The organism is Isoptericola sp. NPDC056605 (assembly GCF_042792795.1).
In the GTDB taxonomy this organism is placed as follows: Bacteria; Actinomycetota; Actinomycetes; order Actinomycetales; family Cellulomonadaceae; genus Isoptericola.
Genome location: NZ_JBHTVT010000005.1, coordinates 166757 through 222080, shown reverse-complemented (window position 1 = coordinate 222080; position 55324 = coordinate 166757). Strand labels below are relative to the sequence as shown.

At 73.8% G+C, this 55324-nt stretch carries 53 protein-coding genes, 4 tRNA genes, 1 other RNA gene and 2 pseudogenes (2 of these 60 cut by a window edge); 17 read left to right on the top strand and 43 right to left on the bottom strand.

Features of this window, described 5'->3' with window-relative positions; translation table 11 throughout:
• The 3 genes from ACFQ8Y_RS07810 to ACFQ8Y_RS07800 all read left to right on the top strand — a co-directional run.
• Positions 1 to 64: the 3' end of a hypothetical protein gene (locus ACFQ8Y_RS07810; protein ID WP_430549784.1), read on the top strand. It extends 116 nt beyond the left edge of the window; 64 of the gene's 180 nt are visible here — the last part of the coding sequence; its start codon lies off the left edge, out of view; the stop codon is at positions 62 to 64.
• Between the two features lie 154 nt (positions 65 to 218).
• Positions 219 to 857, top strand: coding sequence for an oligoribonuclease (orn, locus tag ACFQ8Y_RS07805; RefSeq protein WP_430549783.1), 639 nt, complete (start codon positions 219 to 221; stop codon positions 855 to 857).
• 71 nt (positions 858 to 928) lie between these two features.
• A tRNA-His gene (locus ACFQ8Y_RS07800) sits at positions 929 to 1001 on the top strand.
• Between the two features lie 96 nt (positions 1002 to 1097).
• On the opposite strand, the gene ACFQ8Y_RS07795 is transcribed toward ACFQ8Y_RS07800, so the two are convergent.
• The 3 genes from ACFQ8Y_RS07795 to ACFQ8Y_RS07785 all read right to left on the bottom strand — a co-directional run bounded on the left by ACFQ8Y_RS07795 (position 1098) and on the right by ACFQ8Y_RS07785 (position 3196).
• Complete coding sequence (locus ACFQ8Y_RS07795) at positions 1098 to 1430, bottom strand: ArsR/SmtB family transcription factor (RefSeq protein ID WP_430549782.1); 333 nt, start codon at positions 1428 to 1430, stop codon at positions 1098 to 1100.
• Positions 1427 to 1900 (bottom strand): SRPBCC domain-containing protein, encoded by a 474-nt coding sequence (locus ACFQ8Y_RS07790; RefSeq protein ID WP_430549781.1) that lies wholly within the window; start codon positions 1898 to 1900, stop codon positions 1427 to 1429. Before ACFQ8Y_RS07790 ends, ACFQ8Y_RS07795 begins: the two co-directional genes overlap by 4 nt.
• A gap of 75 nt (positions 1901 to 1975) precedes the next feature.
• Positions 1976 to 3196 (bottom strand): MFS transporter, encoded by a 1221-nt coding sequence (locus ACFQ8Y_RS07785; protein WP_430585101.1) that lies wholly within the window; start codon positions 3194 to 3196, stop codon positions 1976 to 1978.
• A gap of 175 nt (positions 3197 to 3371) precedes the next feature.
• Between ACFQ8Y_RS07785 and ACFQ8Y_RS07780 the strand changes: the two genes are divergently transcribed.
• The 3 genes from ACFQ8Y_RS07780 (at position 3372) to ACFQ8Y_RS07770 (ending at position 5839) form a co-directional block, all read left to right on the top strand.
• Complete coding sequence (locus ACFQ8Y_RS07780) at positions 3372 to 3758, top strand: DUF1801 domain-containing protein (protein WP_430585100.1); 387 nt, start codon at positions 3372 to 3374, stop codon at positions 3756 to 3758.
• Positions 3759 to 3836: 78 nt separating this feature from the next.
• Positions 3837 to 5117 (top strand): MFS transporter, encoded by a 1281-nt coding sequence (locus tag ACFQ8Y_RS07775; RefSeq protein ID WP_430585099.1) that lies wholly within the window; start codon positions 3837 to 3839, stop codon positions 5115 to 5117.
• A complete protein-coding gene (locus ACFQ8Y_RS07770) occupies positions 5114 to 5839 on the top strand; it encodes an ankyrin repeat domain-containing protein (protein WP_430585098.1) in 726 nt (241 codons plus the stop codon). Before ACFQ8Y_RS07775 ends, ACFQ8Y_RS07770 begins: the two co-directional genes overlap by 4 nt.
• Positions 5840 to 5860: 21 nt before the next feature.
• Here the strand turns inward: ACFQ8Y_RS07770 and ACFQ8Y_RS07765 are convergent, their stop codons facing one another.
• Together ACFQ8Y_RS07765 and ACFQ8Y_RS07760 are read right to left on the bottom strand one after the other, a co-directional pair.
• Complete coding sequence (locus ACFQ8Y_RS07765; protein WP_430562643.1) at positions 5861 to 6766, bottom strand: RimK family alpha-L-glutamate ligase; 906 nt, start codon at positions 6764 to 6766, stop codon at positions 5861 to 5863.
• A 9-nt stretch (positions 6767 to 6775) separates the two neighbouring features.
• The gene (locus ACFQ8Y_RS07760; RefSeq protein ID WP_430549775.1) at positions 6776 to 7816 is read right to left on the bottom strand and encodes an ABC transporter ATP-binding protein; all 1041 of its coding nucleotides are present in this window, start codon (positions 7814 to 7816) and stop codon (positions 6776 to 6778) included.
• Between the two features lie 96 nt (positions 7817 to 7912).
• On the opposite strand from ACFQ8Y_RS07760, the gene ACFQ8Y_RS07755 reads away from it, so the two are divergent.
• From ACFQ8Y_RS07755 to ACFQ8Y_RS07745, 3 genes are all read left to right on the top strand, one after another.
• Positions 7913 to 8593 carry an ABC transporter permease gene (locus tag ACFQ8Y_RS07755; RefSeq protein ID WP_430562644.1) on the top strand — a complete coding sequence of 227 codons (681 nt, stop codon included), beginning with the start codon at positions 7913 to 7915 and terminating at the stop codon, positions 8591 to 8593.
• A complete protein-coding gene (locus ACFQ8Y_RS07750) occupies positions 8590 to 9303 on the top strand; it encodes an ABC transporter permease (RefSeq protein ID WP_430549773.1) in 714 nt (237 codons plus the stop codon). The genes ACFQ8Y_RS07755 and ACFQ8Y_RS07750 overlap by 4 nt, the downstream gene beginning before the upstream one ends.
• Before the next feature lie 119 nt (positions 9304 to 9422).
• The gene (locus tag ACFQ8Y_RS07745) at positions 9423 to 10460 is read left to right on the top strand and encodes a glycine betaine ABC transporter substrate-binding protein (RefSeq protein WP_430585097.1); all 1038 of its coding nucleotides are present in this window, start codon (positions 9423 to 9425) and stop codon (positions 10458 to 10460) included.
• 65 nt (positions 10461 to 10525) lie between these two features.
• Here ACFQ8Y_RS07745 and ACFQ8Y_RS07740 read toward each other — a convergent pair whose 3' ends face one another.
• The 10 genes from ACFQ8Y_RS07740 to ACFQ8Y_RS07695 all read right to left on the bottom strand — a co-directional run bounded on the left by ACFQ8Y_RS07740 (position 10526) and on the right by ACFQ8Y_RS07695 (position 21274).
• Positions 10526 to 12169 carry a cation acetate symporter gene (locus tag ACFQ8Y_RS07740; protein ID WP_430549941.1) on the bottom strand — a complete coding sequence of 548 codons (1644 nt, stop codon included), beginning with the start codon at positions 12167 to 12169 and terminating at the stop codon, positions 10526 to 10528.
• 5 nt (positions 12170 to 12174) lie between these two features.
• Positions 12175 to 12522 carry a DUF485 domain-containing protein gene (locus ACFQ8Y_RS07735; RefSeq protein WP_430549771.1) on the bottom strand — a complete coding sequence of 116 codons (348 nt, stop codon included), beginning with the start codon at positions 12520 to 12522 and terminating at the stop codon, positions 12175 to 12177.
• 151 nt (positions 12523 to 12673) lie between these two features.
• The gene (gene trmB, locus ACFQ8Y_RS07730; RefSeq protein ID WP_430585096.1) at positions 12674 to 13453 is read right to left on the bottom strand and encodes a tRNA (guanosine(46)-N7)-methyltransferase TrmB; all 780 of its coding nucleotides are present in this window, start codon (positions 13451 to 13453) and stop codon (positions 12674 to 12676) included.
• Positions 13454 to 13488: 35 nt separating this feature from the next.
• Positions 13489 to 13905 carry a pilus assembly protein CpaE gene (locus ACFQ8Y_RS07725; RefSeq protein WP_430549769.1) on the bottom strand — a complete coding sequence of 139 codons (417 nt, stop codon included), beginning with the start codon at positions 13903 to 13905 and terminating at the stop codon, positions 13489 to 13491.
• A 17-nt stretch (positions 13906 to 13922) separates the two neighbouring features.
• Positions 13923 to 15203 carry a HupE/UreJ family protein gene (locus tag ACFQ8Y_RS07720; protein WP_430585095.1) on the bottom strand — a complete coding sequence of 427 codons (1281 nt, stop codon included), beginning with the start codon at positions 15201 to 15203 and terminating at the stop codon, positions 13923 to 13925.
• Complete coding sequence (locus tag ACFQ8Y_RS07715; RefSeq protein ID WP_430585094.1) at positions 15200 to 19177, bottom strand: metallophosphoesterase; 3978 nt, start codon at positions 19175 to 19177, stop codon at positions 15200 to 15202. The genes ACFQ8Y_RS07720 and ACFQ8Y_RS07715 overlap by 4 nt, the downstream gene beginning before the upstream one ends.
• Positions 19178 to 19379: 202 nt before the next feature.
• A tRNA-Lys gene (locus ACFQ8Y_RS07710) sits at positions 19380 to 19455 on the bottom strand.
• A gap of 88 nt (positions 19456 to 19543) precedes the next feature.
• Positions 19544 to 19619: transfer RNA gene (locus ACFQ8Y_RS07705), tRNA-Lys, on the bottom strand.
• 113 nt (positions 19620 to 19732) lie between these two features.
• A complete protein-coding gene (locus ACFQ8Y_RS07700; RefSeq protein WP_430549766.1) occupies positions 19733 to 20935 on the bottom strand; it encodes an acyl-CoA dehydrogenase family protein in 1203 nt (400 codons plus the stop codon).
• Positions 20936 to 20977: 42 nt separating this feature from the next.
• Positions 20978 to 21274 (bottom strand): GroES family chaperonin, encoded by a 297-nt coding sequence (locus tag ACFQ8Y_RS07695; protein WP_429762689.1) that lies wholly within the window; start codon positions 21272 to 21274, stop codon positions 20978 to 20980.
• Positions 21275 to 21440: 166 nt separating this feature from the next.
• On the opposite strand from ACFQ8Y_RS07695, the gene ACFQ8Y_RS07690 reads away from it, so the two are divergent.
• Complete coding sequence (locus tag ACFQ8Y_RS07690) at positions 21441 to 21947, top strand: peroxiredoxin (RefSeq protein WP_430549765.1); 507 nt, start codon at positions 21441 to 21443, stop codon at positions 21945 to 21947.
• Between the two features lie 21 nt (positions 21948 to 21968).
• On the opposite strand, the gene ACFQ8Y_RS07685 is transcribed toward ACFQ8Y_RS07690, so the two are convergent.
• Both ACFQ8Y_RS07685 and ACFQ8Y_RS07680 read right to left on the bottom strand, forming a co-directional pair.
• Positions 21969 to 22529: a GNAT family N-acetyltransferase gene (locus tag ACFQ8Y_RS07685; RefSeq protein ID WP_430585093.1), complete on the bottom strand. Its 561-nt coding sequence runs from the start codon at positions 22527 to 22529 to the stop codon at positions 21969 to 21971.
• Positions 22530 to 22659: 130 nt separating this feature from the next.
• Positions 22660 to 23031 (bottom strand): annotated as a pseudogene (locus ACFQ8Y_RS07680) (NADPH-dependent FMN reductase); the annotation flags it as partial.
• A gap of 54 nt (positions 23032 to 23085) precedes the next feature.
• On the opposite strand from ACFQ8Y_RS07680, the gene ACFQ8Y_RS07675 reads away from it, so the two are divergent.
• A complete protein-coding gene (locus ACFQ8Y_RS07675; protein WP_430549763.1) occupies positions 23086 to 23586 on the top strand; it encodes a MarR family winged helix-turn-helix transcriptional regulator in 501 nt (166 codons plus the stop codon).
• A 20-nt stretch (positions 23587 to 23606) separates the two neighbouring features.
• Here the strand turns inward: ACFQ8Y_RS07675 and ACFQ8Y_RS07670 are convergent.
• Both ACFQ8Y_RS07670 and trxA read right to left on the bottom strand, forming a co-directional pair.
• Positions 23607 to 23689: transfer RNA gene (locus tag ACFQ8Y_RS07670), tRNA-Leu, on the bottom strand.
• An 86-nt stretch (positions 23690 to 23775) separates the two neighbouring features.
• On the bottom strand, positions 23776 to 24153 hold the full coding sequence (trxA, locus tag ACFQ8Y_RS07665; RefSeq protein ID WP_430549762.1) for a thioredoxin: 378 nt from the start codon (positions 24151 to 24153) through the stop codon (positions 23776 to 23778).
• Between the two features lie 111 nt (positions 24154 to 24264).
• Here trxA and ACFQ8Y_RS07660 point away from each other — a divergent pair, with 111 nt between their 5' ends.
• Entirely contained in the window at positions 24265 to 24837 is a 573-nt protein-coding gene (locus tag ACFQ8Y_RS07660) for an NUDIX hydrolase family protein (RefSeq protein WP_430549761.1), read from the top strand.
• Positions 24834 to 25475: a Pr6Pr family membrane protein gene (locus ACFQ8Y_RS07655; RefSeq protein WP_430585092.1), complete on the top strand. Its 642-nt coding sequence runs from the start codon at positions 24834 to 24836 to the stop codon at positions 25473 to 25475. The genes ACFQ8Y_RS07660 and ACFQ8Y_RS07655 overlap by 4 nt, the downstream gene beginning before the upstream one ends.
• 37 nt (positions 25476 to 25512) lie before the next feature.
• Here the strand turns inward: ACFQ8Y_RS07655 and ACFQ8Y_RS07650 are convergent, their stop codons facing one another.
• Positions 25513 to 27183 (bottom strand): ATP-binding cassette domain-containing protein, encoded by a 1671-nt coding sequence (locus ACFQ8Y_RS07650; RefSeq protein ID WP_430562655.1) that lies wholly within the window; start codon positions 27181 to 27183, stop codon positions 25513 to 25515.
• A gap of 37 nt (positions 27184 to 27220) precedes the next feature.
• Between ACFQ8Y_RS07650 and rph the strand changes: the two genes are divergently transcribed.
• Both rph and rdgB read left to right on the top strand, forming a co-directional pair.
• Positions 27221 to 27976, top strand: coding sequence for a ribonuclease PH (rph, locus tag ACFQ8Y_RS07645; RefSeq protein ID WP_430549758.1), 756 nt, complete (start codon positions 27221 to 27223; stop codon positions 27974 to 27976).
• Between the two features lie 2 nt (positions 27977 to 27978).
• Complete coding sequence (rdgB, locus tag ACFQ8Y_RS07640; RefSeq protein WP_430549757.1) at positions 27979 to 28668, top strand: RdgB/HAM1 family non-canonical purine NTP pyrophosphatase; 690 nt, start codon at positions 27979 to 27981, stop codon at positions 28666 to 28668.
• A 17-nt stretch (positions 28669 to 28685) separates the two neighbouring features.
• On the opposite strand, the gene ACFQ8Y_RS07635 is transcribed toward rdgB, so the two are convergent.
• The 5 genes from ACFQ8Y_RS07635 to clpS form a co-directional block, all read right to left on the bottom strand.
• Entirely contained in the window at positions 28686 to 29093 is a 408-nt protein-coding gene (locus ACFQ8Y_RS07635) for a DUF3054 domain-containing protein (RefSeq protein WP_430585091.1), read from the bottom strand.
• Positions 29094 to 29110: 17 nt separating this feature from the next.
• Positions 29111 to 29917 (bottom strand): MBL fold metallo-hydrolase, encoded by an 807-nt coding sequence (locus ACFQ8Y_RS07630; RefSeq protein WP_430549755.1) that lies wholly within the window; start codon positions 29915 to 29917, stop codon positions 29111 to 29113.
• Entirely contained in the window at positions 29914 to 30717 is an 804-nt protein-coding gene (gene murI, locus ACFQ8Y_RS07625) for a glutamate racemase (RefSeq protein ID WP_430562659.1), read from the bottom strand. Before murI ends, ACFQ8Y_RS07630 begins: the two co-directional genes overlap by 4 nt.
• Positions 30718 to 30851: 134 nt before the next feature.
• Positions 30852 to 31553 carry a DUF2017 family protein gene (locus ACFQ8Y_RS07620; protein WP_430585090.1) on the bottom strand — a complete coding sequence of 234 codons (702 nt, stop codon included), beginning with the start codon at positions 31551 to 31553 and terminating at the stop codon, positions 30852 to 30854.
• The gene (gene clpS, locus ACFQ8Y_RS07615) at positions 31550 to 31885 is read right to left on the bottom strand and encodes an ATP-dependent Clp protease adapter ClpS (RefSeq protein WP_430585114.1); all 336 of its coding nucleotides are present in this window, start codon (positions 31883 to 31885) and stop codon (positions 31550 to 31552) included. Before clpS ends, ACFQ8Y_RS07620 begins: the two co-directional genes overlap by 4 nt.
• 155 nt (positions 31886 to 32040) lie before the next feature.
• Here clpS and ACFQ8Y_RS07610 point away from each other — a divergent pair, with 155 nt between their 5' ends.
• Positions 32041 to 33489, top strand: coding sequence for a nicotinate phosphoribosyltransferase (locus ACFQ8Y_RS07610; RefSeq protein ID WP_430549752.1), 1449 nt, complete (start codon positions 32041 to 32043; stop codon positions 33487 to 33489).
• Here the strand turns inward: ACFQ8Y_RS07610 and ACFQ8Y_RS07605 are convergent.
• The 11 genes from ACFQ8Y_RS07605 to ACFQ8Y_RS07555 form a co-directional block, all read right to left on the bottom strand.
• Positions 33476 to 36163, bottom strand: a complete 2688-nt coding sequence (locus ACFQ8Y_RS07605; RefSeq protein WP_430585089.1) for an MMPL family transporter — start codon at positions 36161 to 36163, stop codon at positions 33476 to 33478. The two genes, ACFQ8Y_RS07610 and ACFQ8Y_RS07605, sit on opposite strands and share 14 nt — an antisense overlap.
• A complete protein-coding gene (locus ACFQ8Y_RS07600) occupies positions 36156 to 36836 on the bottom strand; it encodes a TetR family transcriptional regulator (protein ID WP_430562662.1) in 681 nt (226 codons plus the stop codon). Before ACFQ8Y_RS07600 ends, ACFQ8Y_RS07605 begins: the two co-directional genes overlap by 8 nt.
• A 76-nt stretch (positions 36837 to 36912) precedes the next feature.
• Positions 36913 to 38694: a DEAD/DEAH box helicase gene (locus tag ACFQ8Y_RS07595; protein WP_430562717.1), complete on the bottom strand. Its 1782-nt coding sequence runs from the start codon at positions 38692 to 38694 to the stop codon at positions 36913 to 36915.
• Positions 38695 to 38783: 89 nt separating this feature from the next.
• Positions 38784 to 39101, bottom strand: a complete 318-nt coding sequence (locus tag ACFQ8Y_RS07590; RefSeq protein WP_430585088.1) for a DUF3039 domain-containing protein — start codon at positions 39099 to 39101, stop codon at positions 38784 to 38786.
• A 74-nt stretch (positions 39102 to 39175) separates the two neighbouring features.
• Complete coding sequence (gene nagB / locus ACFQ8Y_RS07585) at positions 39176 to 39958, bottom strand: glucosamine-6-phosphate deaminase (RefSeq protein WP_430585087.1); 783 nt, start codon at positions 39956 to 39958, stop codon at positions 39176 to 39178.
• A gap of 104 nt (positions 39959 to 40062) precedes the next feature.
• Positions 40063 to 41394: an extracellular solute-binding protein gene (locus tag ACFQ8Y_RS07580; RefSeq protein WP_430585086.1), complete on the bottom strand. Its 1332-nt coding sequence runs from the start codon at positions 41392 to 41394 to the stop codon at positions 40063 to 40065.
• The gene (locus ACFQ8Y_RS07575; protein WP_430585085.1) at positions 41391 to 42407 is read right to left on the bottom strand and encodes an ROK family protein; all 1017 of its coding nucleotides are present in this window, start codon (positions 42405 to 42407) and stop codon (positions 41391 to 41393) included. The genes ACFQ8Y_RS07580 and ACFQ8Y_RS07575 overlap by 4 nt, the downstream gene beginning before the upstream one ends.
• Position 42408: 1 nt before the next feature.
• Complete coding sequence (locus ACFQ8Y_RS07570; protein ID WP_430549746.1) at positions 42409 to 43350, bottom strand: carbohydrate ABC transporter permease; 942 nt, start codon at positions 43348 to 43350, stop codon at positions 42409 to 42411.
• Positions 43347 to 44276 (bottom strand): carbohydrate ABC transporter permease, encoded by a 930-nt coding sequence (locus tag ACFQ8Y_RS07565; protein ID WP_430546895.1) that lies wholly within the window; start codon positions 44274 to 44276, stop codon positions 43347 to 43349. The genes ACFQ8Y_RS07570 and ACFQ8Y_RS07565 overlap by 4 nt, the downstream gene beginning before the upstream one ends.
• 109 nt (positions 44277 to 44385) lie before the next feature.
• Positions 44386 to 45735, bottom strand: a complete 1350-nt coding sequence (locus ACFQ8Y_RS07560) for an extracellular solute-binding protein (protein ID WP_430585084.1) — start codon at positions 45733 to 45735, stop codon at positions 44386 to 44388.
• Positions 45736 to 45820: 85 nt separating this feature from the next.
• Complete coding sequence (locus ACFQ8Y_RS07555) at positions 45821 to 46972, bottom strand: ROK family protein (protein ID WP_430549744.1); 1152 nt, start codon at positions 46970 to 46972, stop codon at positions 45821 to 45823.
• A gap of 202 nt (positions 46973 to 47174) precedes the next feature.
• Between ACFQ8Y_RS07555 and ACFQ8Y_RS07550 the strand changes: the two genes are divergently transcribed.
• Entirely contained in the window at positions 47175 to 48173 is a 999-nt protein-coding gene (locus ACFQ8Y_RS07550; RefSeq protein WP_430562668.1) for a DUF4349 domain-containing protein, read from the top strand.
• 17 nt (positions 48174 to 48190) lie between these two features.
• Here ACFQ8Y_RS07550 and ACFQ8Y_RS07545 read toward each other — a convergent pair whose 3' ends face one another.
• From ACFQ8Y_RS07545 to prfB, 7 genes and pseudogenes are all read right to left on the bottom strand, one after another.
• Complete coding sequence (locus tag ACFQ8Y_RS07545; RefSeq protein ID WP_430585083.1) at positions 48191 to 49903, bottom strand: beta-N-acetylhexosaminidase; 1713 nt, start codon at positions 49901 to 49903, stop codon at positions 48191 to 48193.
• Positions 49904 to 50004: 101 nt separating this feature from the next.
• Positions 50005 to 50372, bottom strand: a transfer-messenger RNA (tmRNA) gene (gene ssrA, locus ACFQ8Y_RS07540).
• Between the two features lie 129 nt (positions 50373 to 50501).
• The gene (gene smpB / locus ACFQ8Y_RS07535; RefSeq protein ID WP_429762444.1) at positions 50502 to 51002 is read right to left on the bottom strand and encodes an SsrA-binding protein SmpB; all 501 of its coding nucleotides are present in this window, start codon (positions 51000 to 51002) and stop codon (positions 50502 to 50504) included.
• A 102-nt stretch (positions 51003 to 51104) separates the two neighbouring features.
• A complete protein-coding gene (locus tag ACFQ8Y_RS07530) occupies positions 51105 to 52568 on the bottom strand; it encodes a peptidoglycan DD-metalloendopeptidase family protein (protein ID WP_430562670.1) in 1464 nt (487 codons plus the stop codon).
• 8 nt (positions 52569 to 52576) lie between these two features.
• Entirely contained in the window at positions 52577 to 53488 is a 912-nt protein-coding gene (gene ftsX / locus ACFQ8Y_RS07525) for a permease-like cell division protein FtsX (protein WP_430549740.1), read from the bottom strand.
• A 281-nt stretch (positions 53489 to 53769) separates the two neighbouring features.
• Positions 53770 to 54447: pseudogene (gene ftsE / locus ACFQ8Y_RS07520) on the bottom strand (cell division ATP-binding protein FtsE); the annotation flags it as partial.
• Between the two features lie 208 nt (positions 54448 to 54655).
• Positions 54656 to 55324: the 3' portion of a peptide chain release factor 2 gene (gene prfB / locus ACFQ8Y_RS07515; protein ID WP_430549739.1), read on the bottom strand. Its footprint extends 447 nt past the window's final position; only the last 669 of its 1116 coding nucleotides appear in the window; its start codon lies beyond the right edge, outside the window; its stop codon occupies positions 54656 to 54658.

The window sequence follows — 55324 nt, the reverse complement described above, 5'->3', positions numbered from 1 at the left end:
GCCGCACGCCCGTCGCCCGCGCACCGGTCTCTCCCGGTCGCTGTTCGACCGGCTGACCGCATGACACCCGCCGGGCGAGCGCCCGCCGGGTACCGACCCGGCGGTGACACCGCCACGAGGGCCCCGCGGCCCGGACCGTTCCCCGAACGTTCCGGAGCAGCGGGGCCCTCGTCATGTCCCCCGCCTTCCCCCCGGCGCGCGGACCGTAGGCTGGCCCCGTGAGCCCCGCGAACCCGAACGAACGCATCGTGTGGATCGACTGCGAGATGACCGGCCTGGACCTGCGCGCTGACGCGCTGGTCGAGGTCGCCGCCGTGGTCACGGACTCCGAGCTGAACGTGCTCGGCGAGGGGGTGGACGTCGTCGTCGCGCCTCCCGCGGAAGCCGTCGAGCAGATGAACGACTTCGTCCGTGACATGCACACCTCGTCCGGCCTCATCGAGGAGTTCTCCGGCGGCATGACCCTCGCCGACGCCGAGCAGGCGGTGCTCGACTACGTGCGCGAGTGGGTGCCCGAGCCGGGCAAGGCGCCGCTGGCCGGCAACTCCGTCGGCACGGACAAGATGTTCCTCGACCGGGACATGCCCGAGCTGGTGGGGCACCTGCACTACCGGATCGTCGACGTGTCGTCGATCAAGGAGCTCGCCCGCCGCTGGTACCCGCGCGTGTACTTCGCCGCCCCCAAGAAGGACGGCGGCCACCGCGCGCTCGCGGACATCCTGGAGAGCATCGACGAGCTCCGGTACTACCGCGAGGCGCTGTTCGTGCCCCAGCCGGGGCCGGACACCAAGACGGCACGCGCGGTCGCCGAGCGCGTCAGCGAGACGTCCGTCACCCGGCACCGCACGGAGGCCTGAACCGCCCCGCGGACCATGTACACTTTTCGACGGCCCGGTGCTTCGGCTTCGGTCGCAGTCACAGGGCCATGGTGGCTATAGCTCAGTCGGTAGAGCGCCTGGTTGTGGTCCAGGAGGTCGCCGGTTCAAGCCCGGTTAGCCACCCCGATGCGGCGGGGTCCGAGAGCGGCCAGAGAGATTTCTCTGGTCCCCTCGGACCCCGCCGTTCGTCATTCCCGGACCTTGTCCGCCACGAGCGCGTCAGAGGTTCTCGGCGACGTGCTGGAGCGCGGCGAGACGGCGGTCCCATGCGGCGCCGATGGCGTCGAGACGCCGGGCGGTGGCGCTGAGCCGCGTCCCGATGACCCGGTACCGCACCTCGCGCCCGACCTGGACCGTCTCCACGAGGCCGACCTCGTGCAGCACCGCGAGATGCTTCGCGATGGCCTGCCGGGTGACAGGCAGGCGCCGGGCGAGGGCGGACGCCGAGGCGTCGCCCTCGCCGAGGGCGGCCAGGATGCTCCACCGCGTCTCGTCGCCGAGCGCGCTGCACATCGCGACCACCGTCCCGTCCGCCGGCGACCCGCCGCTCATGCGCGGCCCTCGACCAGGTCGACGAGCTTGTCGAGCTCCCCGTCCCAGCCGTCACGGTGGTCGGCCATGAGTCCCACCGGGTCACCGGTGCGCTCGAACCCTGTCTCGACCACGGTGAGCCGGGTGCCGCCGACGGCCTCCTCGAGCGTGAACGTGAACACCGTCGCCCGCGGGTCGTCGACGGTCCTCGGCAGCGGGCCGTCCTCGTTGCACCACCGGTAGGACACCTCCGACGGCGGGTCGAACGTCTCGACCCGGATGGGGACCCGGCGCTCCCCCGGCCAGCCCACGGTGCCGGCGGCGCCGGCACCGCCGCCGTCGAGGACGAGCCGGCCGAACCACTGCGAGATCAGCTCGGGCTCGGTGACGGTGCGCCAGACCTTGTCGCGAGACGCCTGGATGTGGATCGTGCGTCGCACGCTGAAGGTGTCGGCGTCGACCACGGCCTGAGGGTTCCGCGCGCTCTCCATCTGCTTCTCCTTCTCTTGTCGCGCTCTCGACGTGCTCTCGTCGTGCTCTCGTCGTGCTCTCGTCGCGCTCGGCGGTCAGTGGACGGTCGCAGGCTCGGGCTCCCGCGGCAAGGGCGCGGGCCGCAGGGCGCGGCTGGCGATCGCGGCGACGATGGACAGCGCGGCGAGGGCCGCGGCGGTGAGCACCGCCGCCGGGACGCCGCCCACGTCGATCATCCGCCCTCCGAGGAAGGCGCCGACGGCATCGCCGAGGTTGCCGGCCGACGCGGGCAGCGACGCCGCGAGGATCGCGCCGGGCCCGGCGAGGTCCTCGACGCGGTGCTGCCACGGGCTCGTGACTCCCGCGCCGCACACGGCCAGACCGGCCGTCGCGGCGACCGCGATTACCGGGCTGACGCCCGCGACGCCCATGGCGACGAGCGACGCCGTCACGCCGACCGTGCCGAGCGTCAGGGCGCGCGCGGCACCGGCGTCGGCGAACCTGCCGCCGCCGAAGGAGCCGACCGCAGCAGCGATCCCGAAGCCCATCAGGCAGACCCCGATCCACGGCCCGGAGACCCCGGCCATCTCGTCCAGGAACGGGACGAGGTAGGTCTGCGCCGCCGAGGCGCCCGCGAACAGGAGGACGCCCACGGCGAGCACCGCCAGCACGCGCGGGGCCAACGCGGACCTCAGCTGGCCCAGCAGCCCGACCTCCGTCCCGGCGGGCACCCGGGGCACCACGACCAGGGCGACCAGGAGGACAGCGGCGGCCGCGAGGACGACGGCGAGGAACGACGCACGCCAGCCCACGGCCTCGCCGAGCAGCCGGCCCAGCGGCATCCCCACCGCGCCGGAGACGGCGAACCCGGAGATCACCACGGCCATCGCCCGACCGACCCGCTCGCGGGGCACGATCGAGGTCGCCGTGGTGATCGCCGCCGCGATGAAGAGCCCTTCCACGGCACCGATCGCGACCCTGGCGGCGACGAAGGCGTCCAGGCCGGCTCCCAGGGCGGGCAGCGCGTTCAGCCCGGTGAACACGGCGAGCGCGGTCAGCAGCACCGGCCGCCGGTCGAGCCGGGCGGTCAGGAAGGTCAGCGTCGGACCGCCGACCGCGATGCCGAGCGCGTTCGCCGACACCAGCACGCCCACGGCCGACAACGGTACGGCCTGGTCCACGGCGATCAGATCGAGCATGCCCATCACGAGCATCTCGGCACACCCCGTCACGAACGTCCCCGCGAACAGCACGCCCAGGGCGAGCGTCACCCGTGAGCGGCCGACCTGCGGACGACGACTCTGTCGATCACTCATCGGAACCCCTCCTCATCATGCAACTCTACGGTTGCATAACACCGTGACATGACCTTCGGTCACTATGCAACCCCTCGGTTGCAGATTTCTCACCACGATCACGGCGAGCGAGGCGGCGAGCGACGACCGCACCCCCGTCCGGCACGGAGCGAGCGGCGCCGCTAGCGTCGTCACCATGGGCGACGACCGGCGGGACGACGTGGCCGCGGTGCTGGAGGGCCTCGCTCCCCCGGTGCTCGCCGTCACCGCGCGGCTGCGCTCCCTCGTGGCGGAGGCGCTGCCCGACGCCGTCGAGGAACCGGACCCGTCGGCCCGCCTCCTCGGGTACACCTACCGGCCCGGCACGTACGTGGGGCTGATCGCGGCGGTGGCGCCGTATCGCGCGCACGTGAACCTCTTGATCGCGCGCGGCGCCGAGCTGGCGGACGACGACCCGCACGGGCTCCTGGAGGGCACCGGCAGGCGGGCGCGGCACGTCACGTTCCGCACCGAGGAGGACGTCGACCGGCCGAGCGTCCGCGAGCTCCTGCTCGCCGCGGCGCGACGCACCCCGCGCCCCTGACCTCGACCCCGGCGTCCTGGTATACCATCGTCCCGGCCGCGGGACGCGGTCCCCCGACCCGAAGGAGACCCCGCCGCCGTGGCACGACAGTCCGTTCCCGCCCGACCGAGCGGACCCTCCGGCGCGTTCTCCTCCCTCCGGGGCAACCGCCCCTTCCAGCTCCTGTGGGCCTCGAACCTGTTCTTCTTCGGCGGCGTCTGGACGCAGACGCTGGTGCTCGGGTGGCTCGCCTACGAGCTCACCGGGTCCGAGCTCCTCGTCGCCGTCTACACGGCGGCTCGGCTGGCGCCCATGCTGCTCGGACCGGTCGCGGGGGCGCTCGCCGACCGCTACGACCGCGTCCGCCTCCTGCTCGTCGCCTGCACCTGGGCCACCGGCGCCGTGGCCGTGGTCGCCGCCCTCGCGACCGCCGACCTGCTGCCGTACTGGGCGCTCGTCGCGGGCGGCTTCGCCATCGGCATCGCCCAGTCCCCCTCCCAGCCGGCCCGGATGTCGCTGGTCCTCGACCTCGTGGGCCGCGAGAACCTCTCGAACGCGAACGCACTGAACTCGATGGCGATGAACATGACGCAGGTGATCGGGCCCGCGCTGGGCGGCGCCATGATCGCGGCGATCGGCGCGCCCGCGGCCCTGTGGGTCTCCACCGCCTGGTACGTGGCGTCGCTGCTGCTCATGCTGCCGCTGCGACGCCTGCGCACCCGCACCGGCCCGGGCGGCCACGCCTCGACGTCGGTGCTCGCCATGGTCGCGGGCGGCTTCCGCGCCGTCGCCGGGAACCGCCTCGCCGTCGCCGTCCTGCTGGTCACCCTGGCCGCGAACATCTTCCTGTGGCCCGTGTTCCAGTCGTTCATGCCCGTCTTCGCGGCCGAGTCGTTCGGGCTCGACGCCGCGGGCCTGGGCGCGCTGCTGACGTGCGCAGGCGTGGGCGGCCTCGTGGGCTCGCTGGTCATCGCGGCGCTCGGTGACTTCCGGTTCAAGGGCGCGCTGTTCGTGCTCGGCACGACCGTGTGGGGGCTGGCCTGGGCCGCCTTCTCGCTGGCCACGTCTCCCGCCCCCGCGTTCGTCCTCATGGCCGTCATCGGGCTGGCCAGCGCGGCGTTCGGCGTGCTGCAGACCACGCTGCTGCTCATGGTCACCGAGCCCGCCGTGCACGGTCGCGCGCTCGGCCTGCAGGAGCTCGTGATCGGCGTCATGCCCGCCGCGACGCTCGCGATCGGCGCCGTCGCCGAGCGGGTCGGGGTGCCGCACACCGCGCTCGGCGCCAGCCTCGCGCTGGTCGCGTGCCTGGTCGTCCTCATGCTCGCCGTCCCCGCCCTGCTGCGGATCGGCCGCACCGACGACGCCGACGCGGGCGCGTGAGGCGCCTCGCGGCGGTGCTCGGCGTCTCCCTCGCGGCCGCGCTGGGCGCCTGCACGACGTCCGAACCCGACCCGTCCGACCCGTCCGACCCGTCCGACCCGTCCGAGGCCCGCGTGTCCTCGACCCCCGGCGCCCCGACCGGCGCCGCCCTGCACCGCGCCGTCGCGGACGACGACGCCGCCGCCGTCGCCACGGCGCTGCACGAGGGCGCCGCCGTCGACGCCCGCGACGCCGACGGGCGCACCCCGCTCCTCGCCGCCACGCGGCAGGGCTCCGCCGGGCTCGCCCGCCTGCTGCTGGAGGCCGGCGCCGACCCCGACGCGCAGGACCGCCTCCAGGACTCGGCGTTCCTCTACGCGGGCGCGGAGGGCCTGGACGACATCCTGCGGCTCACCCTCGAGCACGGCGCCGACGTGACGAGCACCAACCGGTTCGGCGGCACCGCGCTCATCCCCGCGAGCGAGCACGGGCACGTGTCGACGGTCCGCATCCTGCTGGACGCCGGCGTGCCGGTGGACCACGTCAACGACCTGTCGTGGACGGCGCTGCACGAGGCGATCGTCCTCGGCGACGGGTCGGCCGACCAGGTCGAGGTGGTGCGCCTCCTGCTCGACGCGGGCGCCGACCCCACGGTCCGCGACGGGCAGGGCGTGCTCCCCCGCGACCTGGCGGCCTCCCGCGGCTACGACGCGATCGTCGCCGAGCTCGACCGCGGGCGCTGACGCCCCGCCCGGGGCACTGGCTCAGGCCCGCGCGACGATCGCGTCCGCGAACGCGTCGAGGGTGGCGGCCGTGCCGGCGTGCTGCATCCACAGCGACGGCTCGGTGAGCTCGAGCTCGATGACCATCGGCGTGCCGTCGTCTCCGGTCACGAGGTCCACGCGGGCGTAGAGGAACGGCTGCTCGCCGCCGACCTGCTCCCGCGCGACGGCGAGCGCCTTCTCCGCGACGTCGACCTGCTCGGGCGTGGCGGTCGCGGGCTCCATCCGCTCGGCGGCGTAGAGCGCCTCGCTGGCCTCGGCCGGACCGGTGAGCAGCGCGTGCTTGCGCACCGCGTGCCGCAGCTCGCCGTCCACGAAGACGAGCCCGGTCTCGCCCGTGGTGTCCACCGACGTCACGTACGGCTGGATCATCACCGCGCGCCCCTGGTCGAGCAGGTCCACCGCGTGCTTGATCGCCAGCGCCCGCGACTGCGCCGACACCGGCTGGTAGCGGCCCGCGTCCTGGGCGCCGGCGCTGACCACCGGCTTCACGACGAAGTCGCCGAAGGCGGGCATCCGCGTGTGCACCGCGCGCTTCGACAGGTGCCGGTCGGGGTCGAGCCAGATCGTGGGGATGACGGGCACGCCCGCCTCCTCGAGGGTGCGCAGGTAGCCCTTGTCGGTGTTCCAGGCCAGCACGTCGGCCGAGTTCTCCAGGCGCGGCACCCGGCGCGCCCAGGCGAGGAACTCGTCGCGCCGGGGCGAGTAGTCCCAGGTGGAGCGCACGACGACGAGGTCGTACACCGACCAGTCGACGTCCGGGTCGTCCCACACGACGGCCTCGGCCACCACGCCGCGCTCGGTGAGCGCCGCGAGCAGCGGGCGGTCGTCGCTGTCGAGGCGGGGCAGGGCGGAGCAGGTGGCGAGGCCGATGCGCGTCGTGGTCACGCGCCGAGCCTAGTCGGCGGCGGCCGCTGCGCCCGCTGCGGGGGCGGCGGCGTCGGCGGCGCGGCGCAGGCCGCCGAGGATGCCGGCCGCGGTGAGCGACCCGACGACGGCGCCGTCGTCGTCGACCACCGGAACCCGCCCCTGGGACGACGTCGGCAGCGCGGCCACGGCCTCGAAGGCCTCGGCGAGGCTGGCGCCCAGGGGCACGGCCGGCGGCGCGGGCTGCACGACCAGGGACGCGTCCTCCAGGTCCGCCCGCTCCACGGCCGCGAGCGCGAGCATCCGCTGGTGCGCGCCGGCGCCGACGAAGTCCCGCACGCGGTCGGTCGCGGGGTGCGCGAGGACGGTGAGCGGCGAGGCGACCTGCTCCAGGTGGCCGCCGCGGGAGAGCACCGCCACCCGGTCGCCCAGGCGCACCGCCTCGTCGACGTCGTGCGTCACCAGCACCACCGTGGAGCCGACCTCCGCGAGGATGCGCGACACCTGGTTCTGCAGGTCCCGGCGCCGCTCGGGGTCGACGGCGCCGAACGGCTCGTCCATGAGGAGCACGGGCGGGTCGGTGGCCAGGGCGCGGGCGACGCCGACGCGCTGGCGCTCCCCGCCCGAGAGCTGGTGGGGGTAGCGACGGCCGTACTGCGCCGCGGGGAGGCCGACGAGGTCGAGCACCTCGTCGACCCGGTCGCGCACCCGCTGCCGGTCCCAGCCGAGCAGCCGGGGCACGGTCCCGACGTTCGCGGCGACCGTGCGGTGCGGCAGCAGCCCGACGTCCTGGATGACGTAGCCCGTACGGCGGCGCAGCGCCACGGGGTCCATCTGCGTGACGTCCTCGCCGTCCACGAGGACGCGGCCCGACGTGAGCTCCACGAGGCGGTTGATCATCCGCAGCGTGGTGGACTTGCCGCAGCCGGAGGGGCCCACCAGGGCCAGCACCTCCCCGGGCTCCACGGTGAGGCTCAGGCCGTCGACCGCGACCGTCCCGTCCGGGTAGGCCTTGCGGACGGCGTCGAGCTCGATGCCGGCGGACAGCCGGGCGGGGGCGGGGGTCGGCATGGTTGCGAGGCTATCGAGGCGGTCCCACACGCCGGCCCGCGGCACGCCGGTGCGCCGCCCGGGCCCGCGTCGGGGGCTGCGGCTACGGTCGAGCCCATGGTCACCGCCGTCGCCACCGCCGCGGACAACCCGTGGTTCTCCTGGTCGTACGTGACCGACAACGCCGACGTGCTGTGGGCGCGCACCACCGAGCACGCGCTGCTGACGATCGAGGCGGTCGCCATCGCCGCGCTCGTCGCGATCCCCCTGGGGCTGCTGGCCTCGCGGGTGCGCTGGCTCGCCGGGCCCCTGCTCGGCACGGCCGCGATCCTCTACACGGTGCCGTCGCTCGCGCTCTTCGCGATCCTCGCGCCGATCATGGGCATCGGCCGCCAGCCCGTGCTGCTCGGCCTCGTGCTGTACGCGCTGCTCGTCATCCTGCGCAACACGGTCACCGGGCTCGACGGCGTGGACCCGGCCGCCGTGGACGCCGCCCGCGGCGTGGGGCACGGCCCGCTGCAGGTGCTGGCCCGGGTGCGGCTGCCGAACGCGCTGCCCAGCATCGTCGCCGGGCTCCGGCTCGCGACCGTCACGACCGTCGCCCTCGTCACGGTCGGGGTCGTGGTGGGCTACGGCGGCCTGGGACAGCTGATGTTCCAGGGCTTCCGCAACAACTTCTACCGGGCGGAGATCCTCACGGCGACCCTCGCCTGCGTGCTGCTCGCCCTCGTCCTCGACCTCGTGCTGTGGGCCGCCGGACGCGCGCTCACCCCCTGGCTGCGCGGGAGGTCCGCATGAGCGTCGCGGCAGCACCCGTCGCCGCTGCCGAGGGCACCGGCGTCGTCGGCGAGGCGATCGCCTACCTCAACGACCCCCTGAGCTGGACGGGGCCGGGCGGCATCCTCGAGCTCGGCCGCGAGCACCTGGCCCTCACCGGGGCGGCGGTGCTCGTCGCGGCGGTCGTGGCGCTGCCGGTGGGCGCGTGGCTGGGCCACGGCCGCCGGGGCGGCGGCGTCACCGTGTGGCTCACCAACGCCAGCCGCGCCGTCCCGACGCTCGGCATCATCCTGCTGCTCGCCACGGCGGGCCTGTTCGGCGACGGCGCCACCGTCGTCGCGGCGGCGCTGTTCGCCGTCCCGGTGCTGCTCGTCAACACGTACGAGGGCGTGCGCGGCGCGGACCCGTCGGCGCGGGACGCCGCGGTGGGCCTCGGCATGCCCGGCAGGCAGGTGCTCACCCGGGTCGAGCTGCCGCTCGCCACGGCCCTGGTGGCCGCGGGGGTGCGCACCGCCGTCGTGCAGGTCAGCGCCACCGTGCCCCTCGCCGCGCTCGCCGGAGGCGGCGGCCTCGGGCAGATCATCGCGCTCGGGATGGGCACCCAGCGCTACGGCCAGGTCCTCGCCGGCGGCGTCCTCGTCGCGGCCCTGGCCCTGGTGCTCGACGGCGTGTTCGCCGTCGTGCAACGCCTCGTCACCCCCGCACCCCTGCGCGCCGCCGCCCGGCGGTGACCGTCGATCCGCCACAAACCGGTTGCCACCACCGGACCCCCGCGGTCGAATGGGGCGGTTCCCCCTCATCTCCACCCGCACCACCCACGCCGGTCCCCCTCCCACGGACGGAGAGCACGATGACCCTCCATCGCACGACCCCCCTGCGCCGCACGACGGCCGCCCTGGCCGCCGTCGTCGGCGCCACCGGGCTGCTCGCCGCCTGCGGCGACCCCGGCTCGGCCGGTGGCGGCGGATCCACGTCCACCGCCTCGGCCGCCGCGGCGACCTGCGAGGCCGTCCCGGGCGACGCGCTCGTGGTGCTCGAGGACGACAAGAAGCTGCAGACGGTCGACAACATCATCCCGGCCGTCAACGCCGACCTCGCGTCCCAGGCGCCCGACCTGATCCCGCTGCTCGACACCGTGTCGGCCGCGCTCGACACCGACACCCTCATCGGCCTCAACAAGGCGGTCGACATCGAGCGCCAGACGTCGGAGGACGTCGCCGCGAAGTTCGTCGAGGACGCCGGGCTCGCCGCCGACGACGCGTCGCAGGGCGAGGGCGTCTCGGTCGCGATCGGCGCCGCCGACTTCGCCGAGAGCGCCACGCTCGGCAACGTGTACGCCGACGTGCTCAAGAGCGCGGGCTACGACGCGACCGTCACCACGATCGGCAACCGCGAGACGTACCTGCCGGCCCTGCTCGAGGGCAAGCAGGTGCAGATGGTGCCGGAGTACGTCGGCACCCTCACGGAGTTCCTCAACAAGGACGCCGACGGGGCCGACGCCGAGCCGGTGGCGAGCGGCGACCTCGACGCGACCGTGGCCGCGCTCACCGAGCTCGGCGACGCGGCGGGCCTGACGTTCGGCGCCCCGTCCCCCGCGCAGGACCAGAACGCGTTCGCCGTGACGCAGGCGTTCGCCGACGAGCACTCGCTCACCACCCTCACCGACCTCGCCGAGGCGTGCGGCGGGCTGGTGCTCGGCGCCGGCCCGGAGTGCACGGAGCGGCCGTTCTGCCAGCCGGGCCTCGAAGAGACGTACGGCCTGACGTTCTCCGAGTTCCGCTCGCTGGACGCGGGCGGCCCGCTCACCAAGGCGGCGCTGCAGAAGGGTGAGATCACCCTGGGCCTGGTGTTCAGCTCCGACGGCTCGCTCTCGACGTCGGCGGGCTGACCCGCTCCCGGACGGACGAAGGGCCCCGAGCGAGCTCGGGGCCCTTCGTCGTGCCGGGGGTGCCGTCAGTGCTTGGCCACGGCCTTCTCGGCGCCGGCGCCGGTGAGGGAGCGGACCTCCATCTCGGCGAACTTCTCCGGGTGCGGCTTCTCCTTCGACAGGAAGGTGCCGACGATCCCGAGCAGGAAGCCCAGCGGGATGGACACGAGGCCCGGGTTCGTCAGCGGGAAGACGTCGAAGTCCGCCGACGGGAACATCGCCTTCTCGTTGCCGGACACCGTGGGAGACAGGACGATCAGCACGATGCAGGAGACCAGCCCGCCGTAGATGCTCCACAGCGCGCCCGAGGTGTTGAACCGCTTCCAGAACAGCGAGAACACGATCGTCGGCAGGTTGGCCGAGGCCGCCACCGCGAACGCGAGCGCCACGAGGAACGCGACGTTCTGGTTCTGGGCGAAGATCCCGCCCACGATGGCGATGACGCCGATCACGACGACGGTCCAGCGCGCGATCCGCACCTCGGAGTCGGGGTTGACCTTCCCCTTCTTGATGACGTTGGCGTAGATGTCGTGCGAGAAGCTCGCCGCCGCGGTGATCGTCAGCCCGGCCACCACGGCCAGGATGGTCGCGAAGGCGACCGCGGAGATGAGCCCGAGCAGGATCTCCCCGCCCAGGGCGAAGGCGAGCAGCGGAGCCGCCGAGTTCACGCCGCCGGGGGCGTTGTTGATCGCCTCCGGCCCCACCAGCGCGCCCGCGCCGTAGCCGAGCACCAGGGTGAACAGGTAGAAGATGCCGATCAGCCAGATCGCCCAGACCACCGAGCGCCGCGCCTCCTTGGCCGTCGGCACGGTGTAGAAGCGCATGAGCACGTGCGGCAGGCCCGCCGTGCCGAGCACCAGGGCGAGCGCGAGCGACAGGAAGCTCAGCTTGGACGTGCCGTCCACGCCGTACTGCTTGCCGGGCTCGAGCAGCGCCTCGCCGCCCTCGCCCGCCGCGTCGACGGCGCCGCCGAGCAGGCTCGAGAGGTCGAACCCGAACTTGGCCAGCACCCAGACGCTCATGATGGCGGCGCCCGCGATGAGGAGCACGGCCTTGATGATCTGCACCCAGGTGGTGCCCTTCATCCCGCCCACCAGCACGTAGAGGATCATCAGCGCACCGACCACGGCGATGACGAGGCTCTGACCGGCGCGGCTGTCGACGCCGAGCAGCAGGGCCACGAGGCCGCCGGCGCCGGCCATCTGGGCGAGCAGGTAGAAGAAGACCACGAGCAGCGTCGCGAGGGCGGCCGCCATCCGCACCGGCCGCTGGCGCAGCCGGAACGACAGCACGTCCGCCATCGTGAACTTGCCGGTGTTGCGCAGCAGCTCCGCCACCAGCAGGAGCGCCACCAGCCACGCGACGAGGAACCCGATCGAGTAGAGGAAGCCGTCGTACCCGTTGAGCGCGATGGCGCCGCAGATGCCGAGGAAGGACGCCGCCGACAGGTAGTCGCCCGCGATGGCGGTCCCGTTCTGCGGGCCGGTGAAGTTGCGGCCGCCGGCGTAGAAGTCGGCGGCGGACTTGTTCTGCCGGGACGCCCGGAACACGATCACCAGGGTGACCAGGACGAACGCCCCGAAGATGCCGATGTTCACCCAGGGGTTGCCGATGTCCGTGGCCTCGGCGGCGGAGACGACGGGGGTCCCCGCGAGGGACTCGGTCAGGATGCCGCTCACAGCTCGCCCTCCTCGATCTCACGGCGCAGCGCGTCGGCCCGCGCGTCGAACCTCTTGTTCGCCCAGCGGGCGTAGAGCATGGTGATCACGAACGTGGAGACGAACTGGCCGAGGCCGAACAGCAGCCCCACCGTGATGTTGCTGTCGCCCAGCCGGATGCTCATGAAGTCGTGGGCGTAGTTGGCGAGCAGGACGTAGACGAAGTACCAGACGAGGAACAGCGCCGTCATCGGGAACACGAAGTTCCGGAAGGCGCGTCGCAGCCCCTGGAACTCGTCCGACCGCTGCACCCGTTGGTACTCGGTCTCTCCCGGTGGTGGCTCCGCGGTGGACAGGTCGCTCATGATGCCTCCGTTGGCTCAGGCGTCCGACGGGGCCACGCTGCCCCGCTCGATAACGATTCGCGTGGCACACCTTGCTAGAGCCGGGCCGTGTGGCGCAAGTCACTTCGCGGGCGCGTCCCCAGGTCGGGGCGCGTCCGTCCCGGCGCAGGGCTCAGCGGCGCACGTACTCCAGGTCGGTCGCGCCCCGGCCCGCGGCGGAGCCCTTCTTCTCGAAGCTCGTGAGCACGCGCCCCTCGAACCGCGGCGCGCGCTCCCCCGGGCCGTGGGCGTTGCGGAAGTCGTCGGAGGCCTCGAGCACCTCGCGCATCTGGTCGGCGTAGTGCGACCAGTCGGTGGCGAGCCGCCACACGCCACCGGGCCGCAGCACGCGGGCGACGACCTCGGCGAACGCCGGCGTGACGAGCCGCCGCTTCTGGTGACGGGACTTGTGCCACGGGTCCGGGAAGAAGACCCACAGCTCGTCGACCGACGCCTCCGGCAGCGCCGTGGCCAGCAGCTCCGCGGCGTCCGCCTGGACCAGGCGCAGGTTGTCGAGCTCGTTGCCCGGCGCGCCGCCGTCCCGGCCCGGGTCGGCGCCGGCGTGGCCCGCACGCACGATGGTCTGCGCCAGGCCGGGCGTGTACACCTCGACGGCCAGGTGGTCGCGCTCGGGGTGCGCGGCCGCGGCGGCGACGATCGCCTCGCCCTGGCCCGACCCGATCTCCACCACCAGCGGGGCGGTGCGACCGAAGACCTGCACCGGGTCGAACGTCCAGGACGGGTCGACCGAGGTCACCGCGGCGCCGCGCGGCACGTCGACGAGGTACCGGTCTCGGCGGGTGTCCCACGCCTTGCCCTGCGCGGTCGTGAGACGCGCGCTGCGGCGCACGAAGCTCACGGGCTGGCGGCGGTGGCGCGGGTCGACGGGCTCGGACGTCACGGGATCGGGCACGCCCCCAGGGTAAGCGGGCGGCCGGGCACCGGAGCTCAGACGCTGAGCTCCACGAGGGCGAGCAACGCCGCGCCGTACGCCTCGGCGGGATCCGTGGCCGTGAAGGTCCGCGGCTCGCCGAGCAGCTCCACCTCGACCTCGTAGCCCTCCGCCTCCCCCTCGCCCGTGCGGGTCAGCCCGCGGAAGGTGGAGCGCAGCAGCTCGCGCAGCTGGTCCTCGCGCGGCAGCCACAGCGCGTCCTCGATGGCCACGGAGTCGAGCGCCCACTCGGTGGTGCCGTTGAACCCGAGGATGGTGCCGGTCGGGTAGTCGTGCGCCTCGATCGTCATCGTGCTGACGGTGAAGACGTCGGCGGACAGGTCGGCGGCGTCGATGCGGAACCGGTCGCCGTCGGCGGGCCGCCACACCAGCCCGGCGTCGCGCAGCCGGGCCGCGAGCTCGGTGGAGATCATCGCCCCATCCTGGACCCTCACCCGAGCCCGAGCACCCGCTGCACGAACCAGACGAGCCCGACGACGGCGACCCCGGCCGCCGCGACGCCGGTCGCCCACCGCGCGGCGCGGGGCGCGCGCCGTCGCAGCAGCACGAGCAGCGGGAAGAGCGCGGCGATGATGCCGAGCTGCACGGCCTCGATCCCCACGTTGAAGACCAGCAGCGACCCGAGCAGCCCCCACGACCAGGGTTCGTCGAGCCCCAGGGCCCCGGCGAACCCCAGCCCGTGCACGAGGCCGAAGGCGAACACGACGGCGAGCCGGGTGACGTCGGACCGCGACAGGTCGTGCCAGCGCCGCCGGACCTGGCGACGTGGCTCGGTCGCGACGTCGACCAGCGCGCCGAGCCGCGGCGGCGCGCCCGGCCGCACGGCCCAGAGGTGCCCCGCGGCCACGGCGGCGATCGAGAGCGCGATGACCGGCTCGACCACCGCCCCGGGCGCGCTCACGGCACCGGTCGCCGCGAGGAGGAACGTCACGGAGTGCGCCACGGTGAACGACGTCGCCACCAGGACGACGTCGCGCAGGCGCCGGGAACCGACGATCAGGGCCAGCAGGAAGAGCAGGTGGTCGGGGCCGAGCAGCAGGTGCTCCGCGCCCAGCACGAAGAACTCCCCCAGCCGGTGCCACGTGCCCTGCCCGCCCGTCGTGACGGTCGGGTCGGACGGCGTGAGCACCGCCGAGCCCTCCTCGCCGTCGAGGTCGAAGGTCACCATCGTCTCGGTGGTGTGCACGAACGACTCGGCGTCCGGGAACAGGGCGCTGAACAGCGCGTGCGTCCCTGCCCCCTCCTCGTCCCGGGTGGGGCACGCGTAGTCGAGCACGACCGTGGCGAAGGCCTTCCCGCCCCGGTCGACGACCGTGGGGTCCGCCGCGAGCGCCGGGGTGCAGAGGTCGTCGCCCGCCGCCACCTGGAAGCGCTCGGTGACGTAGGCGGCGACCTCGTCGGCGTGCTCGGCGAGCTGGGCCTCCTGCGCGGCCTCACCGCGGGCGTCGTACGCCTCGGCCGTGAGCCACGCGGACTTCATGAGCAGGTCGTACTCGAGGTCGAGCTCGACGTGCACGTCGGCGGCGGCGCCCGCCGTGACCCGCGCGTAGGCGTCGGTCGTGGCGTCGTGTGCCGCGGCCGGACCGGCCGTGCCGACCATGCCGACCGTGCCGACCACCGTGCCGACGGCCGTGCCGACGACCGTGAGCCCGAGGGCCGCCAGGACGGCGCCGCGACGCGACGCCGTCCTGGCCGGGGTGGTGGACGTCACCGCTTGCCGCCCCGGGTGGTGAAGAAGGCCGGCTCGGCGGCGGTGACGCCGCCGCCGCGCGTGGTGGCCGTGACGATCCACGCGTACTGCGTGTCCCGCTTCAGCCGGTCCCAGCGGACGGACGCGACGTCCCCCGAGGTCACGGCCTTCGTCCCGATCACCCGGGTCGGCGCGTAGACGGCCAGCGAGTCCGTGACCAGCGACGTCGTGCGGGTGGTGAGGTCCACCGGGAGCACGGCGTTGTCGGCCGTCGAGTCGTAGCGGGCGTCCGGGTCCCACTCGTCGGCCCCGAAGTCGTCGAGGAGGGGCGAGTAGGTGTCGACGCTCATCTCGGCCCGGTCGACGTCGAACTGCAGGAGCCGGAAGTACGAGGCGCCGAACCGCAGCCGCTCGGACGGGTCGTAGCCCCCGATCGAGCCGAGGCCCACGCGCTGCGCGGGCACGGTGAACGCCTGGTAGTCCGCGAGGAGCTCCACGACGCCGTCCGCGATCTCGCCGACCTTCGGCTTGACGTTGGTCGTGACGCCGTGCACGTGCCCGGCGAGCACGAGGAACACGTTGTCGTTCGGCTCGACCACGTACTTGTACAGCGGCGAGCCGTCCGGGGCGGCGAAGCCCGCGTTCCGGCCGTCCTTCTGCGTGCTGGCGGCGAGGTACGCGTGGGTCATGAGGATGCCGTTGCGGTCGGAGTACCGCTCGAAGACCCCGTCGGCCCACTCGGCCTCCTCGCGGGTGACGCCGTACCCCATGCCGACGGCGACGAAGTCCAGCCCGCCCGCGGAGAACAGGACGTAGTGGTTGGAGTTGTCGCCCTCGCGCCAGGAGCGGTACTCGGCGTTCTCCCAGGACGCGGCCGCGGCCTCGTACCGGTCGGGGCCGAAGTACCGGTTGTACAGGTCGGCGCCGCCGTCCGCCCCGGACCAGTTGTCGTGGTTGCCCGCGACGGCGGAGTTGGGGATGCCGTCGATCGTCGCCTGCTGACGGGACGAGACCTCGAACTCGCCCGTGACCTGGTCACGCATGGCGTCGTCCTGCGGCTCGCGGATGTTGTTCTCGATGAGGTCACCGGTGTGCGAGACGAACGAGATCTTGCGCTCGTCGGCGTTCTCGGCGATCCACCCGGTCACCCCCGCGTACGCGGACTCCCAGATCTCCCGCTCCTCGGCGGTCTCCTGCTCCACCGCGCCCTCGGACAGGTACTGCGTGTCCGTCAGGTGCGCGATGGAGAAGTCGTAGTCCGCCGGGTCGGCGAAGCCCTCGGCCCCGGCGTCGAGGTCGTCCGCGAACGGGTCCGTGGCCGTCACCATGACGTGCACGACGCCGCGGTCGCGGTGCTCCGGCCCGGCCGGCGCCACCAGCACGGTGTCGCCGTCGGCGGAGCCGCGCGACGCCGCGAGCGCGTCCCAGGCCTTCGCCTTCGTGTCCCACACCAGCAGCGAGACCTCGCGCGCCGGGTCGGCGGTGCCGCTCCAGCGCACCACCGGGCGCTCCTCGCGGGGCTTCACCCGGACGTCGAAGCGCTGGTAGGCGACGGCGTCGGCCTGCGGGGAGGCGAGGGTCTTCCCGTCGCCCGCGGCCAGGCCCTTCGCCGAGACCTTCTTCGCGCCCCGGGGGTCGAGCTCCGTCGGGACGGCGTCGGCCGTGCCCTGCCGGACCTCACCGGGCAGCAGCACGTCCGCCTGCGCGAACGTCGCCGTGACGGTGCCGTCGTCCGGGCCGGCGACGCGGGCCGACAGCGTCACCGGCGAGTCGACGTCTGTCGTCCCGCGGGCGGGGGCGAGGTCGGTCGGCACGCCGGGCACGCCGGCGCTGGTGAAGGTGATCTCCCGCGTCGCCGCGTTGCCCAGCGAGTCCGCGACCGCCACCTCGAGGATGTGCTCACCCGCGGGCAGCCCCGGGCCGACCGGGGTACCGAGCGCGACGGCCTCGCCGTCGAGCGTGACCTGCGCGTCCCCGACCACCCCGTGCGCGTCGTCGAGCTCCACCGCGAGCGGCACGGCGGACGTGATCCGTGCGCCGTCGGCCGGGACCGAGGACGCGACGCGCGGCGCGGAGTTGTCCGTCTCCAGCACGCGCGTGGCGGTCTCGCCCGTGGTGGACGCCGCCGCGAGCTCGTGCTCCCCGTCCTTCAGGTCCGCGGTGTCCACGTCCGCGCGCAGGCCGCGCGCCGGGGCGTCCACCAGGAAGTGCAGGTCGACCTGGCGGAAGGAGTTGAGGTTCGAGCCGCAGGTGCCGTCGCCGAGCCCGTACGACGCCGCCGCGTTCTGCTGCCGCGCCGTGCCGTCCGCCGGCGTCAGGACGACGTCCGAGACGGTGAAGTCGTCGAGGTTGCAGTCGTTCTCGAAGGCGCCCGTGACCACGTCGATCTCGTTCCACCCGGGCAGGAGCCACTCGTTGGGGAAGGTGATCTCGCCGCGGCCGCCGACGATGGTCTGGTCGATGCGGCGCTCGATGCCGTTGATGCGCAGCAGGTTCTGCGCCGACCCGTCGAGCGAGTTGGAGCCGACGACGAACGACACGGTCGCCGCGCCGTGCCCGAGCGCCGGGAACGAGGTATCCGCCGGGGCGTCGATCGTCCACGTCAGCTCGACCTTCGGCAGCGCCGTGCTGCTGGAGCCGCAGCTCCCGTCGCCCATGGCGTAGGTGGTCTGCAGGTCGGCCGGCGGGGTGACGGTGCCGTCGGCGACGCTCAGGGCGAGGTTCGACGCCGCGAAGTCGTCGAGGTTCGCCCCGCACGACGCCGAGACGTCACCCGCGACCAGCGCGATCGTGTTGGCGCCGGGGCGCAGCAGCCGGTTCGGCACGCCCACCTGGACACGCTCGGAGACCAGGTCGCGGCCGCCCTCGCCGCGCAGGTCGAGCCGGGTGCCGTTGACGAGCAGGTGGTTCTGGTAGCGGGTCTCGATCGCGTTCGTGCCGACGTCGAACGCGAACACGGACACCCCCTCGCCCAGGGTGGCGGGCCCCGCGACGGGTGCGCCGTCGACGGTCAGCGACGCGGTGCCGCCCTCCCCGTCCGCGGGGGTGGACGCCGTGACGGTCTGCACGCCGCGCGTGAGCGTCCCGTCCTCCGGGGCGAGCGCCGGGGCGCCGACCGGGGAGTTGTTCACGCGCACCGTGTGCGCGGCGGTCGCCCCCGAGCGGGTCGTCGCGACCACCTCGTGCGCGCCGTTGGCGAGCGTCGTCGTGTCGACGTCGGCGGCGAGCCCCGCGGTCGCACCCGGCGCGGCCTCGACCTCGAACGTCGCCGTCGCCTCCTTGACGTAGGAGGTGTTGCTGCCGCAGGAGCCGTCGCCCATCGAGTACCCGAAGGAGTTCCCGGCGTCACCGGCGGTCTCGCCGAGCAGCTCGAGCTGCAGCTCCGAGACCACGAAGTCGTCGAAGTTCACGCCGCAGGACGAGTCCAGGCCGCCCGCGTGGATCTCGACCGTGTTGGTGCCCTCGACGAGCCACTCGTTCGGCACGGGCACGGAGACGCGCTCCGACACCCAGGTGCGGTCCTGCTCGACGCGGTGGCCGTTGACCACGAGGTAGTTGCCGAACGCGACGTCGGCGGAGTTGCTCCCGACGTCGAACGTCAGGGCGGACGTGCCCGTCGTCGCCTCGAGGCCGGTCAGGTCCGCGCCGTCGATGGTGATCCGGCCGACCGGGTCGCCCGCGGTGGTCGGGTCGGCCGCGAACCGCACGGTGCCCTCCAGGTGGGCGCCGTCCGCCGGGGTCAGCGTGGGCGCGGTGCCCGGCTCGGCGGGCTTGCCCGGCTTCGTCCCGCGCTCCGAGGACCCGGGCCTGCTCTCCGGCCAGCCGGGGAACCCGGGGAACCGGTCGTCGGCCCTCGTCGGCGCTCCCGGGTCGGGGGTCGCGGGTACCGCCGCCGCGGCGGGCACGACGCCGGCGGCGGGGACCGCGAGCGCCGTCGCCACCACGCAGGCGGCGAGGGTGGACGCGCGCAGGCGTCCTGAGGGGTTCGGCCGCATCAGCGTGCCGTCCTTCCTGTCGTCGATGAGGGAAGGGCGCTCCCGCCAGGCAGCCCGGGCTCACCCGGGACCACAGCGTGGTGGCGGCGGGTGAACTCTCCGGTGCGTGCCGGAGGCGACAGGGAGAACTCTGGACGACCACTGGACGCCAACTGCCCCCGGCACGACGAAGCCCCGCCCGGCGGTGCCGGGCGGGGCTTGGTGGTGCGCCATCAGGGACTCGAACCCCGAACCCGCTGATTAAGAGTCAGCTGCTCTGCCAATTGAGCTAATGGCGCTTGGTGGTGCATGGCCAGAGGACGCCCGCAGGCTCGCACCGGAGAGGTCCTCACGCGACGAGGTCCCCGCGGTACGGGGACCTCGTGCTGGTGCGCCATCAGGGACTCGAACCCCGAACCCGCTGATTAAGAGTCAGCTGCTCTGCCAATTGAGCTAATGGCGCTGGCGGTGAGAAACATTACCAGCCGCGTGGGGCTGCCGGGAAACCGTCGTGGCCGGTCAGGGCTGTGACCTCCGCGACAGGCCACGGCAGGGCCGCGACCGGTCGCCCGCGCGTCACCGGAACGCCTGGTGGCCGGTCAGGTGCCGGCCCAGGATCAGGGTGTGGACCTCGTCGGTGCCCTCGTAGGTGCGGACCGACTCGAGGTTCGCGGCGTGCCGCATCGGCGAGTGCTCCAGCGTGATGCCGTCGCCCCCGAGCACGGTGCGAGCGGTCCGGGCGACCTCGATCGCGGACCGCACGTTCGCGAGCTTGCCCGCCGAGATCATGTGCGGCTCCAGCCGCCCGGCGTCCTTCAGCCGCCCGAGCCGCAGCGCGAGGAGCTGCGCCCGCGACACCTCCAGGGCCATGTCGACGAGCTTCGCCTGCGTGAGCTGGAACGCCGCCAGAGGGCGGCCGAACTGGACCCGCTCCCCCGCGTGCCGCAGCGCGGCGCCGAGGCTGTCGCGCGCGGCACCCGTCGCGCCCCACGCGATGCCGTAGCGCGCCTCCGCCAGGCAGGCGAACGGCCCCGCCAGGCCGGGGTGCTCCGGCAGGATCGCGTCCGCGGGCAGCCGGACGTCGTCGAGCACGACGTCGCACTGGACCGACGCGCGCAGCGAGAGCTTCGGCTCGATCGGCGTCGCGGCGAACCCGGGCGTCGTCGTCGGGACGAGGAACCCGCGCACGCGGGGCCGGGCGTCGTCGTCCGGGTCGACGGCGCGCGCCCAGACCACTGCGACGTCCGCCACCGACGCCAGCCCGATCCAGCGCTTACGGCCCGACAGCACCCACGCGTCGCCGACGTGCGTCGCCGTCGTCGTCATCGAGGCGGGGTCGGAGCCGGCCCCGGGCTCGGTGAGCGCGAAGCAACCGATCGTCTCGCCCGCCGCCATCCCCGGCAGCCAGCGTTCCCGCTGCGCGGGCGACCCGTGCTTCGCGATCGCCGTCATCGCGAGCGAGCCCTGCACCGACACGAAGGTGCGGATGCCGGAGTCGCCCGCCTCGAGCTCCGCCATCGCCAGGCCGTACTCGACCGCCGACCGGCCCGCGCAGCCGTACCCGTGCAGGTGCATGCCGAGCAGCCCGGCCTCCGCGAGGCGGGGCACCAGGTCGAGCGGGAACACCCCGTCGGCGAACCAGCGCGCGACGTGGGGGCGGACGTGCTCGTCGACCAGCGCGCGCACCCGGTCTCGGGTCTCGCGCTCGGTCGGGCTCAGCTCGTCGTCGAGCGCCAGCAGGTCGAGGGGGTCCGCGGTTCGGGCGTCGTCGCCGGTCATGCGCCCACCGTAGCGACGGCGGGCAGGGTCGTCAGGCGGCCGTCAGAGGTACAGGCCGGTCGCGCCGCCCTCGTCCTCGGTCTCGGTGACGCCGTGCACGTCGCGCTCGCGCAGCAGCACGTAGTCGGTGCCGCCGAGGTCCACCTCGGCACGGTCCTCCGGGTCGTACAGGACGCGGTCGCCCACGGCGACCTGCCGCACGTGCTCGCCCTTCGCCACCACCTGGGCCCACGCGAGGCGCTTGGCCCCGGCCGCGGTCGCGGGGATCACGAGGCCCGCCGTCGACTGCCGCTCCGCCGAGTCGACCTCCGGCTGCACCAGCAGCCGGTCGTGCAGCATGCGGATGGGCAGCGGCTTGCTGTCGGGCGTGGAGCGGGGTGCGCGGTCGGTCACGGCTCCACGCTAGACGACGGCGGCGTTTAGGCTCGACGCCGAGCGCGCGCCCGCGACCGTCTCGCGAACCCGGTCGCCGCGCCCCGCACGTTCTCGACACCAAGGAGCACCCGTGACCCGTCTCGCCGTCGGCGACGCCGCCCCCACCCTCGAGCTGCCCGCCGTCCTGCCCGATCCCGCCGGCACCGGGCACACCACCGGCACGTTCTCGCTCGCCGACGCGCTCGCCGAGCCCGGCCGCCGGGGCGTCGTCGTGTACTTCTACCCCGCCGCGATGACGCCGGGCTGCACCACCGAGGCGTGCGACTTCCGCGACTCCCTCGCCTCGCTGCAGGGCGCCGGGTACGCCGTCGTCGGCGTCTCGCCCGACGGCGTCGACAAGCTCGCGAAGTTCGCCGAGCGCGACGCCCTGACGTTCCCCCTCCTGGCCGACACCGAGCACGAGGCCCTCGAGGCGTGGGGCGCCTGGGGCGAGAAGAAGAACTACGGCAAGACGTACGTGGGCGTCATCCGCTCCACCGTCGTCGTCGACCCCGACGGGAAGGTCGCCGTCGCGCAGTACAACGTCAAGGCGACCGGCCACGTCGCCCGGGTGCGCAAGACCCTCGGCCTCGACTGAGGGCCGCCGGTCGCCGCGTCGTCAGCGCGCGAGCGTTGCGACCGGGGCCGGTACGGGCTTGCCGAGTTGGACGACCCCGTCCGCGGCCCCGCCCTCGCGCGCGAACCCCTCGCTCTCGTAGAGGCGGAGGTTGCGCTCGCTGCGCGCGCCGGTGCTGAGCACCACCCGCTCGAGCCCCGGCTCGAGGTCGGCCTGCGCACGGCGCAGCAGCCATCGGCCGACGCCGGCGCCGCGCAGGTCGGGGACGACGGCGAGGCGGCCCACGTGCACGGTGCCGTCGTCGTGCCGGGTGCGGACCATCCCGAGCAGCCGCCCGTCGCGCCACAGCCCGGTCGTGCGCCACTCGGTCAGCCAGCCACGCACGTCGTCGAGGCTCTCGTGCAAGGGCGCCAGCGCCAGGGTGTCGTTGGCGAGCGCCTCGTCGACCCAGCAGCAGCGCTGGAGCACCATCACCTCGGCGGCGTCGCCGGGCGTGAGGCGCCGGAGGTAGGAGCCGGGCACCGGCCCCTCGACGGCGTCGTCGTCCGCCGCCTCTCGCAGCGGACGCAGCGCCTGGGCCAGCCGGGCGACCTCGCCGAGCACCCGGGCCGCCGCACCGTCCCACCGCGCGTCGGGCCCGGACCCGGCCGTCCACGACGGCGTCGCCGATCCGGAGCGCGACGGTCGCGCCGAGCGGCACGAGCCGCAGCGTGGTCACGACCTGCTTGGCGTGCTGGACGGAGCGGGTCCCGGCCGACGTGTTGCCGTAGCTGACGAAGCCGATCGGCTTCCAGGCCCACTCCCGGCCGAGGTAGTCCAGCGCGTTCTTGAGCGTGGCCGGCATGCCGAAGTTGTACTCCGGCGTCACCGCGACGACACCGTCCACCGAGTCCACCAGCGCGCTCCACTCCCGCGTGTGCCGATGCCGGTAGACGCCCGACGACGGATGCTCCTCCTCGTCGAGGAGCGGCAGGTCGAGCTCCCCCAGCGACACGGGGACCAGCTCGACGCCGAGGTCCTCCGCGAGCGGCGCGACGGTGCGGCCGAACCACTCCGCGACCGCCGGCCCGAGGGCCGTGGGCCGGGTGCTGCAGGTGAGGAGCATGACGCGCACCGAATTCGTTGACATGTCAATGAACCTAGGTCCTAGGATGATGACATGTCAACGACTTCGCGAGACCGACGGCCCGGGTCGGCCGCGCCCTGGCTCGACGAGGACCAGGAACGTGCCTGGCGGGCCTTCCGGCGGATGACGACCTCCGTCCGCGCGGACACCGCGCGGGATCTCGCCGGTACCGGCCTCTCCGAGCCCGACTACGAGGTGCTGAGCACGCTGGTCGAGCGACCGGGAACCACCAGCACGCTGCACGAGCAGGCCACGAAGATGGGCTGGTCGCGCAGCAGGCTGTCGCGGCACGCGAGTCGCATGGAGAGCCGGGGGCTCATCGCCCGGGCGCCCGACCCCGCGGACGGCCGGGGTTGCCTGCTCTCGCTCACGGCGACAGGTCGCGAGGCGCTGCGCGACGCGACGCCGACCCACCTGGAGTCCGTCCGCCGGCGGTTCGCCGACCGCCTCGACGCGGACGACCTGCGCGACCTGGTGCGGATCGCGGACAAGCTCGGCGACGAGCACGGGACGGCCGCTCCCCTCGGCGGCTGACCGCGACGGGAGGGCCCGGGTGCCGGAGACGGGGGTCGAACCCGCACGCCCTGAGGGCACGGCGATCTAAACGCCGCATGTCTGCCAATTCCATCACTCCGGCCGAGCGCCGGTCAGTCTAGGCGACGCACGACGGCCGCCCCGGGGATCCCGGGGCGGCCGTCGCGTGTGCTGCGGGTGGTGCGGCGATCAGGCCTGCGGCGAACCGTTGTTCGCGGCGGCGATCTGGGCGCGCACGTCGTCCATGTCGAGGCCCTTGACGGCCTCGACGACCTGCTTGAGCGCGGGCGCGGGCAGCGCGCCGGCCTGGTTGAAGACGAGCACGCCCTCGCGGAACGCCATGAGCGTCGGGATGGCGCTCACGCCCGCGGCGGCGGCGATGCGCTGGTGGGCCTCGGTGTCGAGCTTCGCGTGCACCACGTCCGTGTTCTCCTCGGACGAGGCCTCGAAGACGGGACCGAACTGCTTGCACGGGCCGCACCACTCGGCCCAGAAGTCGACCAGCACGATGTCGTTGTCGGTGACGGTCTTCTCGAACGTGTCGTCGGTGAGCTCGACGGTGGCCATGGGTGTCCTTCCGATGGGGGTCTCCTCGGCACAGCATCGGCGCCGCTCCCAGTATTCCCGCCGCGGCCTGCCCGCGCGCTGGCGCGCCGTCCGGGCTGGTAGAAACGACGTGTGACGGACACGGCCGAGTTTCCCCCCGACGACGAGTTCTACCGCGACGAGCCGCAGCCCGCGGGCTGGCTCAGCCCGGAGGACCTCGCCGCCGTGCGGGCACAGCTCCCGCTCGTCTACGTCGACGCCGTGCCCGTGCGCGTGGACGACTCCGGCGACGTGGTCGCCGTCGGGCTGCTGCTGCGCGTCACCCCGCTCGGCACGATGACGCGGGCCCTCGTCTCCGGTCGCGTGCTCTACCACGAGCGGGTGCGCGACGCGCTGCTGCGACACATCGAGAAGGACCTCGGCCCGGTCGCGCTGCCGCAGGTCCCGCCGTCGCCCCAGCCGTTCACGGTCGCGGAGTACTTCCCCACCCCCGGCATCACGCCGTACCACGACCCCCGCCAGCACGCCGTGTCCCTGGCCTACGTCGTCCCGGTGACAGGCGACTGCCGCCCGCAGCAGGACGCGCTGGACCTCGCGTGGCTCACCCCCGAGGAGGCGTGCAGCGACACCGTGCAGGCGGAGATGATCCACGGCCAGGGCACGATCGTGAAGCAGGCGATGGCCTGGGTGGGACGACTGTCGTGAACCGGCGGGCGGCGTCGGTCGGTCACCTGCTCGTCGCCGTCCCCGCTCTCGGCGGTGTCCTCATGGAGCTCGTCATCGCCGTGGTCGACGGGCCGGGCGCCGCGGGCACCACGGCCGAGCGGCTCGTGCGGCTGTTCTCCTACTTCACGATCCTGTCGAACGTCGGCATCGGCGTCGTGTCCGTGCTCCTCGCGCTCGACCCGGCCCGCGACGGCCGCCTGCTGCGCGTCGCCCGTCTCGACGCCCTGCTGTGCATCGTCGTCACCGGCATCGTCTACAACACCGTCCTGGCAGGCACGGTGCCGGGGCTCACACAAGCGGGCCAGCTGTCCAACGTGCTGCTGCACCTGGCGTCCCCCGTGCTCGCGGTGGTCGTCTGGTTGCTCGCCGGCCCCCGGCCGCGGGTCGACGCCCGGACCGTCGCCTGGTCCCTCGTCGGGCCGCTCGCGTGGATCGCCTACACGTTCGTGCGAGGCGCCGTCGTCGGCTGGTACCCGTACCCGTTCCTCGACGTCGGCGAGCTGGGCCTGGCCCGCGCCCTGGTCAACGCCGGGCTCGTCGCCGCGATGTTCCTCCTGCTCGCGCTCGCCGCGCTCTGGGCGGACCGGCGACTGCCCGCCGCACCGGTCACGCGATGAGTTCCCGCCCCCGCGCCGGCGAGGCGCCAACCGGGCGTCAGGAGCCGAGGTCGAGCACCGGCCAGTCCGCGAGGTCGGCACGCATGCGCCGGTCGTGGGTGGCGACGACGACGGCGGCGGGGGTGGCGACCAGGGCCCGGGTCAGCTCGTCCACGAGGTCCACGGACAGGTGGTTGGTCGGCTCGTCGAGCAGGAGCAGGTGCGGCGCGTGCAGCAGCGCTCGCGCGACCTCGAACCGGCGCCGCTGCCCGGCCGACAGCTCCGCGAGCGGCCGCTCGAGGTCCTCCTCGCTCAGCAGCCCGAGCGCCGCCACGGGCACGACGTGCTCCGGGTCCAGCTCGCCGCGCTCCAGCAGGCCCAGCGCCTCGGCCGCGTAGGCGTCGAAGCCCGTCGGCGCCGCGCCGTCGCCCGTCGTCGTCCCGGCGAGGCCCTCCGGGGCCGTCGCCTCCTGGACGACGACGCCCAGCCTCGCGCCCGGCGTGACCGACCGGGTGCCGCGGGCCAGCGGTACCCGGCCCGCGAGCGCCGCGAGCAGCGTCGACTTGCCCGACCCGTTGGGGCCGACGACCAGCAGGCGACCCGACGGCGGCACCGCGACGCGCGTGCCTGGCAGGTCGACGCGGACGGTGCCCGCCCGGTCGCCGTCCTCCGCCACGACCCGCGGGGACCGGAGCTCGACGAGCGGGTCGCCCGGGTCCCAGCCGGGCGACATCGACGGCAGGTCCGGGAACGCGAGGCGCGCGGGCGGCACGGGGACCTCGACGGCCTCGGCCTCGAGCTTCTCGATCAGCCGGTCGGCGGCCTTGACGTGGATGCGGGCCCGCGTGGCGCGGCGGTGCTTCTGCGACCCCTTGGGCGGCCGCCACTCGTCCGACAGCCCCTCGTACGACGCGTCCAGCCGCTCGGCGAGCACCCGGGCGCGCTCCTGCTCCGCGCGGTAGCGCTGCCGCCACCGGTGCAGCGCCTGGTTCTTCGCGAACCGGTACGCGAGGTAGCCCGGCTGCCCGTACAGCACCGGCTTGCCGTCCATCGACGGGTCGAGGTCGAGGATGGCGGTGGCCACGTCGTCGAGCAGCTCGCGGTCGTGCGTCACGACCACCACGCCGCCGTGCCAGGCGACCAGCTCGCCGGTGAGGAACTCGATCGCGGAGTCGTCGAGGTGGTTGGTGGGCTCGTCCAGCAGCAGCAGGTCGGCCCGCTCCGCGAGCCGGCACGCGAGGCGCACCCGGTACCGCTGACCCACGGACAGGGTGTCGAGCCGCCGGTCGGGGTCGCGCACCGCGCCGAGGCGGGTGAGCGCGACGTCGACGCGCCGGTCCGCGTCCCACGCGGCCAGGTGCTCGGCGCGCGCCAGCAGCCCGGACAGCCGCCGCAGGTCGCCCGTCTCGTGGTCGAAGCCCGCGGCCTCCTTCTCGATCTCGGCGGCGAGCGCGCGCAGGTCGGCGAGCGTGCGCCGCACGAGGTCGCCCACGGTCTCCCCCGCCGAGGTCGCGAGCTCCTGCTCCACCAGCGCGACGCTCCCCTTGCGCCGGAGCTCACCGCGCGCGGGCTTGAGGCCGCCGGCCAGGAGGTGCAGCAGCGTCGACTTGCCCGACCCGTTCTCCCCCACCACGCCGAGACGGGTGCCGTCGGAGACGCGCAGGCTCACGCCGTCGAGCACCGGGCGGCCGGGATAGGCGAACGCGAGGTCCGTGGCGGTGAGCTGCACCGGACAACCCTACGTGCGGCTCGCATAGGGTGGCCGCATGACTTCCCCCGCTTCCGAGGCCGTGCTGCGCGCCGACGGCCGCACGCCCGACCAGCTCCGCCCCGTGACCATCACGCGTGGTTGGACCGAGAACGCCGAGGGCTCCGTGCTGGTGGAGTTCGGCAAGACCCGCGTGCTGTGCACGGCGTCGTTCACCGAGGGCGTGCCGCGCTGGAAGAAGGGCTCCGGCGAGGGCTGGGTCACCGCCGAGTACGCGATGCTCCCCCGTGCCACCAACGACCGCAGCCAGCGCGAGTCCGTCAAGGGCAAGATCGGCGGCCGCACGCACGAGATCTCCCGGCTCATCGGCCGCGCGCTGCGCGCCGTCGTCGACGTGACCGCGCTCGGCGAGAACACGATCGTCCTCGACTGCGACGTGCTGCAGGCCGACGGCGGCACCCGCACCGCGGCCATCACGGGCGCGTACGTCGCGCTCGCCGACGCCGTCGCGTGGGGCACCCGCCACGGCCACGTCACCGGCGGCAAGAAGGTCCTCACGGACTCCGTCGCGGCCGTGAGCGTCGGCATCATCGACGGCACCCCGATGCTCGACCTGCCCTACGTCGAGGACGTGCGGGCCGAGACGGACATGAACGTCGTGACGACGGGCTCGGGCACGTTCGTCGAGGTGCAGGGCACCGCGGAGCACGCGCCGTTCGACCGCGCCGAGCTCGACGCCCTCCTCGACCTCGCCGTCGCGGGCACGGCCGACCTCACCGAGATCCAGCGCGCAGCGCTGGCGCAGGAGCTGTGACGATGGCCGACGCGACCCCGGACGCGACCACCGGCGTGACGGTCCCCGCCGGCGCCCGCCTCGTGCTGGCCACGCACAACCGCGGCAAGCTCGTGGAGCTGCGCGCCATCCTGCGCGACCAGCCTGGCCTGGACGCCCTGCCCGACGACGCCGTGGTGACGGCGGGCGAGCTCGGCGCCCCTGAGCCCGTCGAGGACGGCGTGTCGTTCGTCGAGAACGCGCTCATCAAGGCGCGCGCCCTGGCCCGCGCCACCGGCCTGCCCGCCGTCGCGGACGACTCCGGCCTGAGCGTGGACGTCATGGGCGGCGCGCCCGGCATCTTCTCGGCCCGCTGGTCGGGCCGGCACGGCGACGACGAGGCGAACCTCCGCCTCCTCCTCGACCAGCTGGCCGACGTGCACGACGAGCACCGTGCGGCGGCGTTCGTCTGCGCGGCCGCGCTCGTGACCCCGGACGGCCGCGAGGAGGTGTGCCTCGGCGAGATGCCCGGCACCCTGGTGCGCGCCCCGCGCGGGAGCCACGGCTTCGGCTACGACCCGATCCACGTGCCCGTCGAGCAGGCCCCGGCCGCCGACGGCACGCCCGGCACGCGCACGTCGTCCGAGCTCACCCCGGCGGAGAAGAACGCCATCAGCCACCGCGGCAAGGCGTTCCGCGCCCTCGCCCCGGCGGTCGCCGAAGCCCTCGGCTGACGAGATCGCCGACTAGATCAACGAGTGGTGCGACGGCGGGCGGCGAGGGACGCGAGGGCGCGCCAGCCCAGCATGGTCACGCCCAGGAAGACGGCGGTGACGATCGCGAACGCCGTCTCGACGCCGCCGATGCCGAGCACGGGCCGCAGCACCAGGCCCAGCACGACGGTGGCGAACCACACGGCCACGCCGGTGGGCCACACCTGCGCGGGGGCGCGCCAGGCGCGCGTCGCGAGCCAGCCGACGGCGAGCCCCACGACGAACGGCAGCCCGACGAGCGCGACGTGCCCGACGCCCGCGGTGTCGTGGCTGAGCGTGCCCACCACGGTGAACACGAGCACGCACACGAGGTCGCAGACGGCGGCGGGCCAGGCGGGCCGGTTCGCCGGCGACGTCGGGGAGGCGGGGGCGGAGGCGTCGTTCACGGCCCCGAGATTACCGCTCACAGCTCGTGCACCCCGCCGGCCGTCGCCACCGCGACGGGACCGTCGTACGCCGACCGGGCCTCGGCCACGGCGACGTCCGGCGCGTTCCACACCGGCAGGTGCGTGAGCAGCAGGCTCCGCACCCCGGCGGCCGCGGCGGCCTCGCCCGCCCGCCGGCCGGTGAGGTGGATGCCGCGCTCGACGGCGTCGTCGCGCCCCTCCTGGAACGCCGCCTCGCACAGGAAGAGGTCCGCCCCGCGGGCGCCGGCGACCAGGCCGTCGCACGCGTCCGTGTCGCCGGAGTAGACGAGCGTGACCCGCTCCCCCGGGCGCACCGACGACGGCCCCGTCACGCGGATGCCGTACGCCTCGACCGGGTGGTACACCGCGAAGGGCTCCAGCTCGAACGGCCCGACGTGCACCGCGACGCCGGGCCGCCAGGCGCGCACGTCGTACTCGCCGTCCATCGACTCGCCGGGCGCGAGGCCGTACATCGCCGCGGCCCGGTCCGCCGTCGTGCTCGGCCCGAGCACGGGCAGCCGCCGCCCGACGCCGGTGCGGGTGCCGCCCCGCTCCGGGTGGTAGCGCAGGTACACGTACAGCCCGGACAGGTCCGCACAGTGGTCGGGGTGCAGGTGGGACAACGCGACGGCGTCCAGGTCGAGCGGGTCGACGTGGCGCTGCAGGGCGCCGAGCGCCCCGTTGCCGAGGTCGAGCAGCACGTTCCAGTCCCGCTCGCCGTCGTGCGCCTGCAGGAGGTAGGCGGACGCGGGCGACGCCGGCCCCGGGAACGACCCCGAGACCCCCACGGTGACGAGCCTCATGCGGCCTCCACCAGGGTCACCTCCGGCCCCAGGAACCGGCGCGCGAGCCGCTCGAACGGCTCGGGCTCCCCGGTGGCGAGGAACCGGTGCACCGGAGCGGGCGCGCCGGGCGAGCGTTCGAGGCCGTGCTGCACGAGGTTGCGGTACACGTCCTTGGCCGTCTCCTCGGCGCTGGAGACCAGCGTGACGTCCTCGCCCATCACGTAGGAGACGGCGCCCGCCAGCAGCGGGTAGTGCGTGCAGCCGAGGACGAGCGTGTCGACGCCCGCGGCCTTCACCGGGTCGAGGTAGCGGTGGGCCACCTCCAGCACCTCCGGGCCCGAGGTCAGCCCGCGCTCCACGAGCGGCACGAAGTCCGGGCACGCCTGCGTGGTGATCTCCAGCCCCGGCGTCACGTGGAACGCGTCGTCGTACGCCCGCGAGTCGATGGTGGTCTTGGTGCCGATGACGCCGATGCGCCCCGTCCTCGACGTGAGCACCGCGCGCCGGGCGGCGGGCCGGATCACCTCGACGACGGGGATGCCGCGCCGCACGGTGTACCGCTCGCGGGCGTCGGGCAGCGCCACCGCGGTGGCGGAGTTGCAGGCGATGACCAGCATCTTCACGCCCTCGTCGACGAGCCGGTCCATCACCGCGAGCGCCATCGCGCGCACGGCGGCGAGCGGCTTCGGCCCGTACGGGCTGTTCGCCGTGTCCCCCAGGTAGAGCACCTGCTCGTGGGGGAGCTGGTCGAGGATGGAGCGCGCGACGGTCAGCCCGCCGACGCCGCTGTCGAAGATCCCGATGGGGGCGTCGTTCACGCGAGGAAGCCTAGTCGCGACGGACCGTCACGACCCCGGGGAGTGAGCGGCGACACGGCGTGGCGCCCGCCACAGCGACGCCCCGGCCTGCGTTGACGGCCGGCCGGCACGCCGGCGCGGTCGGCGTCGCGCGGTCAGTCCCGCGCGCGCCCGGCCCTCAGGTCCGCGAGCATCTCGTCGACCAGCGACTCCTGCGCGAACCCCGCGGCCACGAACACCCCGCCCCAGTACCGCCGTTCCCGGCCGGACAGCCCGACCCGCTCCCAGCCGGCGTACTCGTCCGGGGCGTCGTCGGCGTCGTCCGGGTCGTCGCCGGTGTCGTCGTCCTCGGTGTCGTCGTCGATGCCGGCGAGGACGTCGTCGTGCAGGGACTCGACGTCCGCGTCGTCGACCAGCCCCAGCCGCTCGGCGAGGACGAGCCGCACGTCGGTCAGCGCGCCCGCGAAGTCCTGCGCCGACTCGCGCGGCACGACGAGCTCCGCCCCGTCCCGCGGGTCGTCCGGGAGCACGTCCGGGGAGTCGATCGCGTCGGCGAACGCGACGAGGCGGGCCACCTTCCCGGCCGCCAGGTCCGTCTGCGTCAGGTGCCGGAACTCGGCGGCGACGTCGGCATCCTCCTGGTGCGCGTCGGGCAGCAGGCGCTGCACCGCCGGGTCCTGCGGCACCCGTGCGACGCCGGTGAACGCGACGCCGTCGCCGACCTCGATGCCCGGCTCCAGCCCCGACTCCGCGCGCACCAGCTCGGCGACGTCCCGCGCGACCCGCCCGAGCACCTCGCGCTCGACGTCGTCCCACCGGGCGACGTAGCCCGCCGGCGCGGACCGGAACGGCGTCATGCCGCGCCTCCGTCGGTCGTACCGCCGTCGGACGAGCCCGACTGCCGCAGCGTGGCCCACAGCCCGAACCCGTGCATCGCCTGCACGTCCACCTCCATCCGCTCGCGCGGGCCCGACGACACGACGGCGCGCCCGTCGTGGTGCACCTGCCGCATCAGCTTCTGCGCCTTCGCCGGCGGGTAGCCGAAGTAGCTCTCGAAGACGTAGCTCACGTACGACATGAGGTTCACCGGGTCGTTCCACACGATCGTCACCCACGGGTCCGCGACGGCCGTCGCCGCGTCGGACTGCGTCTCGCGCTCCACCTCGGTCGCCGCGGCTGCCGTCGTCACGGCACTCCTCGCGGCCGTCGTCGCGGAGATCGCCGCGCGCGTCGTCGTCTGCCCGTTCACCCGCCCACCCTAGGCACAGCCGACCGGCGGTCGTCGACCGTCCGACTGGCGGGCCTCGCCCTGCCGGACCAGCGCAGGAGCCCTACCGTGTCCCCATGACCGACGAGCCCCGGGGCGGCGCCGCCCCGTCGCTGCAGGCCGTGCCGGCCGCCCCGCTCCCGTCCGTCCGCCCCTCGGTCGCCCTCCTCACCGACCGGTACGAGCTGACGATGCTGCAGGCGGCCCTCGCGGACGGCACCGCGCACCGGCACTGCGTCTTCGAGGTGTTCACGCGGAGGCTGCCCGCCGGCCGGCGGTACGGCGTGCTCGCGGGCACGGGACGCATCCTCGAGGCGCTCGCCCACTTCCGATTCGGCGACGCCGAGCTCGCGTACCTCGAACGCGCCGGCGTCGTCGACGACCGGACCCTCGACTTCCTGCGCGGCTACCGCTTCACGGGGTCGATCCAGGGCTACGCGGAGGGCGAGATCTTCTTCCCGGGCTCGCCGGTGCTGCAGGTCGAGGGCACGTTCGCCGAGGCGGTGCTGCTCGAGACGCTGATCCTGTCGATCCTCAACTACGACTCGGCCATCGCGTCCGCCGCGTCGCGGATGACCAGCGCCGCCGTGGACCGCCCGGTGCTCGAGATGGGCTCCCGGCGCGCCCACGAGCAGGCCGCCGTCGCAGCCGCGCGCGCCGCCGTCGTCGGCGGCTTCACGGGCACGTCGAACCTCGAGGCGGGCATGCGGTACGGGCTCGACACCATCGGCACCGCGGCGCACGCGTTCACGCTCCTGCACGACGACGAGCGCTCGGCCTTCGACTCGCAGATCGCGTCGCTCGGGTCGGGCACCACCCTGCTGGTCGACACCTACGACGTGCGGCGCGGCGTCGAGAACGCGATCGCCGCGGGCGGCACGTCGCTCGGCGCGGTCCGCCTCGACTCGGGCGACCTCGGCGTCCTCGCCGTCGAGGTGCGACGCCAGCTCGACGACCTGGGGGCCACCGGCACGAAGATCGTCGTGACGTCCGATCTCGACGAGCACGCGATCGCCGGGCTCGCGGCGATGCCCGTGGACGTCTACGGCGTCGGGACGTCGCTCGTGACCGGCTCCGGCGCACCCACCTGCGGCATGGTCTACAAGCTCGTCGCCCGCGCCGACCCCTCCGGCGTGCTGCAGCCCGTGGCGAAGGCGTCCGCGCACAAGACGAGCCAGGGCGGCCGCAAGGGTGCGGCGCGCCGCTACGGGCCCGACGGGCGCGCCGTCGAAGAAGTCCTCGTCACGGGTCCGGACGACCTGGTCGTGGCCTGGTCCCCCGAGGACGGCGGCTCCCTGCACGGGGAGCAGACCGACGAGCCCGCCGACGGCGAGCGCCCCGACCTGCGCAGCCTCCTCGTGCCGCTCGTCGTGGACGGCGCCGTCGACTCGCGCTGGGTGGGCGCCTACGGCGTGCAGAACGCGGCCCGCCACCACCTCCAGGCCCGCGCGGAGCTGCCGCGCGGCGGCCGCCGGCTCTCGGCCGGCGACCCCGCGATCCCGACGGTCGAGCTCAGTCTCGGCTGACGGCCGACGCGGGGGCCGGCTCTCGGTCGCCGTCCTCCGACTCGCCCTGCGCGACGTGCGGGTGCCGACGCTCGAGCGAGGCGCCCTCGACGTCCACGTCCGGCAGGATGCGGTCCAGCCGGCGCGGCAGCCACCACGCGGCGTCGCCCAGCAGGTGCATGAGCGCCGGAACCACGAGCATCCGCACGACGAACGCGTCCACGAGGACGCCGAACGCGAGCGCGAAACCGATCGACCGGATCATCGCGTCCTCGGCGAAGACGAACCCGCCGAACACGGAGATCATGATGATCGCCGCCGCCGTGACCACCGAGCGGCCGGCGCGGAAGCCCTGCGCGACGGCGAGGCGCGCGGACGCGCCGTGGGCGTACGCCTCCCGCATGCCCGAGCCGAGGAACAGCATGTAGTCCATGGCCAGGCCGAAGAGGATGCCGACGAGGATCGTGGGCAGGAAGTTGAGGATCGGCCCGGGCTGGTGGACCCCGAAGACGTCGGCGAGCCAGCCCCACTGGTAGATGGCCACGACGCCGCCGAGGGCCGCGAAGTACGACAGCACGAACCCGAGGGTCGCGATGACCGGCACCAGGATCGACCGGAACACGACGACGAGGATCAGCAACGACAGCCCGATGACCACGCCGAGGTAGAGCGGCAACGCGTCGGACAGCTTCTCCGAGATGTCGATGTTGCCCGACGCCGCCCCGGCGACGCCGATCTGGACGTCGCCCGTCACGGACGCGTCGCCCGCGCCCAGCACGTCGACGGCGAGCGGGGACAGGCCGCGCAGGGTGTGCACGAGCTGCTCGGTGGACGCGCTCGTCGGCCCCTCGGCCGGCACCACCTGGAACGCGAGCGTCCAGCCGTCCTCCGACGTCCCCGCCGGCGCGACCGCGACGACGTCGTCCTGCGCGGCGAGCTGCTGGGCGAGCGCGAGCTGGGTCGCGACCTCCGTGTCCTCGGTGACCGCGTCCGGAACGTCCGCGACCACGAGCAGCGGCCCGTTCACACCGGCGCCGAACTTGTCGGCGACCGTCGTGTACGCCGCGTAGGACGTGGAGTCCTCGGGGGCCGAGGACCCGTCGGGCAGGTTGGTCCGCAGGTCGAGCGCCGGGACGGCGACGACGCCGAGCATCGCGACGCCGAGCACCACACGGCCCACCGCGACGGAGGTCCGCATCGGCTTCACCGGCTTCGCGGACCGCGCCGCCGCGTGTCCGGCGTCGTGCGCGTGCGTGGCCCTGCCGTCCGACGGGTCGGACGCCGCCAGGCGCGCCCGCTCCTTGCGGCTGAGGATCCGCATGCCGATGGCCGACAGCAGCGCCGGGGTGAGCGTCACCGCGACCAGCACGGCGACCGCGACCGAGGCCGCGCCCACGGTGCCCATGAGGCCGAGGAACGGGATGCCGGTGACGTTCAGCGCGAGCAGGGCGATGACCACCGTCGCGCCTGCGAACACGACGGCGTTGCCCGACGTGCCGTTGGCGAGCGCCACCGACTCGCGGACCTCGTACCCGTCCTTGAGCTGGTGGCGATGGCGGTTGACGATGAACAGCGCGTAGTCGATGCCGACGGCGAGGCCGAGCATGAGGCCGAGCACCGGCGTCACGGACGACATCTGCACGACGCCCGAGAACGCCAGGGCGCCCATCGCCGCGACCCCGACGCCGACGAGCGCGGTGAGCAGCGGCAGGCCCGCGCCGATGAAGGTGCCGAGCATGATGACGAGCACGACGGCCGCGACGACGAGGCCGACGACCTCGCCCGGACCCACGACCGACGGCGTCTCCTGCGCGATGTCGGACCCGAGCTCCACGCCCACCCCGTCGACGTCCGCCACCCCGTCCTCGATGGCGCCGATGACGGCGTCCTTGGTCTCCTGGGGGACGGACATCAGGTCGTCGGTGAACATCACCGTGGCCACGGCGGTGGAGCCGTCGTCGGACACCAGCGTGATCCCCGAGGCGAGCTCGAGCAGCTCCTTGCCCTGGTCGAGCCGGGCGGCCTGCTCGTCGAGCTCGGCGGCGCCGTCCTCGAGCTCCGCAGCCTTCTCGTCGAGGGTGTCCTGCTGCGTGCCGAGCTCTGCGAGGCCGGCGTCGAGCTGCTCCTGCTGGGCGTCGAGCTGCGGGGCGGCGAGCTCGACCTGGCCGGCGGCCTCCGCCTGCGCACGGGCGTCGTCGAGCTGGTCCTGACCGGCCTCGAGCTGGGCGCGGGCGTCGTCGAGCTGCTCCTGACCCGCCGCGAGCTGGTCCCGGCCGGTCGCGAGCCGGTCGCGCCCGTCCGCGATCTGCCGCTCGCCGTCGGCGAGCTGGTCGGCCTGCTCCTGCCGGTCCGCCTCGGTGGTGAACGGGTCGACGGCACCCTGGACGCCGTCGAGATCGGTCACCCCGGTGAGGACCTCGCCCAGGGCCTTCTCCTGGTCGGCGGTGAACTCGGCGCCGTCGTCCGTGCTCAGCACGACGGTCCCGGCCCCGCCCGCGGCCTCGGGCAGCTCGTCGGCGAGGTGGTCGGTGACCTCCTGCGTCGGCGTGCCGGGGATCGTGAAGCTGTCGCTCAGCGTCCCGGCCCCGGCGGCGAACCCCGCACCGGCGAACGCGAGGACGGCGATCCATGCGGCGAACACGGTCTTGGTGCGCCGGGACGCGAAGCGTCCGAGGCGGTAGAGCAGCTCAGCCATGATGTCCTTCCGGAGCGTGCGTGGGGGCTGCCGGCGCAGCGTCGAGCCGGAGGATCAGGTCGGACCAGACCGCGCGTGCGCGGTGGCCGGTGGCGCCACCGGTGGTGGTGTACCAGTGGTGGCTGAGCACGACGAGGCCGCTGGTGACGCGGGCGACCTCGAGCTCGACGTCGACGGGGTCGACACCCGGGTGGCGGCGGCGCAGGTCGGCGGTCAGCGACAGCCCGACGTCGGCCACCGCGCGCAGGATCAGCACCGTCTGGTGCGGAGGGACTGCCGCCTCGGCCGGCAGGCCGAGCCCTCGCGCGAGCGACGCCATCGGGCCGACCAGGTCGGCCCGGCGGACGGCGGCGACCAGGTCCGCACGCACGGCCGCGAGCGGCGCTCCGGCCTGCGCGGGGACGGGCGCGGCGACCAGGGCCTCGTGGATGCTCGCGAACGCGTCGGCGGCGACCGCGGCGATCACGTCGTCGAGCGACTCGAAGTGGTTGAAGACGGTGCGGCGGGCCACGTCGGCCCGGGACGCGAGGTCGTCGACCGAGAAGGCGAGGCCACCGGTCTCGTCCATGAGAGCCGCGGCACCGTCGACGATCGCCCGGCGGATGCGCGCCTTGGCGGCGGCCCTGCGGTCCGGCGTGGGGTCGGGTGCGGGGTTCGCGGTCGGCGGGGGCACGACTCGGACCCTACAGTGCACTCAGTGCATCAATGCACTGAGTGCACTGTGAGGTGCGCCCTGCTCCCGGCGTCGCTCAGCGTCGTCCGACGAACCAGCCGCGCACCATCTCGACGCGTGCGGTGAGCTGGTCGGCGGTGGCCAGCGGCACCTCGGGCCCGCCGCACCGGCGACGCAGCTCGTTGTGCACGGAGCCGTGCGGCGTGCTGCTCTTGCGCGCCCAGGCGGACACCAGCTTGGACAGCTCCTTGCGCAGGTCGGCGGCGCGGCGGTGCTCTGCCTCCGACTGCTCGAGCGCCGCCTCCGACGCCGTGGCGCCGCCCCGCCCGCGCACCTGCTGCGCCTGCCGCTGCCGCAGCAGGGTGGTGACCTGGTCCGCCTCGAGGAGGCCCGGCAGGCCGAGGAAGTCCAGCTCCTCGGCGGAACCGACGTCCGCGCCCGTGCCGAACTCGCCGCCGTCGAACAGCACCCGGTCGAACGAGGCCTGCGCCTCGAGCGCCTCGAAGGAGCCGAGGAGCTCCCCCGACGCCTTCTCCTCCTTGTTCGCCGCCGCGAGCAGCGCGGCCTCGGGGTCGTACTCGATCCCCTGCTCCTCGGCCGTCTTCGGGCGGTCGAGCGCGTGGTCGCGCTCGAGCTCCATGCCGTTGGCCAGCTCGAGCAGCAGCGGCACGCTCGGCAGGAAGACCGACGCCGTCTCGCCGCGCTTGCGGGCGCGCACGAACCGGCCCACGGCCTGCGCGAAGAACAGGGGCGTCGAGGTGCTCGTGGCGTAGACGCCGACGGCGAGCCGCGGCACGTCCACGCCCTCGGACACCATCCGCACGGCGACCATCCAGCGCGAGTCGCCCTGCGCGAACTCGTCGATGCGGGCGCTCGCGCCGTCGTCGTCCGACAGGACGACGGTCGGGCTCTGGCCGGTGAGCCGGGCCAGGTGGCCGGCGTACGCGCGGGCGTCCGTCTGGTCCGTCGCGATGACCAGGCCGCCGGCGTCGGGGACGGCACGACGCATCTCGGTGAGCCGCTTGTCCGCGCCCGCGAGGACGGACGGGATCCACTCGCCGTTCGGGTCCAGCGCGGTGCGCCAGGCCTGGGCGTGCATGTCCTTCGTCATGGCCTCGCCGAGGCGTGCGCTGACCTCGTCGCCCGCCTTCGTGCGCCAGCGCATGTTGCCCGAGTACGTCATGAACAGCACCGGACGCACGACGTGGTCGCGCAGCGCGTCGCCGTAGCCGTAGGTGTAGTCCGCCTTGGAGCGGCGGATGCCCTCGCGGTCCTCCTCGTACGTGACGAACGGGATCGGCGCCGTGTCCGACCGGAAGGGCGTGCCCGTCAGGGCGAGGCGCTTGGTCGCGTCCTCGAACGCCTCCCGGACGGCCTCGCCCCAGCTCAGCGCGTCTCCGCCGTGGTGCACCTCGTCGAGGATGACGAGGGTGCGCGCCGCATCGGTGCGCGCGCGGTGCAGGGCCGGCTTGGCGGCGACCTGGGCGTACGTGAGGGCGACGCCGTCGTAGTGCGAGCCGTGCCGACCCTGGCTGTTCTTGAAGGAGGGGTCGATGCGGATGCCGACGCGCGCGGCGGCGTCCGCCCACTGGTGCTTGAGGTGCTCGGTGGGCGCGACGACGGTCACGCGGCGCACGACGCCCGCCTCGAGCAGCTCGGTGGCGACGCGCAGCGCGAACGTCGTCTTGCCGGCGCCGGGGGTCGCGACGGCGAGGAAGTCGCGCGGGTCACGCCTGCGGTACAGCTCGAGCGCCTCGGCCTGCCAGGCACGCAGGTTGGACGCGGTGCCCCACGGCGCGCGGCGCGGGAACGCCGGGCTGAGGTGGGACGCCGCCGACGACGACGGCGACTGCGGCAGCGGCTTGGCCGCCGGTTCCGCAGCCGCGGCGAAGAGGTCGAAACCGTCGTGATCGGGGGTGGACTCGGGCTCGTTCAGCGGCTGCGCGCTCACTTGCCGGAGTCGCCCTCGCCGCCCTCGCCGTCCTGCGGGTCGCGGAGGCCGTCGTAGATCTCCTTGCAGACCGGGCACACCGGGAACTTCGACGGGTCACGACCCGGCACCCACACCTTGCCGCAGAGCGCGATCACGGGCTTGCCCGACAGGGCCGACTCCATGATCTTCTCCTTGCGCACGTAGTGCGCGAAGCGCTCGTGGTCGCCCGGCTCCGCAGCCTGCTCGCGGGTGTCGGGGCGCTCCAGCACGCTGGTGCCGGCCCCGGTGTCCTGCGAGGGGTCGGCGTGCGGGGTGGAGAGGGGATCGCTCATGCCGGGCAGTCTACGACCCACCCCCCGACGCTCCCCCGCCTCGCCGGCCCTCGCGCCGCGGATCCGGGCACGGATCACAGGCCCTGCCAGTCGGGCTTGGACGCGAACGTCTGGCGGTAGTAGTCCCCGAGCTGCAGCCGCGAGGCCGCCGCGTCGTCCACCAGCACCGTCGCGTGCGGGTGCAGCTGCATCACCGTGCCCGGCCACATCGCGGAGATCGGACCCTCCACGAGCTGGTGCACCGCCTCCGCCTTCTGCCGGCCCGTGGCCAGCAGCACCAGGTGCCGCGCCGCCATGATCGTGCCCAGCCCCTGCGTCAGGCAGTGCGTCGGCACCTGCTCCACGTCGTCGCCGAAGAACCGCGCGTTGTCCACCCGCGTCTGCGCCGTCAACGTCTTGATCCGCGTGCGCGACGCCAGCGACGAGCCCGGCTCGTTGAACGCGATGTGCCCGTCCGTGCCGATCCCCAGGAGCTGCAGGTCCACCCCGCCCGCGTCCGCGATCGCCCGCTCGTACGCCGCGCACGCCGCCGGAATGTCCTGCGCCAGCCCGTCGGGCCCGGACACCTGGTCCGCCGGCCACTCGACCCGCGAGGCGATCTCCGTCTCGATCACGTTGCGGTACCGCTGCGGGTGCGCCGCGTCCAGGCCCACGTACTCGTCCAGCATGAAGCCCCGGGCGTCGGCGAACGACAGCCCGTCCTCGCGGTGGCGACGCGCGAGCTCGTCGTACACCTTCAGCGGGCTCGACCCCGTCGCCAGCCCCAGCACGGTGGCCGGGTCGCGCCGCAACAACGCCTCGATCGCGTCGGCCGCCAGCACGGCCAGCTCCTCGGCGGGGGCGATCACGACTTCCATGGGGGGCTCCAGTCTCTCGGGTACGGGATCGGGTCCATCATCCCGTCGTCGTGCCGTCATCGTGCCGGCATCGTGCGTGGTCCGCGCCGCTCCACGCGGACGGGTCAGTCCTCGGCCGCCGCGGGCGCGTTGAGCATCGGCGTGAGGCGGGCGTCGAACTCCTGCGCGAGGGTCGCGACGTCACCGCCGTCGGCGATGCGGCCGAACAGGTCCTCGTACACCCCGGCGTCCTCGATCGAGGCCCACCCGGGCGCAGGCGGGGTGAGCTTCGACGCGGCGGCCGTGCGGACCATGAGGCGGCCGTACCTGTCGCCCTTCATGAGCTCCTGGGCGTCCTCGTTCGCGGGCCCGAGCCCGGCCGCGGCGAGCTTCTCCTGGTACTCGTCGGAGAAGACGACGCGCAGCACGTCCTCGGCCAGCTCGGGGCTCGGCGACGTGGCCGAGACCGCGATGTTCGAGCCGCCCGCGAAGACGGGGGCCAGGCCGCCGTCCAGACCGGGCAGGGCGAAGATGCCGAACGTGTCGGTGTCCTTCATCCCGTCGCGCACCAGCTCGCCCTCGTCGTTGCGCACGAGGTGGCCGATCGACCACCGCGCCCACGCGGGAGCCATGATCGTGGCGGCGGCGGGCGGCGCCTCCTCGACGCCGTCGTTGAGGAAGTCCCAGTACTCGACGTCCTTCTCCGTGGACGGCAGGTACGACGCGTTCTCGTACACGTCCTGCCACATCTCGAGGCCCTCGACGGTCTTCGGGTCGGACAGGGTCGAGACCCAGCCGTCGCCCTCCTTCACCGCGAGGTCCCCGCCGGCGGCGAACACCCAGGAGATGCCGTTGCGCCAGTCCTGGCCGCCCATCGCGAACCCGGCGTGGTCGTCGTCCGTGAGCGCCTTGACGGACTCGCCGAACTCGGCCAGCGTCGACGGCTTCTCGAGCCCCGCCGCGCCCCACACGTCCTTGCGGTAGAAGACGTACCGCGAGCCGAAGTAGTACGGCAGCGCGTAGTGGAGGCCGTCCACCGACCCCGCGTCGACGAACGACTGCAGCAGCTTGTCGCCGCCCAGCTCGTCGTACAGCTCCGGCGAGATCTCGCGGAACGAGCCCGTGGTGGTGAACGTCGGCGACTGCGTGTTGCCGATCTCGACGACGTCCGGCGTGGTCGCCGGGTCCTCCAGCGCCTCCGTGAGGTTGGCGACGAGGTCGCCCCACTCCTGCTGCTCGATCGTGAGGGTCGCGCCCGGGTGATCGTCCTCGAACTTCTGCACGAGGTACTCGCGGAGCTCGGGCGTGGTGTCCTCGCCGACCAGCCACATCGTGAGGTCCGTGTCCGGCGCCGCGGGCTCCGCCCCCGTGCCGAGCGCGGAGCAACCGGTCAGCGCGACCGTGAGCAGGCCCGCGGTCACGGCCCCGGTCAGGGACCCGGCCCGGCGCGCGGTCACGACGCCACCCCGTTCAGCGGGGCACGGCCGGCGACCGTCCGTCCCACGACGGCGGCGCCGACGGCGCCCACGGGCACGCGGCCCGGGGCGAGCCGGACGCGGTCCGCGAGGCGCAGCGAGCTGAGGAACCCGGAGTCCCGCGACTCGCGGACCAGCGCGGCGCGCACCGCGTCGAGGAGCGGCTCCCCGAGCTGCGCGACGCCGCCGCCGAGCACCACGTGCCGCACGTCGACCGTGAGGACCAGCATGCGTACGGCCGCCGCCACGGCGGACGCGTAGACGTCGCGCGCCTCGACCGCCCCGGGGACACCGCGCTCCGCCGCCTCGAACAGCTCCACCGGCGCGGGGCGGCCGGTCCGCGCCGGCCACAGCCGGGCGACGGCCGTCCCGGACGCGTACAGCTCGAGGCAGCCCCGCTGCCCGCACGGGCACACCGGGCCGGCCGGGTCGACCGGCACGTGACCGATCTCGCCGGCCGCGCCGCCGAAGCCGCGCCGCAGCTCGCCGTCGAGCACCAGGCCCGCGGCCAGGCCGGTGCCGAGCGCGAGGAACGCCAGGTCGACCCGCGCCCGCGGCGTGCCCGCCGCGGCGGCCTCCAGGTGCGCGGCGCCGAGCGCCGCCACGTTGAGGTCGTTCTCCAGCCCGACGGGGATGCCGCCGAGCTCGTCGCCCAGCAGCCGGGCGAGCGCCAGCGGCGAGGCGTCCACGCCCACGTTCACGGCGTGCCGCACCGTCCCGGCGGCCGGGTCGACGAGGCCGGGCATGCCCACGCCCACGCCGACGACGTCCGCGACGTCGACGCCGGCCTGCCGCGCGACGCCGCGCACGGCGCGGGCCGCGCCCGCGACGACCCCAGCCGGGCCGCGCTCGGTGGCCAGCCGGGCCTGCGCCACGGTGGCGCCGGCCGCGTCCAGCAGGACGGCGAGGGTCTTGGTGCCGCCGATGTCGAGCCCGACCGTGGGGCCTGTGCGGCCTGGCGGGTTCAGGGGGTTCAGGGGTGTGGCGTCGTCCACGTCAGCCCTTCACCGCCCCGGAGACCAGCCCGGACGTCATCCGGCCCTGCACGAAGAGGAAGAAGACGATCACCGGCACCGCGATGAGGGTCGAGGCCGCCATGACCTCGCCCCAGTCGATGCCGCGGTTCGCCGACGCCGACAGGAAGCTGCGCAGCCAGATCGGCAGCGTCTGCCGGTCCTCGGCGGGCAGGATCACGAGCGCCGTCGTGAACTCGTTCCACGCCTGCAGGAACGCGTACACGCCCGAGGCGACGAGGCCCGGCGCGAGCAGCGGGAACGTGATCCGCAGGAACGCCTTGGTCCGCGAGAGGCCGTCGACCATGGCCGCCTCCTCGAGCTCGGCCGGGATGCCGGCGACGAAGCCCCGCAGCATCCAGATCGTGAACGGCACCAGCATCGCCGTGTACAGGATCGAGATGCCGAGCACCGAGTTGAGGCCGAGCACGGGCGTGCTCGCCCCCACCGTCGAGAGCATCTTGTACTGCGCGATGAACAGGCCCTCGGCGGGCAGCATCTGGATGAACAGCACGGCCAGGACGAAGCTCGTGCGGCCGCGGAAGCGCCAGCGGCTGATGGCCAGCGCGGCGAGGAACGCGAACGCGAGGACGAGCACGATCGTCACACCCGTGATCATCAGGCTCATGCGCAGGGCACCGCCGAAGCCGGAGCCCGTCAGGACGCTGGTGAAGTTCGCGAGCGTGAAGTGGGTGGGCAGGAAGCTCGGCGTGCTCGCCTTGAGGCGCGCGGCCGGGGTGACGGCCGACAGCAGCATCCAGTAGACGGGGAACGCCCACACGAGGGACAGGACGATGCCCAGGACGCCCAGCAGGATCTTGCCGACCCGCGGTCGGGGGCGGCGCACCGCCTGGCCGGCGTCGCGCACGACGGGCGTGGCGGCGGGCCGCGCAGTCTCGGTCCCGGTCTCGGTCGCGGCGCTCACGCGGCGTCCTCCTTCATGAGGCTGCGCACGTACGGCGCGGCGAGCAGCACCGTGAGCAGCAGGACGAAGATCGAGACGGCGGCGGCGCCGGAGAAGTCCTGGCTGCCGATGCCGAGCTCGTAGATGAAGTTGCCCAGCAGGTTCGTCTCGGAGATCGGGGCGCCGGCGTCCTGCAGCAGGCGGATCTGCGCGAACACCCGCAGGTCCCAGATGATCTGCAGCAGCAGCACGATGGCGAGCACCGGGCGCACCAGCGGCAGCAGGATGTGGCGCAGGATCTGCGCGGGCCGCGCGCCGTCGAGCCGCGCGGCCTCGAGGACCTCCTCGGAGACCTGCGTGAGGCCGGCGTACAGCGACATCGCCACGAACGGCACCGACATCCACACGATGACCAGGGTCGCGACGACGAAGAACGTCAGCGGCTGCGCGAGCCAGGCGTAACCCTGGTACTGGTCGAGGCCGATCTGCACGAGCAGCCAGTTGACGACGCCGGAGCGGTAGTCGAAGAGCCACCGGAAGACGGTCACCGCGGCCACGAGCGGGGTCGCCCAGGCCAGCAGGAGCACGATCTGCAGCGTGATGCGCACGGCGGCGTGCACGGCCTTCATCAGCAGCGCCAGCCCGAGGCCGATCGCCACCGTGAGGAACGCGTTCACGAGGCAGAAGAGGATCGAGCGTCCCACGACGGTCCAGAGCCGGTCGTCGGAGAAGATCCGCGCGTAGTTGTCCAGCCCGGCGAAGGTGGGGGGCGCGCCGAACTGCTGCATCATCCCGTATTCCTGCAGCGAGGTCACGACCTGCCAGTACACGGGGTACCCGAGACCGACGAGCAGGATCAGCACCGCGGGGAGCAGCAGGAGGTAGGGGGTGGCCGGCTGGCGCCGACGGCGGATCGCGATGGTGGACGCGGGTGTCGCGGTGGTCATGCGGTCCTCCTTCCCGGTGGTCGTGGATGACGGGCGGAGCGGTGGAGCTGGTGGGGGGACCAGCGACGTGGCACCGCTCCGCCCGTCAGGGGTGGGGGCTGAAGGGGGGTCAGCCCGCCTGGCCGTTGAGCATCGGCGTGAGCTTCTCGTCGTACTGCTTGGCGAGTGCCGTCACGTCACCGCCCTCGGCGATCTTCTGGAAGAGCTCCTCGTAGACCGAGGCGCCCTCCACGGCGGCCCAGCCGGGTGCGGCGGGGGTGAGCTTCGACGCCTCGGCGGTCTCCACGGTGACCTCGCCGAACTTGTCCGGGTTGCCGTCGGCGTCCACGGTCATGAGCTTGTTGAAGTCCGTGTTGGCCGGCCCCAGGCCCGCCTTGGCGAGCATCGTCTGGTACTCGTCCGAGTAGATGATCCGCAGCAGGTTCTCCGAGAGCTCGGGGTGCTGCGACTTCGCGGACACCGCGACGTTCGAGCCACCGGCGAAGACCGGGGCCACGCCGCCGTCGACGCCCGGCAGCGCGAAGATGTCGAACTTCTTGTCGTCCGCCATGCCGTCGCGCACCTCCTTGCCGTCGTCACCCTTCGTCAGGTCGCCGATGGACCAGCGGGCCCAGCCCGGCGCCATGATGGTCGCGCCCTCGGGCGCCTCGCCGTCGGTGCCGTCGTTGATGAAGTCCCAGTACGCCTCGTCCTTGGCCGTCGCCGGCAGGTTCGACGCGTTCTCGAAGACGTCCTGCCACTGCTCGAGGCCCTTGACCGTGTTCGGGTCGGACAGCGTGGAGGTCCACTGGTCGCCGTCCTTGACGGCGAGCTCGCCGTCGTTCGCGAAGACCCAGGAGATGCCGTTGCGCCAGTCCTGCCCGCCCATCGCGAACCCGGACTGCTTCTTGGAGGTGAGCTCCTTGACGGAGTCGCCGAACTCCTCCAGCGTCTTGGGCACCTCGAGGCCGGCCTTCTGCCAGATGTCCTTGCGGTAGAACATGTAGCGCGAGCCGTAGTAGTAGGGCAGCGCGTACTTGGCCTCGTCGATCGAGCCCGCGTCGACGAACGACTGCAGCAGCTTGTCGCCGCCCAGCTCGTCGTACAGCTCCGGCGAGATCTCGCGGAACGCGCCCGCGTAGGTGAACGTCGGCGCCTGCGTGTTGCCGATCTCCACGACGTCCGGGGTGTTCGCGGCGTCGGGCAGCGCGGTCGTGAGCTTGGTGACCAGGTCGGTCCAGTCCTGCTCCTCGATCGTCAGCGTCGAGCCGGGGTTCTCCTCGGCGAACGTGTCGACCAGGTACTTGCGCAGGTCGTCGTTGGTGTCGGCACCGGCGAGCCACAGGGTGATGTCGCCGGCCTCGGGGGTGCCGCCGGTCTCGCCGGTCCCCTCGTCGTCGGCGGGCGCGCACGCGGCGAGCGCGAGCGCCAGGGTCAGGCTCGTCGCCACGCCGGTGGCGACCACACGGGTCCTCTTCACTGGGGATTCCTCTCGATCTTTCTGGGGTCGATCCGAGCACCGCGGCGCCGGGGACGGCGCCGCGGGTGCAGGTCCTTCGTCGGGGTCAGGAGACGCCGAGCTGGGCGGCCAGCACCAGGACGGCCGCACCGGCGAGGACGACGTCCTCGTCGAGCGTGGCCATCCGCAACCGCAGCCCGGCGGCCGTGGCCGGCATCGTGCGGTCCGTCAGGGTCTGCAGGGCGGCGGTGCGCAGCGCGCCGTCGAGCAGGTCGGCGGGGCCGCTGAGCAGCACCTCGCCGAGGTTCAGGGCGCCCACGACGGGCGCGAGGGCGACGCCGAGGGTGCGGCCCACGCCGGCGAGCGCCTCGTCCGCGGCGGCAGGGTCCAGCCCCGCGACGGCGCGGCGAAGCGCCGGGGCGGCGAGCACGGTCTCCAGGCAGCCGTGACGGCCGCAGGCGCAGAGCTCGCCGTCGTCCACGACCGTGACGTGCCCGAGCTCGCCCGCCGCGTCGGCGGAGCCGTGCACCCGCGAGCCGTCGACCATCACCCCGGCTCCCACGCCCTGCCCGACCGTCAGCACGAGCATGGAGTCGGAGGCGCCGCCGTAGGTGTACTCGCCGAGGGCGGCGGAGTTCGCGTCGTTGGCCACGTGCACCGGCAGGGCCAGCCGGTCGGTGAGGATCGCGGCAAGCGGCAGGTCGGTCCACTGCCGGTTGGGCGCCTCGACGACGCGGCCGGAGTCGTCCACGACGCCGGGCGAGCCGACGCCCACGCCGATGACGGGGCGGGTCGCGGCGGAGATCAGGGTGCGCGCGAAGCGCGTGAGCAGGTCCACGAGCGTGTCGCCGACGTGCCCGGCCACCGGCAGGGAGCGGCGCACGACGGCCTCGCCCGTGAGGGTCATGACCGCGCCGCGCATGACGGCGTCGTCCGACAGGTCGACCGCCACGATCTGGTAGGCGTCGGTCCGCATCCCCACGAGGATCGCGGGCTTGCCGACCCGCCGGCCGGGCTGCACGCCCAGCTCCTCGACGAGCCCCTCGGCGAGGAGGACGTTCACCAGATCGGAGATGGTCACGCGGGTCAGGGAGGTGGCCCGGGCCAGGTCGGCCCTGGAGGTCGGCCCCTCGTGGAACAGGTGCTGGAGCACCAGGGAGCGGTTGTGCGCCCGGGCGTGCTCGGGGAGCACCTTGGAGGTGGCTCGCAGGCCGGCACCCAGACCTCGTCGTGCTGTGCGCGTCGTCGGCGTGGACATGTTTGTTAGTACAGCGTCTTAACTAGCCCTCTGTCAATCCGCGATCCCCCGCCCACGGGAAGGCGTGATCGGATCGTGACGCGCCGACGGCGGCGGATCGGCGACCGGACGACATCGCCCTAGGTCACGGTCTCGGCACGGTCGGGTCACGATCGTGCGGAGCGGGCCGGGCGCGAACCCGCCGCCCCCTACGCTCTGAGCCATGCCCGCCACCCCGCGCCAGGCCCGGACCCGCCGTGCACCGCTCCGCACGGCTCTGGCGGCGACGCTCCTGCTGGTCGTCACGGCGTGCTCCTCGGGCGGGGCCGACTCGGGCGGTGGGTCCTCCGCGGTGGAGGCCGACAGCGCCGGCGCGGCCGCGGACGTCGGCAGCGCCGAGCAGGCGGCGGACGGATCCTCCGTCGCGGAGAGCGCCGCGGAGCCCGGCGCAGCCGCGGCGCGCGAGATCGTCACCACCGGCCGCGCGACCGTCGTCGCCGACGACCCCGCGGCGGCCGCGACGAAGCTCGCGCGGCTGGTCGAGCAGGCCGGCGGTCGCGTCGAGCGACGCTCCGAGACGGCTGCCACCGACGACTCGGCGGGGTCGGCGTCGCTGACCGTGCGGCTGCCCTCCGACCGGATGACCGGCGCCGTCGAGGCCCTGGACACGCTGGGCACGGTCGAGAGCGTCGACATGGACAGCACCGACGTCACCGGCGAGGGGCAGGACCTCGACGCCCGCATCGCCGCGCTGACCACGTCGACGGACCGGCTGCGCGACCTCATGAAGGCCGCCGGCAGCACGGAGGACCTGCTCCAGGTGGAGCAGGAGCTGTCCGAACGCCAGGCCGACCTCGACGCGCTCACCGCGCAGCGCCAGCGCCTATCCGACCAGGTGGCGATGTCGACGCTCGACGTCGAGATCGTGCCCGAGCCCGTCGCCGCCGCGCAGTCGCGCGGTGGGTTCCTCGGAGGCCTCGCCTCGGGCTGGGGCGCCCTCGTCACGACGATCCAGACGGTCGTGCTCGTGCTGGGCGTGCTGCTCCCGTGGCTCGCGCTGGGCGGGCTCGGCTACCTCGGCTACCGCTGGCTGCGGGGGCGCGCCCGCCCGGGCGCGGGCGACGACCCCTCGGACGGCCCGGACGACGACGCCGACGGCCCGGACGCCCCGCGCCCCGCCGCGCCCGACGAGGCCCCCGAGCCGGTGCCGGCCGGCCGCTGACCGGTCGGCCCTCGCCGCTACTCCCCCGGCTCCGCGCCGTCACGCCCCTCGACCCAGCCGCCCATCCCGGCCCAGCCGGCGCTCGCGCGCTCGGCGGCGAGATCGCGAGGCCACCCCGCGACCCCCGGGCGGCGCTGCCAGGGCCGCGGCCCGTCGAGCGGACGGTACTCGACGCCCGCGGCGTCGAGGCGGGCGAGGTGACCGCCCCGCAGACGCTCCTCGAACCCCGGAGCCGCGGGGTTCCACACCGCCTCCGCGAACGCGACGAGGCGCGGGAAGGCCGCGTAGTCGACCCGGCGCGCCGAGTCGAGGTGCTCGCTCCAGACCTGCGCCTGGGCCCCCAGCACCGTGCCCGGCAGGTCGCCGGCCAGCTCGGGTCGCGCCTCCAGCAGCCCGGCCGGCAGGGGCTCGAACGCCCGCACGTCGGCGACCGTGCGAACGAAGCCCACGGGCACGGGCTCGTCGTCGCCCTCGGCGGCGCGGTGGTCGAGGTACACCTCCTGCTCGGGGGCCATGACGACGTCGTGCCCGGCCGCGAGGGCGTCCGCCGCCACGGCGTGCCCCCGCCAGCAGGTGACGACGACGTCCCGCGGCAGATCGGGCCCGAAGGCCTCGTCCCACACGACGGCGCGGCGGCCCTTCGAGCGCAGGTGCTCGGCGAGCCGCGCGAGGAACCACCCGTGCAGGCGCGCCACGTCGCCCTCCCCGTCGGGGCCGACCAGGCCGAGCGCGGCGGCACGCGCCACGATGTCGGGACGCTCGCGCCACGCCGTCGTGGGCACCTCGTCCCCGCCGAGCGAGACGAACGGCGCGTCGAAGACCTCGATCACCTCGTCCAGGACCCCCGTGAAGAAGTCGACCGCGGCGTCCGACGGGTCGATCACGTCCTCGCTGATGCCCCAGGTGGTGCGCACCTCGTGCGCGCCGGGGCGCGCGGCCAGCTCCGGGTAGGCGGTGAGCAGAGCCTGGACGTGGCCGGGCGAGCCGATCTCGGGCACCACGGTGACGCCGCGCTCGCGCGCGTAGGCCACGATCTCCCGCAGGTCGTCGCGCGTGTAGTAGCCGCCGTGCGGGCGCCCGTCGTACCGCTCGGCGCGCCAGGTCCCGACGCCGGACTCGCGCCGCCACGACCCGACCTCCGTGAGCCGCGGGTACCGCTCCAGCTCGATCCGCCAGCCCTGGTCGTCGGTGAGGTGGAGCTGCAGCACGTTGAGGTGGTGGGCGGCGGCGAGGTCGACGAACCGCAGCACGTCCGCCTTCGGCAGGAAGTGCCGGGCCACGTCGAGCAGCACGCCGCGCCAGCCGAACCGCGGGGCGTCGTCGACGGTCACGACCGGCAGCGCGAGCGGCGCGTGACCGGCGCGGCGGAACGCCTGCGGGCCGGCCATCTGCCGCAGCGTCTGCGCGGCCGCGTGCGCTCCCGCGGCGTCACCCGCGGCGACGTGGACGACCGCGCGACCGCCGCCGTCGGTGACGGCCAGCCGGTAGCCCCCGGCGGGGACGAGCCGGTCCAGCGCGAAGGTCACGTCGGCGTCCTCGTCGTCCGCAGCGCCGCGTCCGACCGGCACGAGATCGAGCCCGAACGCGTCCTCGCTGACCCGCCTCCACCACCGGGCGGCGGCGCGCAGGTCCGGGTCGGCGGCGACCCGGGCACCGTCGCGCAGGGCGAGCACCTCTCCGTCGGCGCGGAGGGACACAGGGGCAGGGACGACGTCGGCGGCGTACGGCATCCGGCCACCCTAGAAAATGTTCGGGCTCCGAAGCAATGGGCCTCTCCGCTCGGGCCGGGACGCACGAAAGGCGGGCCACCGAGGGTGGCCCGCCTTCGCAGGGGTGGAGCTGCCGGGAATCGAACCCGGGTCCGGTGGCGCTATTCGAGGACTTCTCCGGGCGCAGTCTGCTGTGATTTTCTCGGCCCCCGCACTCACGCAGACAAGGTGCGGACGGGCCCAGTCACCTAGGTGTCCCCGCCGCCCCGGTGACGAGGGCGACGAGCAGTGGCTCTCTAGATGACGTGAGCTACCGGGTCGAGAGCAATCCCGGGCTCACGGACTTCGGAGCTCGCTCAGGCGGCGAGGGCGAAGTCGGTGCGCTTGTTATCGGCACCTATAGGTTTGCAGGCAAGCGTTCACGAGATGAGCCTGCATCCTCGGCCCGCTTCTCCTCGAAGCACGACCACCGTCGAAACCGATCAGCCCCTGTGCATTTGTCAACCGGGTCTGCCGACCCCGCCGGCCACGGGAACCCGTGCCGACGTCGTCCAGTCTAGTGGATCAACCACCGCGGGCGCGCCCTTATTTCCGCAGGCCGCGCCGGGACGGGGACGCCTCAGCCCAGCAGCTCCTGGTGCCGGATGGCGCGCTGCGCCTCGCGCATGTCCTGCTGCTCGCGCAGCGTCTGCCGCTTGTCGTACTCCTTCTTGCCGCGCGCCAGCGCGATCTCGACCTTGGCGCGCCCGTCCAGGAAGTACAGGCTCAGCGGGACGAGGGTGTGCCCCTTCTCCCGGGACTTCACGCCCAGCCGGTCGATCTCCTCGCGGTGCAGCAGCAGCTTGCGCTTGCGCCGCGGGGCGTGGTTGTTCCAGGTGCCCTGGAAGTACTCGGGGATGTGCACGTTCTCGAGCCAGGCCTCGCCGTTGTCGATCGCCGCGTACCCGTCGAGCAGCGACGCGCGCCCCATGCGCAGCGCCTTGACCTCGGTGCCGGACAGCACGATCCCGGCCTCGACCACGTCCTCGATCACGTAGTCGTGGCGGGCCTTCTTGTTGTTCGCCACGATCGTGCGCGGGTCGCCCTGCTTCTTCTTGGCGCCCTTGGCCTTGTTGGACATGGTCTCCTCCTCCCGGTTCGCGCGGTCTCGCGACGACCCAGGATACGGGAGCCCCCCGTCACGGCCAGGGCTTTTCCGCGCCCTGCGAACACACCCGGGGTGTCAGTTCAGCCAACCGCCCATCGGGTCCGTGGTGCTGCCGTTGACGTAGACCTCGAAGTGCAGGTGGCACGCGGCCGAGGTCCCGGTCGACCCGGAGTAGCCGATGATCTCGCCCTTGCTGACCTTCTCGCCCACGCTCACGGTGTCGTACGTCAGGTGCAGGTAGCGGGACATCACGTTGCGGCCCTTGTACGCGCCGTGGTTGATGAGCACGTTGTTGCCGCCGCCGGACGTGTAGTGCGCCTGCTCGACGTACCCGCTCTGCGCCGCGTAGATCGGCGTGCCGCAGTACGTGCGGATGTCCGTGCCGGCGTGCAGCCGCCAGTAGTGCAGGGTCGGGTGGAAACGCATCCCGTAGGAGCTGGTGACGACGTGGTAGTTCGTCGGCCAGCCGAGGAACGGGCCGGACGACGACGAGCCACCGCCGCCACCGCCGCCTCCGCCGGAGCCGCCGCCGCTGCTGGAGCCGCCGCCCCCACCGCCGCCGCTGTTGCTCCGCCGCTCGGCGGCCGCCTGCCTCTTGCGCTCCGCCTCCTCGGCCTTGCGACGCTCCTCGGCGAGCCTGGCGTCGCGGGCCTTCTGCTTGGCGATGATGTCCTTGAGCTGCGCCTCGAGGCTCTGCTGCGCCTGCTCGTTCGCCTTGAGCTCCTCGAGGGCGTTCGCCTTCTGCGCCTCGATCGACGCCTTGAGCTTGCGCTGCTTGGAGATGAGGCGCTCGACCTCGGCCTTGCGGTCCGCCGCCTGCCGCTGAGCCTTCTCCGCGGCCACCACGTTGGCGTCGGCCTCGCGCTTGAGATCCTCGATCGCGGACCGGATGGCGTCGAGGCGCGCCTGCTGGTTGCGGGCCACCGCCTCGGCGTCCTGCAGGTCGGTCAGGGTGCGCGCCTGGCTGCGCGCCGCCGACGACGACACCGCGAACTCCTCGAGGAAGTCCTCGGTGGACTGCGCTCCGGTGACGATGCCGAGGGTGCTCGTGTCGTCCCCGTTGCGGTACGCCTGGCGCGCCATCTGCACGACGTCGGCGCGCGCCGCGTCGACCTTGCCCTTGCCGGCCTCGATCTGTCCGGCGACGGCGGCCTCCTCGGCCTCGGCGTCGGACAACCGCTGCGCGAGGATCGCGGCCTTGCGCCGCGCCTCCTCGAGCGCCGCCTCGGCGGCCGCGAGCTCGGCCTGCGCCACCGGGAGCCGGCCCTCGACCTCGTTGAGGTCCAGCACCGCCTGGCGGTACTTGGCGTTGGTGTCCTCGAGCTCCTCCTGCAGGCCGTCGCGCTCGCGCTCCTTCGCGCGCTGCTTCGCCTCCGCGGCGGCCCGCTGGTCGTCGATGTCGTCCGCGGCCGCCGTGCGTGCCGACACCCCGGCGGACACGGTCGCCGACGTCGTCGCGCCGCCCAGCACCAGGACGGCGGCCACGAGCCCGCCGAGCGCGCGCCGGCCGACGCCGGGGGACATCCTCAGGGTCGTCATCTGCGATCTCACACCCTCGTGTACCGGTTGAGCGTCACCACGGACGACACCACCGCCAGGAGCACGGCGATCCCGATGAGCAGCGGCGCGACGATCAGGACGTCGCCCACGTCCACGTAGGCCACCCAGTCGACGGAGTCCTGCAGCCAGTCCGTCACCAGGTACTGCACGGCGAGCCAGAGCCCGCCCACGGCGAGCAGCGCGCCCACCAGCGCGGCGATCGCGCCCTCCAGCATGAACGGCAGCTGCACGAACAGGTTCGACGCGCCGACCAGGCGCATGATGCCCGTCTCACGACGTCGCGACACGGCCGAGAGCCGGATCGTCGTCGTGATGAGCAGCACCGCCGCGAGGAGCATCACGCCCGCGAGCCCCGCGGCCAGCAGCGACGCCCGCCCGAGCGCGAGGAACAACGGCTCGAACACCTCGCGCTGGTCCTCCACGACCTCGACGCCCGCGCGGCCCTCGAGGACGTCGTCGACCACCTGGTACTGCTCGGGGTCCACGAGCTTGAGCCGGAACGACGCCTGCATGTCGTCCTCGGTGAGCTGGGTGCCCTGGTAGCCGTCCGGGTAGAGCTGCGTGAACGCCTCGAACGCGTCCGCCTTGCTCTCGAAGTAGGTGGCGGCGACGACGTCGGACAGCTCGGTGTCGATGAGCTCCTCGAGCCCGGCGACCTGCTCCTTGGTGGCCTCGCCGTCGGCGCACGTCGGCGCGGTGGAGCCGTCCGGGCAGAGGAAGACGGACACCTCGACGAGGTCGTACCAGTCCCCCTTGAGCTTGGTGACCTGTGTCTGCAGCAGCGCCGCCGCGCCGACGAAGGTCAGGGACACGAACGTCACGAGGACGACCGAGATCACCATCGACAGGTTGCGTCGCAGGCCCTGGAGGACCTCGGTGAGGACGAACTGGAGCCGCACCCTCAGGCCTCCCGTCCCGCGCGCACGCGCTCGTGCTCGCGCAGCACCTGCTGCACCACCTCGTCCGCGGACGCGCCCGCCGGCTCCGGGACCAGCGGCTGAGCGGCCGGCGCCTCGGGCTCCTGGGCGGCCGCCCTCGCGGCCGCCGCCTCGGCGGCCCGCTCGGCCTCGAGGTCCGCCGGCTCGGGCGAGACCTGCACCCGCTGCACCGCCCGCTCGCCGCGACCCGGGGCGTCCAGCACCGGCGTCTGCCCCACCTGCGGCAGGATCGACTCCCGCTCGCCGTAGACCGCGTCGACCTCGTCGCGCACCACCGACCCGGTCGACAGCTCGACGACGCGCTTGCGCATCTCGTTGACGATCTCGTCGTCGTGCGTGGCCATGACCACGGTCGTGCCCGTGCGGTTGATCCGGTCGAGCAGCCGCATGATGCCCAGCGACGTGGTGGGGTCGAGGTTGCCGGTCGGCTCGTCCGCCAGCAGGATCTGGGGCCGGTTGACGAACGCCCGCGCGATCGCGACGCGCTGCTGCTCGCCGCCGGACAGCTCGTGCGGGAGCCGCTTCTCCTTGCCGTCCAGGCCCACCATCTCCAGCACCTCGGGCACCGTGGTGCGGATCGTGTGCCGCGGCTTGCCGATCACCTGGAGGGCGAACGCCACGTTCTCGTAGACCGTCTTGCCGGGCAGCAGGCGGAAGTCCTGGAAGACGACGCCGATGCTGCGCCTCAGGGAGGGCACCTTCCAGCTCGAGAGCCGGGACAGGTCGCGGCCCGCGACGTACACGGTGCCGCCCGTGGGCCGTTCCTCGCGCAGCACGAGCCGCAGGAACGTGCTCTTGCCCGAGCCGGACGCGCCCACGAGGAAGACGAACTCCCCGCGCGAGACGTCGACGGAGACGTCGTCGAGCGCGGGCCGTGCCCCTCGGGCGTAGACCTTCGAGACGTTCTCGAACCGGATCACGACGTGCCTCTCCCCTGCCAGTCGACCGTGCGGCACCGGAGCGGGCGCGACGTAAGGTCGCGCCTGGGCCGGGGCCGCCCGATTCCCGAGAGTCGCACCCGGCGGGGAGGGTGGCGCGAAGGACACGCCGGTGTGTCGCGGGTCAGGGATGACGCCCGGGGCACCCGTTCAAGGCGTCCGGGCGGCGTCGTCGGCCGCGGGGAGCGCGTCAGGCGGCGTCGGCGCCGCCCGAGCGGCGCCAGCGGATCCCGGCCTCGATGAAGTCGTCGATGGCGCCGTCGAACACGGCCTGCGTGTTCCCGGACTCGTGCTCGGTGCGCAGGTCCTTGACCATCTGGTAGGGCTGCAGCACGTAGGAGCGCATCTGGTCGCCCCAGCTCGCCTTGATGTCGCCGGCGAGCTCCTTCTTCTTCGCCGCCTCCTCCTGCTGCCGGATGAGCAGCAGGCGGGACTGCATGACGCGCAGCGCCGCGGCGCGGTTCTGGATCTGCGACTTCTCGTTCTGCATCGACACGACCGTGCCGGTGGGGAGGTGGGTCATGCGCACGGCGGAGTCCGTCGTGTTCACGGACTGGCCACCCGGGCCGGAGGACCGGAAGACGTCGATCTTGAGGTCGGACTCGGGGATCTCGATCGAGTCGGTCTGCTCGATGAGCGGCACCACCTCGACCGCGGCGAACGACGTCTGGCGGCGGCCCTGGTTGTCGAAGGGCGAGATGCGCACCAGGCGGTGCGTGCCGGCCTCGACGGACAGGTTGCCGAAGGCGTACGGCGCGTTCACCTCGAAGGTGGCCGACTTCAGCCCGGCCTCCTCCGCGTACGAGGTGTCCATCACCTTCGTCGAGTAGCCGTGCCGCTCGGCCCAGCGCAGGTACAT

Bases quoted from the DNA above. Each gene is read 5' to 3' on its own strand.
- ACFQ8Y_RS07555 (WP_430549744.1), bottom strand. From the start codon at position 46,972: ATGTCCACGCCGACGACGCGCACAGCACGACGAGGTCTGGGTGCCGGC.
- ACFQ8Y_RS07780 (WP_430585100.1), top strand. From the start codon at position 3,372: ATGGGCGACGACCGGCGGGACGACGTGGCCGCGGTGCTGGAGGGCCTC.
- trxA (WP_430549762.1), bottom strand. From the start codon at position 24,153: ATGGCCACCGTCGAGCTCACCGACGACACGTTCGAGAAGACCGTCACC.
- ACFQ8Y_RS07695 (WP_429762689.1), bottom strand. From the start codon at position 21,274: ATGCTGCACGACCGGCTGCTGGTGCAGCCGGAGGTCGACTCGGCGGAG.
- ACFQ8Y_RS07750 (WP_430549773.1), top strand. From the start codon at position 8,590: ATGAGCGTCGCGGCAGCACCCGTCGCCGCTGCCGAGGGCACCGGCGTC.
- ACFQ8Y_RS07550 (WP_430562668.1), top strand. From the start codon at position 47,175: ATGCCCGCCACCCCGCGCCAGGCCCGGACCCGCCGTGCACCGCTCCGC.
- ACFQ8Y_RS07700 (WP_430549766.1), bottom strand. From the start codon at position 20,935: ATGACCGGCGACGACGCCCGAACCGCGGACCCCCTCGACCTGCTGGCG.
- nagB (WP_430585087.1), bottom strand. From the start codon at position 39,958: ATGGAAGTCGTGATCGCCCCCGCCGAGGAGCTGGCCGTGCTGGCGGCC.
- ACFQ8Y_RS07530 (WP_430562670.1), bottom strand. From the start codon at position 52,568: ATGACGACCCTGAGGATGTCCCCCGGCGTCGGCCGGCGCGCGCTCGGC.
- ACFQ8Y_RS07790 (WP_430549781.1), bottom strand. From the start codon at position 1,900: ATGGAGAGCGCGCGGAACCCTCAGGCCGTGGTCGACGCCGACACCTTC.
- ACFQ8Y_RS07610 (WP_430549752.1), top strand. From the start codon at position 32,041: ATGACCGACGAGCCCCGGGGCGGCGCCGCCCCGTCGCTGCAGGCCGTG.
- ACFQ8Y_RS07675 (WP_430549763.1), top strand. From the start codon at position 23,086: ATGTCAACGACTTCGCGAGACCGACGGCCCGGGTCGGCCGCGCCCTGG.
- ACFQ8Y_RS07735 (WP_430549771.1), bottom strand. From the start codon at position 12,522: ATGAGCGACCTGTCCACCGCGGAGCCACCACCGGGAGAGACCGAGTAC.
- ACFQ8Y_RS07795 (WP_430549782.1), bottom strand. From the start codon at position 1,430: ATGAGCGGCGGGTCGCCGGCGGACGGGACGGTGGTCGCGATGTGCAGC.
- ACFQ8Y_RS07620 (WP_430585090.1), bottom strand. From the start codon at position 31,553: ATGACGCCGTTCCGGTCCGCGCCGGCGGGCTACGTCGCCCGGTGGGAC.
- ACFQ8Y_RS07760 (WP_430549775.1), bottom strand. From the start codon at position 7,816: ATGCCGACCCCCGCCCCCGCCCGGCTGTCCGCCGGCATCGAGCTCGAC.
- ACFQ8Y_RS07565 (WP_430546895.1), bottom strand. From the start codon at position 44,276: ATGACCACCGCGACACCCGCGTCCACCATCGCGATCCGCCGTCGGCGC.
- ACFQ8Y_RS07605 (WP_430585089.1), bottom strand. From the start codon at position 36,163: ATGGCTGAGCTGCTCTACCGCCTCGGACGCTTCGCGTCCCGGCGCACC.
- ACFQ8Y_RS07715 (WP_430585094.1), bottom strand. From the start codon at position 19,177: ATGCGGCCGAACCCCTCAGGACGCCTGCGCGCGTCCACCCTCGCCGCC.
- ACFQ8Y_RS07590 (WP_430585088.1), bottom strand. From the start codon at position 39,101: ATGAGCGATCCCCTCTCCACCCCGCACGCCGACCCCTCGCAGGACACC.
- rph (WP_430549758.1), top strand. From the start codon at position 27,221: ATGACTTCCCCCGCTTCCGAGGCCGTGCTGCGCGCCGACGGCCGCACG.
- smpB (WP_429762444.1), bottom strand. From the start codon at position 51,002: ATGTCCAACAAGGCCAAGGGCGCCAAGAAGAAGCAGGGCGACCCGCGC.
- rdgB (WP_430549757.1), top strand. From the start codon at position 27,979: ATGGCCGACGCGACCCCGGACGCGACCACCGGCGTGACGGTCCCCGCC.
- ACFQ8Y_RS07755 (WP_430562644.1), top strand. From the start codon at position 7,913: ATGGTCACCGCCGTCGCCACCGCCGCGGACAACCCGTGGTTCTCCTGG.
- ACFQ8Y_RS07630 (WP_430549755.1), bottom strand. From the start codon at position 29,917: ATGAGGCTCGTCACCGTGGGGGTCTCGGGGTCGTTCCCGGGGCCGGCG.
- ACFQ8Y_RS07725 (WP_430549769.1), bottom strand. From the start codon at position 13,905: ATGATCTCCACCGAGCTCGCGGCCCGGCTGCGCGACGCCGGGCTGGTG.
- ACFQ8Y_RS07745 (WP_430585097.1), top strand. From the start codon at position 9,423: ATGACCCTCCATCGCACGACCCCCCTGCGCCGCACGACGGCCGCCCTG.
- ACFQ8Y_RS07785 (WP_430585101.1), bottom strand. From the start codon at position 3,196: ATGAGTGATCGACAGAGTCGTCGTCCGCAGGTCGGCCGCTCACGGGTG.
- ACFQ8Y_RS07545 (WP_430585083.1), bottom strand. From the start codon at position 49,903: ATGCCGTACGCCGCCGACGTCGTCCCTGCCCCTGTGTCCCTCCGCGCC.